Genomic DNA, 56,819 nt, shown 5'->3' with positions numbered 1-56,819 from the left:
CCAGGTCGGCGGCGCCTCGCTGGCCCGGCTGCTCGGCGTGGCCGAGCCGGCGGAGGTCGACGGCAAGCCGGCCGGGGCCGCGCCGTCCGACGGGCAGCCGGTCACCGACGACGGGCGGCTCGCCGCCCACGACGTCCGGTACGCGTACCGCGCCGGCCACGACGTGCTGCACGGGGTGACCCTGGTGCCCCGGCCGGGGGAGAAGCTGGCCATGGTCGGCCCGTCCGGCGCGGGAAAGTCGACCCTGGGCCGGCTGCTGGCCGGGGTGCACGCGCCGCGCGTCGGGGCGGTGACCGTGGACGGCCGGCCGCTGTCCGAGCTGCCCCTGGCCGAGCTGCGCACCCACGTGGCGCTGGTCAGCCAGGAGCACCACGTGTTCATCGGCACGCTCACCGACAACGTGGCGATGGTCCGCCCGGACGCCGGCCCCGCCGAGGTCCGCGCCGCGCTGGCCGCGGTCGACGCCCTCGATTGGGCGGAGGCGCTGCCGGACGGGCTGGACACCCGGGTGGGCGCCGGCGGGCACCCGCTCTCGCCGGCCCAGGCGCAGCAGCTCGCGCTGGCCCGGCTGGTGCTCGCCGACCCGCACACCCTGGTGCTGGACGAGGCCACCTCGCTGATCGACCCGCGGGCGGCCCGGGCGCTGGAACGCTCGCTGGCCGCGGTGCTCCAGGGCCGGACGGTCATCGCCATCGCGCACCGGCTCTTCTCCGCGCACGACGCGGACCGGGTGGCGGTGGTGGAGGACGGCCGGATCACCGAGCTGGGGTCGCACGACGAGCTGGTCGCGGCCGGCGGCTCGTACGCCGCGCTCTGGCGGTCCTGGCACGGCTGAGCGGAAAGGCCCCCACCGGACACCGGTGGGGGCCTTCTGCTGGTGGCGCGGTCAGGAGCGGCGCAGCAGCCGCCAGGTCGCGTACCCGCCGGTGGCCAGGGCGAGGAGGAAGACGGCCCACACCACGGTGGTGCTGACCTGGACCCCGCCACCGCTGCCGACGTTGGCGCCCGCGGCGGCGATCAGCGAGTCACTCTGCGCCGGGGGCATCGCGGGAGGCGGGAGCTGCTGCCAGCGGACCAGCCCGGTGCTCTCCAGCATCAGCATGTGGTTGGTGACGAAGGTGTTCGTCTGGTCGGCGAGCTTGCGCACGATCGGGTCCCGGGTGCTGGCCCGTACCGCGCCGATCACCGGGAAGATGTTGCCGTGCGCGACCCGCAGCCGGGTCACGAAGATCTGGTCGAACTGGGCGCCGGTGGCGTTCTGCATCTCGGTCAGCCAGCCCTGCTGCTGGGTGGTCGGTGTGGTCGGCAGGGTGGCGCCGAGCTTGTTCGCGGCCTCGACCACGAGCTGGTCCAGGACGCCGTGCTGCCGGGCGATCTCCGCGCCGATCTCTCGTACCCGCTTCGACTGGCCCTTCTCGGCGGCCATCTGCCCGGCCGGCATCTCCCAGAGCCCGGCCAGTCTTACCCCGTTGAGCAGCGTCATGTCGGCGGCGTTGAGCTGCACACCGGGGTTGGGCGCGGCCATCGCCGCGCCGGGAAGGACGCCGATCCCCGCGACGAGCGCGACGAGCAGCAGGATGACCCGGTGCGCCAGCCGGCGGCGTGCGGATTCCAGCGGTGCCATGGTTGCGGTGCCTCCTCGGTCCGGACCGGTACGCGGGATGGCGCGGAGGGCCGCCCGCGGCCGTCCGTCCGCCCACTGGTACGGATCACGACCCGATTCAGTTCACCGGAATCCGGGGACCGGTCAGCCGACGTCCAGCGGGTCGGCGAGGAGGCGTTCGAAGGCCAGCTCGGCGGCGCCGATGAGCGCCGCGTCGTCACCGAGCTTCGGGGTACGCAGCCGCACGTGCTCCAGGCAGGCCGGCAGCCCGTTGGAGTTGAGCCGGCTGCGCACCTGGGCGGCGGCCGCCAGGTAGAGGTCGCGCATGGTGCCGCCGAAGATGACCATCTCCGGGTTGAAGATGTTGACCAGGTTGGCCACGCCGAAGCCGAGCCAGTCGCCGGCCTGCCGCACCGCGGTCTGGGCGCGCGCGTCGCCCCGGTCGGCGGCGTCGAAGAGGGCCAGCAGCGCCTCCCGGCCCCGGGCGTCGGAGCGGCCGGCGGCCCGGAGCAGCCCATGCTCGCCGATCTCGGTCTCCCAGCAGCCGCGCCGCCCGCAGTCGCAGAGCACGCCGTCGGGGACCACCACCATGTGGCCGACCTCGCCGCTGTAGCCGCCGTGGCCGGTGAGCCGCCGCCCACCGGCGATGATGCCGGCGCCGACGCCGACGTCCCCGTACAGGTAGATGACGTTGTCGCAGCCGGCCGCGACACCCCGGGCGTGCTCGGCGAATGCCGCCACGTCGGCCACGTTGCCCACCGTGATGGGCACGTCGACGCCCAGCTCGGCGGCGAGCGCCGCGCCGATCGGCTCGTCCACCCAGCCCGTGGTGGGGCTGAGCCGGACCAGCCCGTCCTCGCGGCGGACCATGCCGCAGACCGCCACGCCGGCGCCCACGCAGATCGAGTCGGGCGGCACCGCCCGGTGCATCTCCCGCACCGCGTCGGCCAGCAGCGGGGCGGCCTCCCCGGCGACCAGGTTCCGGGGCCGTTCCAGTTCCCGGCGGTCGAGCACCTCACCGCCGAGCCCGACCCGCGCGGCCCGCAGCCGGTCCACCTCGATGCTGTACGCGTACGCGTAGACCCGGGCCGACTCGGGCCGGACGACCAGCGACGGTCGTCCGGCCCGGCCGGTCTCCTTCGGCGTCCCCTCGCTGACCAGACCGGCGCCGGCCAGGTCGGCGGTCAGCGCGCCGATGGTGCTGCGGTTGAGACCGAGCGCGGTGGTCAGCTCCGCGCGGGTGGTGGCCCCACGAACGTGCACGTACCGGAGCAACGCGCCCAGGTTCTGCCGGCGGATCTCGTCCTGGCTGGGTCCCGCGCGCATCGCCACCGTCATGTCCGTGCCGCGTTCAGCGGGTGCCGGTCGCGGCCGAGCGACGCCGCGACAGGGCGTCGACACCGGCGGCGAGCATGAGTACCGCGCCCGTGAAGATGTACTTCAGGCCGGAGCTGAGGTCCAGCAGTCCCATGCCGTTGATGATGACAGCCACCACGGCGCCACCGAGCACCGCGTTGATCATCCGGCCCTTGCCGCCGAAGAGGCTGGTGCCGCCGATGACGGCCGCGCCCACCGCGTAGAGCAGGACGTTGCTGCCGCCCGTGTTGGGGTCGACCGACCGGTCCTTGCTGGCCGCGATGATGCCGCCGATGGCCGCCATCCCCGAGCAGATCACGAAGGCGGAGATCTTGATCCGGTCCACGTTGATGCCGGCCCGTCGCGCGGCTTCCGCGTTCCCGCCGACCGCGTAGAGGTGCCGGCCGTAGGCGGTGCGGTTGAGCACGAACGTCCAGAAGACCAGCAGGACCGCGATGATGGGCACGACCACCGGCATGCCCTTGTTCGACGAGATCAGCGTGTTGATGCTGCGCTCCTGGTTGAGCACGTAGACGGCGAAGCCGATCAGGGCGGCGACCCCGACGATCCGGGCGCCCACCACGGCGATCGGGTCGGTGACCAGGCCGCGGGCGGCGCGGTTCCGGTGCCGCAGCAGCTGCGCGGCGGCGTACCCGAGGATCGCGACGGCGGCCAGCAGCCAGCCGACGGCCGGCGGGACCCGGCCGTTCTCGATGCCGACGATCACGTCGTCGCCGATCGAGATGTTGGTGCCCTCCTTCATGAGCAGCAGCACCACACCCTGGAAGGCCAGGAAGCCGGCCAGGGTGACCACGAAGGAGGGGATGCCCACCTTGGCCACCAGGAAGCCGAGCGTCAGACCGATGACCACGCCGGTGGCGAGGGCGGCCAGCACGGCCACGTACCAGGGGTAGCCGAGCACGCTGACGACGTTGGCCAGGATGGCCGCGCACACGCCGCTGGCGAAGCCGGCGGAGAGGTCGATCTCACCGAGCAGCAGTACGAAGATCAGCCCCATGGCGATCACCGTGACGGCGGCGCCCTGGGTGAAGAGGTTGGCGAAGTTCGCCGCGGAGAAGAAGACCGGGCGGACGATCGCGAACACGACGCAGAGCACGACGAGGCCGATGACGGCGGGCAGGGAACCGAGGTCGCCGCCGCGTACCCGGGCGACGTAGTTGCGGACGTGGTCGGCGACGGCGGGTGTGGGCGTGACGGCCGCCGGTCCGTCCTTCTTCACAGCGGTGGTGGTCATCGAAGGGCTCCCGGGGTCGCGTCGGCGGGCTCGCTGCCGTTGCCCGACCCGGCGCCGAGGCCGAGGTTGCCGGAGCGGCCGGCGGTGATCAGCTCGACCACCTGCGAGTGAGTGATCTCGGTGGTCTTCACCTGGGCGACCATCTGGCCGAGGTAGAGCGCGGCGATCCGGTCGGAGACGGCGAAGACGTCGTTCATGTTGTGGGAGATGAGCACCACGGCCAGGCCCTTGTCGGCCAGCCGGCGGACCAGCTCCAGCACCTGGGCGGTCTGCGCGACGCCGAGCGCGGCGGTCGGCTCGTCCAGGATGACCAGCTTGCTGTTCCAGAGCACGGCCTTGGCGATGGCCACGGTCTGCCGCTGGCCTCCGGAGAGGCTGGACACGTGCTGGCGCAGCGACTTGACGGTGCGGACGCTCAGCCCGGCCAGGGTCTCGGCCGCCAGCTGCTCCATGGTCGGCTCGTCCAGCACGACCCCGCTGCGCTTCTCCCGGCCCAGGAACATGTTCTGCACGATGTCGAGGTTGTCGCAGAGCGCGAGGTCCTGGTAGACCACCTCGATGCCGAGCCCGGCGGCGTCCCGCGGGTTGTGGATGGTCACCGGTCGCCCGTCGAAGAGAACTTCGCCGGCATCGGTGGGGTAGATGCCGCTGATGCACTTCACCAGGGTCGACTTGCCGGCGCCGTTGTCGCCGACCAGCGCGGTCACCTCACCGGGATGGGCCGAGAAGGCGACGTCGCGCAGAACCTGGACGGGACCGAAGCTCTTGTCGATCCCGCGTAGCTCCAGCAGGGGGGTCGCGGACACGGGGGTCTCCTTTGGACGGAGGGGAGATCTCGGGGCCCGTCCGCGGCGTGCCGCCCGGCACGGTGGTCACCGTGCCGGGCGGCGTCGCCGGAGCGGGGTGGTGTGGGTCGGGTCAGCTGATGCCGGCGTCGGCGCACAGCTTGGTGTACGCCCCGGTGCAGAGCTCTTCCTTGGTGACGAAGCCGTCGGCCACGACGTCCTTCACGTTGTCCTTGTAGATGGCCTTCGGGGTGAGCAGGACGGCGTCCACGTCACGGCCACCCTCCGGGTCCTTGACCTTCTGGCCGGTCTCCTTCTTCTCGCCCTTGGCCAGCGTGATCGCCAGGTCGGAGGCGGCCTTCGCCTCCTCCTTGATGGCCTTGTAGACCGTCATGCACTGGTCACCGGCGAGGATGTTCTGCAGGCCCTGGACGGTGGCGTCCTGGCCGGTCACCGGCACCTTGCCGTTGAGCTTGTTCTTCTTCAGCACCGAGATGGCCGCGTTGCCGAGACCGTCGTTGGCGGCCAGCACGCCGTCGATCTTGCCCTTCTTCTGGGTGAGCATCTGCTCGAAGATCACACCCGCCTGGGCGTTGTCCCAGTCCGGAACCGACTGGTCCGGGCCCTTCTCGTACTCCTTGGAGTCGAACTTCGGCTTGAGCACCGAGTCGTACCCGTTCTTGAACAGCGTGGCGTTGTTGTCGGTGGGGGAGCCGTTCAGGTACGCCACGACGGGGTTCTTCGCGCCCTTGTCGGTCAGGCACTTGCTCAGGCCCTCGCCCTGGAGCTTGCCGACCGCCTCGTTGTCGAAGCTGACGTAGTACTGGGCGGAGCCGCCCAGGGTCAGCCGGTCGTAGTCGATGGTGGCGACGCCCTGCGACTTGGCCTTCTCCAGCACGGCCTTGCCGGTGCCGGAGTCCAGGTTGACGATCATCAGGGCGGTGACGCCGCTGGTCAGCATGCCGTCGGCGATGGTGGAGAAGGCGGACTTGTCGCCCTGGGCGTTCTGGATGGTGTAGTCGACACCGGCGGCCTTGAAGGCCTCCTCCAGGAACTTCCGGTCCGCGCCCTCCCAGCGGGCGGAGGACTTGCTGTCCGGGAGGATCACGCCGATCTTCGGCTTCTTGTCGGTCGAGCCGCCGGCCTGGTCGGAACCGCCGTTGTCACCGCAGGCGGCCATGCTGCCGGTCGCGAGAAGACCGACGGCCGCGAAAGTGAGGAAGCCCTTGCGCATGTGCACGGGTCCTTTCGGGGGTTGGGGGAGTTGTCGGTGGTTTGTTGTGCCCGGCAACGTATTCCTCCCGTCGAGACACGCGCAAGAGAGTCGAGGTCAGAAGTTTGTTGGCGGCGGTAACAATTCAGCAACGCAACTGACACCCCGCCGTCACCCGGTGGAGAGCGCTCCCCGGGGTGGCGTGCGGAAACGCTCCCAGAGGCGGTTCAGTCGGCGGCGATCGGCGCGGTGACGGCCCCCGTCAGGGCGACCAGGTCGGCCGGGGCGAGTTGCAGTTGGAGGCCCCGGCGCCCCGCCGACACGTAGACGGTCGGATGCTCCAGGGCGGACGCGTCCACGACCGTGGGCAGCCGCTTGCGCTGGCCGAGCGGGCTGATCCCGCCGCGGACGTAGCCGGTGGCCCGCTCGGCGACCGTCCGGTCCGCCATGGCCGCCCGCTTGCCGCCCACCGCGGCCGCGAGGGCCTTGAGGTCCAGCTCTCCGCTCACCGGCACGACCGCCACGGTCAGCCCGCCGTCGACCTCCGTGACCAGCGACTTGAACACCCGGGCCGGCGGCACCCCGAGGGCCGCCGCGACCAGCGCGCCGTAGTTCGGCGCGTCCGGCGAGACGTCGTACGGGTGGGTGCTGTGGGCGATCTTCCGCCTGGTCAGCAGTGCCGTCGCCGGAGTGCCCTGTCCCGCCATGAGCGACAAGCTAACCGGCCGCCGCCCGCCGGGCGAGCCGAAAACCGTCAGGCGGGAACCGGCTGGCAGATCAGCACGGTCGGCGCGCCGGCCACCCGGGTCAGCACCAGGCTGGCCGCCTCGTCGCCGGCCAGCTTCAGGTCCCGGCGCAGCTTCTCCGGTTCCAGCGCCGAGCCGCGCTTGAGGATCTCCGCCCGGCCCACCCGGCGCTCCCGGAGCAGGGCGCGCAGCCGCTTCAGCGAGAACGGCAGCACGTCGGTGATCTCCAGGCAGCGGGCGAACGGGGTCGGTCGGGCCTCGTCGCCGTAGAGGTAGGCGATGCTCGGGTCGGCCAGCGTCGCGTCGAGGTCGCCGGCCAGCTCGGCGACCAGGTGCGCGCGCACCACCGCCGGATCCGGGTCGTACAGGAAGCGGCGGGGCGGGCCGACCGGAGCCTCGGCGTCGCCGCTGCCGGTGAGCTGCACGGCGCGGGCCGCCGCTCCGGCGACCGGCCCTTCCTTCTCCCGCAGCAGGGTGGCCCGGCGGGGCACCTGCGCCAGCGCGCCGCACCACAGCGCCGCCTCGACCAGGTCGCCGTCGACGCTCACCCACTCCGCCTCGGCGCCCGCCGGGATCAGCGCGTGGTCCAACCCCGGCGCCACCTTCACCACCGTGTGCGGGACCCGCTCGGCCAGGCCGGTGACGAAGTCCCAGGGCGGCGAGTAGGCGTTCGGGTCGAAGATCCGCCGGCCGGTGCCGGCCTTCCGGCGGGCCGGGTCGCAGAAGACCCCGTCCACCCGGGTCACGTCGAACGCCGTGGCGTCGCCGCACTCCACCGTGAACAGGTCGGCCAGCCCGGCGGCCTCGGCGTTCGCGGCCGCCATCGCGGCGGTCAGCGGGTCGGCCTCCACGCCGTACACCCGGATGCCGGCGCGGGCCGCGGCGAGCGCGTCCGCCCCGAGGCCGCAACCCAGGTCGGCGAGGGTGCCGACGCCCGCGGCGCGCAGGCGTTCCGCCCGGCGCCGCGCGACGACCCCCCGGGTGGCCTGCTCCAGGCCCGCCCGGGTGAGGAACATGCCGCTCGCCGCCGGGCCGAACTTGCCGGCCGCGCGGCGACGCAGCTCCGCCTGCGTCAGTGCCGCCGCCGCGAGCCCCGCCGGCACCCCGGCGGAGCGGAGCGCGGCCGCCGCCGTCAGCGGGTCGCCGCCGGCCACCCGCGCCGCCGCGTCGAGCGCGGCCGACCCCTCGGGGGTACGCAGGGCGGCGAACTGTTCCAGGTCCACCCGGGCATTCTCCCGGCGACCTCGCCCCGGCCGACCCGGACCCCGCCGACGGGGACACGGAACGCGGCGTGCTGGCACTCTCCTTGACGGAGTGCTAGCCGAGGAATAACCTGCGATTAGCACTCTCACCCTGAGGGTGCCAACGCCCGGGCCCTGGTGTCCGGGGGTTGAACGCCAGGCGGACCGGCACCCGCGACGACGGCCCCGCCCGGTGGCATGTGGCAGATTGACGCCGGTCGGCGCGCCGACCGGCAACGACACCAAGTACCCCAGGAGGGTATGCCCGTGACTACCGCGACCAAGGTTGCGATCAAGCCGCTCGAGGACCGCATCGTGGTCCAGGCGAACGAGGCCGAGACCACCACCGCCTCGGGCATCGTGATCCCCGACACCGCCAAGGAGAAGCCGCAGGAGGGCACCGTCCTCGCTGTCGGCCCGGGCCGGATCGACGACAAGGGCAACCGCGTGCCGATCGACGTCAAGGTCGGCGACACCGTCCTCTACTCGAAGTACGGCGGCACCGAGGTCAAGTACGCCGGCGAGGAGTACCTGGTGCTCTCCGCCCGCGACGTCCTCGCGGTCATCGAGAAGTAAGCAACCGATCAGTGTCGTTGCCCCGGTCCGGCTCGCCGGGCCGGGGCAACGTCGCTTCGAAGGGATACAGATGGCGAAGATCCTGAGCTTCTCGGACGACGCCCGGCACCTGCTGGAGCACGGTGTCAACGCCCTCGCGGACGCGGTCAAGGTCACTCTCGGCCCGCGCGGGCGCAACGTCGTCCTGGACAAGAAGTTTGGTGCGCCCACGATCACCAACGACGGCGTGACGATCGCCAAGGAGATCGAGCTCACCAACCCGTACGAGAACCTCGGCGCGCAGCTGGTCAAGGAGGTGGCGACCAAGACCAACGACGTCGCCGGCGACGGGACCACCACCGCGACCGTGCTGGCCCAGGCCATGGTCCGCGAGGGCCTGCGCAACGTGGCCGCCGGGGCCAACCCGACCGGTCTCAAGCGGGGCATCGACGCGGCGGCCGCCAAGGTCTCCGAGGCGCTGCTCGGCCGGGCCGTCGAGGTGGCCGACAAGGAGTCGATCGCGCACGTCGCGACGATCTCCGCGCAGGACGCCACCATCGGCGAGCTGATCGCCGAGGCCATGGAGCGGGTCGGCCGCGACGGTGTCATCACCGTCGAGGAGGGCTCGGCCCTCACCACCGAGCTGGAGGTGACCGAGGGTCTCCAGTTCGACAAGGGCTTCATCTCGCCGAACTTCGTCACCGACGCGGAGGCGCAGGAGGCGGTCCTGGAGGACCCGTACATCCTGATCACCACGCAGAAGATCTCGGCGATCGAGGAGCTGCTGCCGCTGCTGGAGAAGGTTCTCCAGAACAACAAGCCGCTGCTCATCATCGCCGAGGACGTCGAGGGCCAGGCCCTGTCCACGCTGGTGGTCAACGCGATCCGCAAGACCATCAAGGTCTGCGCCGTGAAGGCCCCCGGCTTCGGCGACCGCCGCAAGGCGATGCTCCAGGACATGGCGATCCTGACCGGCGCCGAGCTGGTCGCCCCGGAGCTGGGCTACAAGCTCGACCAGGTCGGCCTGGAGGTGCTGGGCACCGCCCGTCGCGTCGTGGTCGACAAGGAGAACACCACGGTCGTCGACGGCGGCGGCCAGTCCGCCGAGGTCGCCGACCGGGTCGCCCAGATCCGCAAGGAGATCGAGGCCTCGGACTCCGAGTGGGACCGGGAGAAGCTGGCCGAGCGGCTGGCGAAGCTCTCCGGTGGCATCGCGGTGATCAAGGCCGGCGCGGCCACCGAGGTCGAGATGAAGGAGCGCAAGCACCGCATCGAGGACGCCATCTCGGCGACCAAGGCCGCGGTCGAGGAGGGCACGGTCCCGGGTGGCGGCGCCGCCCTGGCCCAGATCCTGCCGGTGCTCGACGACGACCTGGGCTTCACCGGTGACGAGAAGGTCGGCGTCTCGATCGTGCGCAAGGCGCTGGTCGAGCCGCTGCGCTGGATCGCCCAGAACGCCGGCCACGACGGCTACGTGGTGGTGCAGAAGGTCGCCGGCCAGGAGTGGGGCAACGGCCTCAACGCCGCCAACGGCGAGTACGTCGACCTGGTCCGGTCCGGCATCCTCGACCCGGTGAAGGTGACCCGCAACGCGGTCTCCAACGCGGCGTCGATCGCCGGCCTGCTGCTCACCACCGAGAGCCTCGTGGTGGAGAAGCCGGAGAAGGCCGAGCCCGCCGCCGCCGGTCACGGCCATGGGCACGGGCACGGCCACCAGCACGGCCCGGGCTTCTGATCCCGCGCCGTACGGCCTGACGTCAGGGCACACCCCCAGCCGGGGGTGTGCCCTGACCCGTATCTGCTTACGGAACGCTGACGGGGTTGGCGACCGGCCGCTCCGAGCGACGACACTGGTCGCCGTGAGCAGCATGTCGCGCGGTCGAGCCGCGCTGGCCGGGGTCACCGCCGCGGCCGTCGCGATCGGCGTGGCCGAACCGGTGGCCGTGTTCACCGGCCCCCGCTCCGCGCCGCTGATCGCGGTCGGCGGGCTGGTGGTCGACGCGGTGCCCGAGCCGCTCAAGCAGTTCGCCATCGCGGTCTTCGGCACGTACGACAAGGTCGCCCTGCTGGTCGGCACGGCGGTGCTGCTGGCGGCGATCGCCGCGCTGCTCGGCGTGCTGGCGGCCCGCCGGCTGTGGCTCGGCCTGGTCGGCATCGCCGCGTTCGCCGCCCTCGGGGTGGCCGCCGCGCTGACCCGGGCCGGCGCGGACGCCTACGACGCGCTGCCCTCCCTGGTCGGCGGCGGGCTGGGGGCGGTGACCCTCTGGGCCTTCGTGGCGGGCCCGTTGGCCGGGGACGCCGCGCCGGCTCCGGCCGAACCCGCCTCGCCGGCGCCCGCCTCGCCCACGCCACCTCCGGGGATCGCGGCGCTGGCGCCCGACGAGTCGCCGGCCGGCTGGGAGCCGCAGGAGCCCGGCGACCACGAGTCGCGGCGCCGGTTCCTGCGCGGCGTCGGCCTGCTGGCCGGCACGGCGGCGGTGGCGGGGTTCGGCGGGCACTGGCTGGCCGGCCAGCGGGGCGTCTCGGTGGCCCGGCAGGCGGTGAAGCTGCCCACTCCGGCGACGCCCGCCCCGCCGCTGCCGGCCGGCGCGGACCTGTCGCTGAGCCGGCTCGCCCCCTTCGTCACCCCGAACCGGGAGTTCTACCGGATCGACACCGCGCTGGTGGTGCCGCAGGTGGACCCGGCGACCTGGCGGCTGCGCATCCACGGCCGGGTCCGCAACCCGATCGAGTTGAGCTTCGACGACCTGCTCGCCCGGCCGATGGTCGAGCGCTACGTGACCCTGGCGTGCGTCTCCAACGAGGTGGGCGGGGATCTCATCGGCAACGCCCGCTGGCTGGGGGTGCCGATCAGGCAGCTGCTGGACGAGGCGCAGCCGGAGGAGGGCGCGGACCAGGTGGTGGGCCGCTCGGTCGACGGCTGGACCTGCGGCACCCCGACGGCCGTGCTGCGGGACGGGCGGGACGCGCTGCTCGCGGTCGGGATGAACGGTGAGCCGCTGCCGGTCGAGCACGGCTTCCCGGTGCGGATGGTGGTGCCCGGCCTCTACGGGTACGTCTCGGCCTGCAAGTGGGTGACCGAGCTGGAGCTGACCAGCTTCGCGGACTTCGACGCGTACTGGGTGCCGCGCGGGTGGTCGGCGCAGGGCCCGATCAAGACGCAGTCGAGGATCGACACGCCGCGGGCGCACGGCCGGCTGACCGCCGGCCCGGTCACGGTCGCCGGGGTGGCCTGGGCGCAGCACCGCGGCATCCGCAGGGTCGAGGTACGCGTCGACGACGGCCCCTGGCAGGAGGCGACGCTGGCCCCGACGGCCTCGGTGGACACCTGGGTGCAGTGGTCGTGGCGCTGGAACGCCGGCCCGGGCGAGCACACGCTCCAGGTGCGGGCCACCGACGCCGGTGGGGAGACCCAGCCGGAGCAGCGCCGCCCGGTCGCCCCCGACGGCGCCACCGGCTGGCACACCGTCCGGGTCACAGTTGGTTGACCCGGGGGGTGCGGCCTGCCAACCGGACTCGGGCCGTGGCCGGCGGGGCGGGTGACGGGGCGGGTGACGGTGAGGCCGACGGTGAGGCCGCGCGACCGCCCGGCGACCGCTCCGCGGCTGTCATCCGATCGGCATGGTCCTCGTCGGAGACTACGAACTTGATGTCGTGAACGATTCAGGCGCTCGGCGCGCTCGGCCCGCTCGGCCCGCTCGGCCCGCTCGGCCCGCGCCCGCCGCTCGGCCCGCTGCGCCCCTCCGCCCCCTCCGGCCGTCGGCGAGTCACTTACGTCATCAAGTTCCTAGTCGCCGCCAGGTTCCCCAGGGGCCGGCGGCGGGTTCGCAGACGACCCTCCCGACGGCGCCGCGCACAACGCACCGCGACGCCGCGTCCCAGGAGGAGCGCGGCGTCGTGGTGGTCAGTGCGGAACGGTCAGGCGATCTTGCGCTGGTCCGGGACGGCGGACTTGTGCGGCCGGCCGAGGCGGGCCTCCAGCCGGGCGACGTCCACCCGGGTCTGCCGGCGGTCGGCCAGGTCCTCCCAGCCGAGGGCGAGCAGGCGCAGCCGCTCCGACTCGCTGAACCCGCCCCACACGCCGTACGGCTCGCGGACCGAGAGGGCGTGCGCGGCGCACTCGGCGCGCACCGGGCAGGCGCGGCAGACGGCCTTGGCGCCGGACTCGCGGCGCAACCGTGACGAGCCGCGCTCGCCGTCGGGGTGGAAGAACTGCGCGCTGTCGCGCCCGCGGCAGGCACCGAGCCGCTGCCAGTCCCAGAGGTCGACAATGGGTCCGGGCAGTCTGCGTACGTTCGACATCAGCACCCCTCCTCCCGCGCGGCACCGCGGAATTCTCGTGGCCAGCTCCTACCGGGCGGCGGTCCGCGCGGGACACCGGTTCCGGACTGACCCCTCGGTACCCGCGCTTTCCCGCGCTCACACATCTGTGATCGAAAAGCTCGGACAGTCGGCGGCATATGCCCCATCTGCCGGAAAAGTTCGGATGATTGCCCGGAACCTCCTCCCGAGCACACCCCGCCGTGGTCTGCTCTGAGTCGGAGAGGAGACCACTGTGCGTAGCGTTCTCGTGTGCGTTCGGACACCACTCGCAGCCCAGCATTTGACCTCCGCGGCGGCGCGGCTCGGGCTGGCCGGCGTGCTCCGGACGGCCGTCTCCGATCCCGAGGTGATGCTCCGGCTCGCCGAGCGGCCGGTCGACGTGGTGCTCGCCGACACCGCCCTCACCCGGCCGGACAGCGCCGGCTTCGTGCGCCGGGTGCTCGCCCGCGCCCCGCAGGCCGCGGTGCTGCTGCTCGGCGCCGAGGAGTCGGAGGCGGCCGCCGCCACCATCAGCGCCGGGGCGCGCGGCCTCATCCAGAACGCCGACCACGACCTGACCAGCGCGGTCGCGAAGGCGCTGTTGCTGCTCTCCGCCCCCGGGCGCACGAATCGGCACCGGGTCACCGACCCGGCCCGGGACGCCGCGGCGGTCGGTGGACCGGCCCGGTCGGCGGCGCCGGGGCGTACCCCGGCCGGGGCGGCGTGGCCCGCGGGCGCGGCGGGCCCGGCGGAGGGTCCCGGCGGGGGGCCCACGGTCGTGCCCGTGCAGCGCGGCGAGGACGCCGCCGACCCGGCGGCCGCCGAGGCGGAGCCGGCGCCGGCGGGCGGCCCGCAGCGGCCGGCGCGCACCCCGCGCAGCGCCATCGGGCTCACGGAGCGTGAGCTTCAGGTGCTGCTCGGCATGGCCGAGGGAAAGAGCAACGCGGAGATCGGGCGTGAGTTGTTCGTCTCGGAGGACACGGTCAAGACCCACGCCCGCCGGCTGTTCCGCAAGCTCGGCGCGCGCGACCGGGCGCACGCCGTGGCCGCCGGCTTCCGCGCCGGCCTGGTCGCCTGAGCGGCGCGTCAGTCCTCGGCGGAGTCGTCGGTGCCCTCGGTGAGGGTGTCGTGCACGCCGTCCGCGTAGCCGCGGGCGTAGTCCCAGCTCACGTAGTGGTCCGGATCGGGGTCGTAGGCCGGCTCGTGCACCCGGGGCCGCCCGGAGTTGAGCAGGTGGCGCAGGTTGCCCCGGAGCAGGTCCCAGTCGAAGTAGTGCGGCTCGCGGCAGTCCTCGCACTCGATCACCAGGCCGCGGACCCCGATCGGCTGGAGCAGGGCCTGGTAGATCTCCAGGTCGGCGAGATCCTCCAGGACGTCCTGCCGCTCGACCTCGGTCAGCGGATCGAGCGGGTCGGCCTCGCGCGGGTCGTGCAGGCCGGCAGCCGGATCGGCCGGGTCGCCGTTGAACGGGTCGATGGGCTCGTCGTGCACCCCCTCACCGTAGACCCCGACACCCCGGAAAGTCCGCCCCCGGCGCTCCCTGTGGCGCCGCCTACCCGGGCCCGCCGCTGCCGGGGGCGGCGCAGCTCAATGGGTACGATGAAGCGACGCGCCGTCACGCCGGCATGCGCCGGTGCCCGCACGCGCCGCCTCGCTGCAGCCCGCCCGACCAGCTCATGGGGAGCAATCGTGGAGAATTCGCCCAGCACCGAGATCCCGGCCGGCCGCGACGGCGGTGAGCTGGGCGGCCATCTGCCCGAGCTGCCCGCCGGCTCGGCCCGGGTGGTGCCGCTCGGGCTGACCTTCGACGACGTGCTCCTTCAGCCGGGCGAGTCGGACGTCGTGCCGAGCCGGGTGAACACCCGCACCATGCTCACCCGCCGCATCGAGCTGAACGTCCCGCTGCTGTCCAGCGCCATGGACACCGTCACCGAGGCGCGGATGGCGATCGCCATGGCCCGCCAGGGCGGCATCGGCGTGCTGCACCGCAACCTCTCCGTGGAGGACCAGGCGCTCCAGGTCGACCTGGTCAAGCGCTCCGAGTCCGGCATGATCACCAACCCGGTGACCGCCAGCCCGGACGACACCCTCCGCGAGGTCGACGCGCTCTGCGGCCGCTACCGCATCTCCGGCGTGCCGGTGGTCGACGGGCAGGGTGAGCTGGTCGGCATCGTGACCAACCGCGACATGCGCTTCGTCTCCGACCCGGCCACCCCGGTCCGCGACATCATGACCCGGACGCCGCTCATCACCGCCCCGGTCGGGGTGCGCAAGGACGAGGCGCTGGGCCTGCTGCGCCAGCACAAGGTGGAGAAGCTGCCGATCGTCGACGAGACCGGCAAGCTGCGCGGGCTCATCACGGTCAAGGACTTCACCAAGAGCGAGCAGTACCCGAACGCCACCAAGGACGAGGCCGGCCGGCTCCGGGTCGCCGCCGCGGTGGGCGTCGGCGAGGACGCGTACAAGCGGGCCCGCACCCTGGTCGACGCCGGGGTGGACGTGCTCATCGTCGACACCGCGCACGGCCACCAGCGGGCCGTGCTGGAGATGGTCGCCCGGCTCAAGAAGGACGTCGCCATCGACATCGTGGGCGGCAACATCGCCACCTACGCCGGCGCGAAGGCGCTGGTCGACGCGGGCGCCGACGGCATCAAGGTGGGCGTCGGCCCGGGCGCCATCTGCACCACCCGGATCGTGGCCGGGGTGGGCGTCCCGCAGATCACCGCGATCATGGAGGCGTCCCGGGCGGCCCGCCCGGCCGGCGTGCCGGTCATCGGCGACGGCGGCATCCAATACTCCGGCGACATCGCCAAGGCCCTGGTGGCCGGCGCCGACACCGTGATGCTCGGCAGCCTGCTGGCCGGCTGCGAGGAGAGCCCGGGCGAGCTGATCTTCATCAACGGCAAGCAGTACAAGGCGTACCGGGGGATGGGCTCGCTCGGCGCGATGCAGTCGCGGGGGCAGGGCAAGTCCTACTCCAAGGACCGCTACTTCCAGCAGGACGTCCTCGCCGAGGACAAGCTGGTCCCCGAGGGCGTCGAGGGCCAGGTGCCCTACCGGGGCCCGCTCGCCCAGGTCGCCCACCAGCTCACCGGCGGGCTCCGCGCCGCCATGGGGTACGTCGGCGCCGAGAGCATCCCCGAGCTGCACCGGCGCGGCCAGCTCATCCGGATCACCGCGGCCGGCCTCAAGGAGAGCCACCCGCACGACATCCAGATGACCGTCGAGGCGCCCAACTACCACTCCCGCTGACCCACCACCCCCAACCACCTGGAGTCCCCCATGCGTGACGTGGTCGAGATCGGGCTGGGCAAGACCGCGCAGCGCGGCTACCACCTGGACGACATCGCCATCGTGCCGAGCCGCCGCACCCGGGACGTCGACGACGTCTCCACCGCGTGGCAGCTCGACGCCTACCAGTTCGGCATCCCCTGCGTCGGGCACCCCTCCGACGCGACCATGAGCCCCGCCTCGGCGGTGCGCCTCGGCCAGCTCGGCGGCCTCGGCGTGCTCAACGTCGAGGGCCTCTGGACCCGCTACGAGAACCCGGCCAAGGTGCTGGAGGAGCTGGCCGGCCTGGACGAGGACGCCCGGGCCACCAAGCGGCTCCAGGAGGTCTACGCGGAGCCCATCCGCCCCGACCTCATCGCCGAGCGGGTCCGCGAGCTGCGCGCCGGGGGCGGCACGGTGGCCGTCCGGGTCTCCCCGCAGCACACCCTGGCGCTCGCCCCGGTGATCCTCGACGCCGGCGTGGACATCCTGGTCATCCAGGGCACCATCGTCTCCGCCGAGCACGTCTCCACCACCGACGAGCCGCTGAACCTCAAGGAGTTCATTGCCGACCTCGACCTGCCGGTCATCGTGGGCGGCTGCACCGATTACAAGACCGCCCTGCACCTGATGCGCACCGGCGCGGCCGGCGTGATCGTCGGCATCGGCGGCGACGACTGGTCCACCACCGAGTCCGTGCTCGGCATCCGGGTGCCGATGGCCACCGCCATCGCCGACGCCGCCGCGGCCCGCCGCGACTACCTCGACGAGACCGGCGGCCGGTACGTGCACCTCATCGCCGACGGCGACATGCAGACCTCCGGCGACATCGCCAAGGCGCTCGGCTGCGGGGCCGACGCCGTGATGCTCGGCGAGCCGCTGTCGCTCTGCGAGGAGGCTCCGGCGGGCGGCGCCTGGTGGCACTCGGCCGCCAGCCACCCGTCGCTGCCGCGTGGCGCGTTCGAGGTGGCCGGCGAGCCGCTCGGCTCGATGGAGAAGCTGCTCTTCGGCCCGGCCGACGAGCCGGACGGCCAGCTCAACCTCTTCGGCGGGCTGCGCCGCGCGATGGCCAAGTGCGGCTACCGCGACCTCAAGGAGTTCCAGAAGGTCGGCCTGGTCCTCGACCGCTGACCGGATGAGCGACCGACGGCGCGGGTGCGGATTCCGGTCCCACCCGCGCCGTCGCGCGTCTAGGCTCGGCGGATGACGCGGGGCCGGCGGTGGTGCGTGGCGGCGCTCGCCGTCGCGCTGCTGGCCGGCGGCTGCACCGGGGACGACGACGGACGGTTCCGGCCGGGCGCCGCCGACGTGGGGGACCCGTACGTGCCGGGGGCCGGCAACGGCGGCTACGACGTCGGGCACTACGCGCTGAAGGTCCGCTACGACCCGGCCGACGACCGGCTCACCGGCGAGGCCGTCCTGACCGCCACCGCCACGAAGGCCCTGTCCCGGTTCCAGCTCGACCTGGCCGGCCTGACCGTCGACCGGGTACGCGTCGACGGCGCCCCGGCGAAGCACCGGCGCGACGGCGCCGAGCTGGTCGTCACCCCCGAGCACGGCCTGCCGGCCGGGCAGCGGTTCACCGTCGACGTGACCTACGGCGGGGTGCCGCACCCGCTGCCCAGCGCCGAGCTGGGCGACGGGGGCTTCCAGGCCACCCCGGACGGGGCGATCGCGCTGGGCCAGCCGGAGTCGGCGAGCACCTGGTACCCGGTCAACGACCACCCCTCCGACAAGGCCACCTACGACATCGAGGTGACCGTCCCGGACGGGCTCGCCGCGCTGAGCAACGGGGTGCCGAAGGGGAAGCAGAGCACGGGCGGCTGGACCACGTGGCGCTGGTCCGAGGGCAGCCCCATGGCCAGCTACCTGTCCACCCTGGTCATCGGCGACTACCGGGTCGCGACCGGCACCCACGCCGGGAAGCCGATCGTCACCGCGGTCGCCGCCGCGCTGCCCGCGGACGGGCCGGCCGCCGCCTCGGTGGCCCGCACCGGCGAGATCGTCGACTTCCTGGCCGGCCGCTTCGGGCCGTACCCGTTCGACTCGTACGGCGGGATCGTGGTGGCCGACGACCGGTTCCGGTACGCGCTGGAGACCCAGTCCCGGCCGGTCTACGGGCCCGGGTTCTTCCGGGGCACCCGGCCGAACAGCGAGGTGGTCGCGCACGAGCTGGCCCACCAGTGGTTCGGCGACAGCGTGTCGGTGGCCCGGTGGAGCGACCTGTGGCTCAACGAGGGCTTCGCCACGTACGCGGAATGGCTCTGGGCGGAGCACGACGGCGGGCGCACCGTCGAGCGGGCCTTCGCCGACCGGTACGCGGTCACCGACTGGAGCAAGCCCACGGTGGACCCGGGCCGGGCCGCGATGTTCGGCGACGCGGTCTACCAGCGCGGGGCGCTCACCGTGCACGCGCTGCGCCGCGCGGTCGGCGACACGACCTTCTTCCGCATCCTGAGCGGCTGGCTGGCCGAGCGGCGCGGCGGCACCGCCACCACCGCGGACTTCATCGGGTACGCCGAGCGGACGGCCGGGAAGCCGCTGCGCCCGCTGTTCGACGCCTGGCTGGTCGGGGCGACCGCGCCGGCCCTGCCGTGACGCGGACGTGATCGATCCTGGGTAGGCTGCCGCGGGCGGAGCGGCCCCGGGCAGGGCCGCGACGGTTCTGCTCCGGAAGGGGACACAGGCGATGGCGCGGCGCGGCGGACGACGACGGCTCGGGCTGCTGACCTGCGGAGCGCTGCTGCTCGCCGGCTGCGGCGCGAGCGAGTCGGACCGGGCGACGCCGGCGCTCACCGCGCCCGGCCCGACGGCCGAGCGCAGCTTCGCGCCGGGCGGGTCCGGCGCCGGCGACCCCTACTTCCCGAGCTACGGCAACGGCGGCTACGACGTCGCCCACTACACGGTCAAGGTGCGCTACGACCCGGCGACGGACCGGCTCACCGGCACCACCACCGTGCGGGCCACGGCGACGGCCGACCTGTCGGCGTTCAACCTGGACCTGGCCGGGCTGACCGTGCGGTCGGTCACCGTGGACGGGGCGAAGGCCGGTCACACCCGCACCGACGACGAACTGGTCGTCACCCCGGCCACCGGCCTCACCTCCGGCAACGGCTTCGTCGCTGAGATCCGCTACGACGGCCGGCCGGCCGCGCTCGACAACGACGTGCTCGGCGAGGGCGGCTGGCTGCACACCGGCGACGGGGCGATCGCGCTGGGCCAGCCGGAGTCGGCGAGCACCTGGTACCCGGTCAACGACCACCCCTCGGACAAGGCCACCTACGACTTCGAGATCACCGTGCCGAAGGGGCTCACGGCGGTCAGCAACGGGGTCCCGAAGGGACGCAGCACCACGGGCGACTGGACCACCTGGCGCTGGTCCGAGGGCGCCCCGATGGCCAGTTACCTGACCATGGTGGCGATCGGGAAGTTCCGGGTCACCACCGGCGAGCACAAGGGACGGCCGGTCTACAGCGCGGTAACCGTCCAGGTGGCCGACGGCGCGCCGGACCGGTCGATCGCGCGGACCGTCGAGGTGGCCGACTACCTGGAGAGCATCTTCGGGCCGTACCCGTTCGACGCGTACGGCGGGGTGGTGGTCGCCGACGACCGGATCCGGTACGCGCTGGAGACGCAGTCCCGGCCGGTCTACTCGGCCGGGTTCTTCCGGCAGGGCGACAACACCGGCGTGGTCGCGCACGAACTGGCCCACCAGTGGTACGGGGACAGCGTCTCGCTCCAGCGCTGGCAGGACATCTGGCTCAACGAGGGGCTGGCCACGTACGCGGAGTGGCTCTGGGCCGAGCACGCCGGGGAGTCCACCGTCCAGCGCACCTTCGAGCAGAAGTACGCGAGCGCGTCGAGCCAGGTGTGGCGCACCCCGCCGGGGAAGCCGGGGGTGGCGAACCTGTTCGGCCGGTCGGTCTACGACCGGGGCGGGATGACCGTGCACGCGTTGCGGGTGGCGGTCGGTGACAGCGCCTTCTTCACCGTCCTGCGCACCTGGGCGGCGGAGAAGAAGAACGGCAACGGCAGCACCGACGAGTTCGTGGCGCTCGCCGAGCGGGTGTCCGGAAAGAAGCTCGGCAAGCTGTTCGACGCGTGGCTCTACGGCACCGAGCGCCCGCCGGCCCCCAAGCCCCTCTGACTCAGTTCCGCACCCGCAGCGACGGGTGCGCGGCCAGGTACGCCTCGGCGTCGCCGCCGCGCAGCGCCGCCAGGAAGTTCCGTCCCACCGGGAGCAGTTGCTCGCCCCGGTAGGACCCGCCGCTACCGACGGCGTCGCCGGGGAGCCCGACCAGCACGGACTTCTCCGCCGGCAGGCCGCCCAGGGCGTACGCGAAGTCGACCAGCCGGCGGCCGCCGCCGACGTACACCAGGGTCTTGCCGAGCGCGGCGACCACCTGCTCGACCCGGTCCGGGTCCCGGGCCAGCCCCTGGTCCAGGATCTTCCGGGCCAGCGCCCGGATGAGCTGCTGCTGGTGCCGCTGCCGGGTGTAGTCGCCGCCGGCGGTGTAGCGCTGGCGGGCGTAGTCGAGCGCCTGCCAGCCGGTCAGGTGCCGGTTGCCCGGCTGGTAGACCATCTGCGGCCCGGTGTAGGTGCTGCCGGACCGGTCCCGGTAGCGCCCGTCCGGTCGGCGGTGGATCGAGGCGACCCGCTGGTCGACGTAGAGGTCCACGCCGCCGAGGGTGTCGACCAGCTTGTCGAAGCCGCCGAAGGTGATCACCGCGCCGGCGTCGATGCGCAGCCCGGTGTACCGGCTGACCGTGGTGCGCAGCAGTTCGTACCCCTGTTCCGTGCTGGGGTGCGCCTTGTCGCCGGGCACCCGGCTGCCGTAGCTCATGGCGTGGGTGAGCTTGGTGCGGCCGCCCGGGTAGCCGGCCTTCGGGTAGGCCGGGATGTCGACCACCAGGTCGCGGGGGAGCGAGAAGAGGTATGCGCGGCCCAGCCCGGCCGGCACGTGCAGCACCAGCACGGCGTCGGCGTGCGGCTCCCAGCCCGGCACGCTGATCCGGGTGTCCACCCCGACGAGCAGCAGGTTGAGCGGCCCCTTCAGGTCGGCGCCGGGCGGCGGGGTGGGGCTGGAGGTGACCGGGGCCGGGGTGGTCGGCGCGGCGGTGGACGGGCTCGGCGTGGCCGGGCCGGCGACCGGGCCGGGCGTCGGGCGGGAGGCCAGCCGTGTGGCCACCACCGCGCCGGTGCCGACCAGCATCACGGCCACCAGGGCGGTGAGCCCCAGCAGCCACCGTCGTCGCGTCATCACGCTCTCCCTCCCCCGTCATCGAGCGCTCTGCATGATCTGCGAAAAACTCTTGCTGGCGCTATAGCTACCCGTCGGTAATGATGCGTGCATGCGGTACGACGTGGTCGTCATCGGTTCCGGATTCGGCGGCAGCGTCACCGCGCTCCGGCTGGCGGAGAAGGGGTACACCGTCGGGGTCCTGGAGGCCGGCCGGCGCTTCGCCGACGACGAGTTCCCCCGGACCTCGTGGCGGGCCCGGCGCTTCCTGTGGGCCCCGAAGCTCGGCTGCTACGGCCTCCAGCGGATCACCCTGCTCCGCTCGGCCGACCGGAAGGCCGGCGGCGGGGTCATGGTGCTCGCCGGCGCCGGGGTGGGGGGCGGCTCACTGGTCTACGCGAACACGCTCTACGAACCGCTCGACGCGTTCTACGCCGACCCCCAGTGGCGGGACATCACCGACTGGCGCGACGAACTGGCCCGCCACTACGACCAGGCGAAGCGGATGCTGGGCGTCACCACGTACCCGATCGTCACCGGGGCGGACCGGGCCATGCGGGCGGTGGCCGAGCGGATGGGGGTGGGGCACACCTTCCACGCCACGCCGGTGGGCGTGCACATCGGCCGCCCCGGCGAGCGGGTGCCCGACCCGTACTTCGGCGGCGTCGGGCCGGACCGGACCGGGTGCAGCCACTGCGGCTCGTGCATGACCGGCTGCCGGCACGGCGCGAAGAACACCCTGGTCAAGAACTACCTCTGGCTGGCCGAGCGGCTCGGCGCGCAGGTCCACCCGCTGACCACGGTGACCGCCGTGCGCCCCGCCGCCGGCGGCGGCTACGAGGTGCACACCGAGCGCACCGGCGCCTGGGTGCGCAAGCGCCGCCGGGTGATCCACGCCGGCCAGGTGGTCTTCGCGGCCGGCGCGCTGGGCACCCAGCGGCTGCTGCATGAGATGAAGGCGACCGGCGCGCTGCCCCACCTGTCGCCCCGGCTCGGCGAGCTGACCCGGACCAACTCGGAGGCCATCCTCGGCGCCTCGGTCGGGCCCGGCCAGGCCCGCCGGCGGGGCCTCGACTTCACCGAGGGGGTGGCGATCACCAGCTCGTTCCACCCCGACCCGCAGACCCACATCGAGCCGGTCCGCTACGGCAAGGGCTCCAACGCCATGGGGCTGCTCCAGTCGCTGCTGGTCGACGGCGGTCCGCACCGGGTCCGGCGCTGGCTGGGCAGCATCGTCCGGCAGCCCGCGCTGGCCGCCCGGATGCTCTCGGTACGCGGCTGGTCCGAGCGCACCGTGATCGCCCTGGTCATGCAGTCAGCCGACAACTCGCTCACGACCAGCTACCGGCGCGGCCGGTTCGGCCGCCGGCTGGTCTCCGGCCCGGGGCACGGGGCGCCCAACCCGACCTGGATCCCGGCCGGCAACGAGGCGGTCCGGCTGCTCGCCGAGGAGATCGACGGCACGCCCGGCGGCGCGGTCACCGAGCCGTTCAACATCCCGATGACCGCGCACATCCTCGGCGGCGCGGTGATCGGCGAGGGCCCGGAGCGCGGGGTGGTCGACCCGTACCACCGGGTGCACGGCCACCCGGGGCTGCACGTGGTGGACGGCGCCGCGGTGTCGGCGAACCTGGGCGTCAACCCGTCGCTGACGATCACCGCACAGGCCGAGCGGGCCATGTCGTTCTGGCCCAACAAGGGGGAGGAGGACCTCCGCCCGCCGCTCGGCGCCCCCTACCGCCGGCTCGCTCCGGTGGCCCCGAAGCAGCCCGCCGTCCCCGCCCACGCCCCCGCCGCGCTGCGTCCCTGAGCAGGGCGGCGCGCGACACACCGGGTCGCGGCCCGCTCCGGCGGTGACTGTCGGTAGGCTTGCTGCACATGAGCACGCCTCGCCCCGTCCTCGTGGTGGACTTCGGAGCCCAGTACGCCCAGCTCATCGCGCGCCGCGTCCGGGAGGCGAGGGTCTACTCGGAGATCGTCCCGCACTCCATGCCGGTGTCCGAGATGCTGGCGAAGAACCCGGCCGCGATCATCCTGTCCGGCGGCCCGTCCAGCGTCTACGCGCCGGACGCCCCGCAGATCGACGCCGGGATGTTCGACGCCGGGGTCCCGGTCTTCGGCATCTGCTACGGCTTCCAGGCCATGGCCCAGGCGCTCGGCGGCACCGTGGCGCGCACCGGCAACCGGGAGTACGGCGGCACCCCGCTGCACGCCCGCCCGGAGGCCGGCGTGCTGCTCCGCGACCTCCCCGACGACCTGCCGGTCTGGATGAGCCACGGCGACTGCGTCACCGAGGCGCCGGCCGGCTTCGCGGTCACCGCCGAGTCGGCGGGCGCGCCGGTCGCCGCGTTCGAGGACCTGGTCGGCCGGCGGGCCGGGGTGCAGTTCCACCCCGAGGTCGGGCACACGGCGCACGGCCAGGAGATGCTCAGCCGCTTCCTCCACGAGATCGCCGGCATCGCGCCGACCTGGACGCCCGAGAACATCATCGACGAGCAGGTGGCCCGGATCCGGGAGCAGGTCGGCGACAAGGAGGTCATCTGCGGCCTGTCCGGCGGGGTCGACTCGGCGGTCGCCGCGGCGCTGGTGCACAAGGCCGTCGGTGACCAGCTCACCTGCGTCTTCGTCGACCACGGCCTGCTCCGCGCGGGCGAGGCCGAGCAGGTGGAGAAGGACTACGTGGCCGCCACCGGCATCAAGCTCAAGGTGGTCGACGCCCGCGAGCGGTTCCTCGGCGCGCTGGCCGGGGTGACCGACCCCGAGCAGAAGCGCAAGATCATCGGCCGGGAGTTCATCCGGGTCTTCGAGGCCGCCGCCCGGGAGATCGCCGCGCACGGCGACGTCGAGTTCCTGGTGCAGGGCACCCTCTACCCGGACGTGGTGGAGTCCGGCGGCGGCACCGGCACCGCCAACATCAAGAGCCACCACAACGTCGGCGGCCTGCCGGAGGACCTGAAGTTCGCCCTGGTCGAGCCGCTGCGCACGCTGTTCAAGGACGAGGTCCGCACGCTCGGCCTGGAGCTGGGGCTGCCCGAGGCGATGGTCTGGCGGCACCCGTTCCCCGGCCCGGGCCTGGCCATCCGCATCATCGGCGCGGTCGACGAGGAGCGCCTCGCCGTGCTCCGCAAGGCCGACCTGATCGCCCGGCAGGAGCTCACCGCCGCCGGCCTCGACCGGGGTGTCTGGCAGTTCCCGGTGGTGCTCCTGGCCGACGTGCGCAGCGTCGGCGTGCAGGGCGACGGGCGCAGCTACGGGCATCCCGTGGTGCTGCGCCCGGTCTCCAGCGAGGACGCGATGACCGCCGACTGGTCCCGGCTGCCCTACGAGGTGGTGGCCCGGATCTCCACCCGGATCACCAACGAGGTCGCCGAGGTCAACCGGGTGGTCCTGGACGTGACCAGCAAGCCGCCGGGCACCATCGAGTGGGAGTGACGCCGGGTCAGGCCGCCGGCGGGGTCGGGGGCACGGGCGGACTCGGCGGCTGAGGCGCCGGCCGGGGCGCGGGCTCCGGCGTGGCCGGGGCCGTGTGCGGACCGTGCGCCGGCGGGACCGGCGGCCAGCCGGGCGCGGTGCCCGGGGGATGCGGCCAGGCGGGCGCGCCCGCCGGCTCCTCGGGCATCAGGAACCACATGATCGGGTACGCCAGCGCGGCGAGCCCACCGGTGAGCAGGGTGGCCACCGCGAAGGCCACCCGCACGAGGGTGGGGTCGACGGCGAAGTAGCGGCCGAGGCCGCTGGCCACGCCGGCGACCATCCGGTCGGTGACCGGCCGGCGGAGCTGCTTGTACGGGGCCTGGGAGGGGTGCGTGGAGGTCATGTCTCCACGGTCCCGCGCGGGTCGGTGGGCGACCTCGGTGACCGCCCGGACTCCTACCCTGACGCGCCCCTGAGGCGCCAGCCAAGAGTCAGGAATCTGACTCTTTTCGATGCCGGTAACGGCATCCGGGGAGAATTTCCTCCCGTGACCACCTTGCTGGAGCCGCTCCGCAGGATCGCGGCATACGCAGTTTGTGCAGATTCAGACGGCCGAGTGTTGCTGGTCCGCGCATCGGAGCGCTCCGGCACCCCCGGCACCTGGTCGCTGCCCGGCGGGGCGGTCGACCATGGTGAGGACCCCAAGCACACCGTCGTCCGGGAGACCGCCGCCGAGACCGGGCTCTCGGTCTCCGTGGCCGCCCTCCAGGACGTCCTCGCCGACATGCGGGCGCTGCCCGGACGCGGCATCACGATCCACACCGACCGGCTGCTCTACACGGTCTCGGTGCGGGGCGGGACGCTCGCCGACCGGGTCGACCGCCCCACCGACCTGGCCCGCTGGTTCACCCTCGACGAGGCCCGGGAGCTGCCGCTGCGCTCGTTCGCCGCGCGCGCCCTGGGCCTGCCCACCTCCACCGACGACATCGTGCCGGAGGAGGTCCCCGAGTTCCCCTCGTTCTACGCCGTCCCCGGCCCCGACGGCCTGCACCGGGCGCAGCGCTTCGCCGCGTACGCCGTGGTGACCGACCCGGAGGAGCGGGTGCTGCTCACCCGGGTCTCCGACGGCTACCCGGGCGCCGGCTGCTGGCACCTGCCCGGCGGCGGCACCGACTACGGCGAGCAGCCGGGCGCCGCGCTGATCCGGGAACTGGTCGAGGAGACCGGGCAGACCGGCCGCCTCGTCGAGCTGCTCGGGGTGGCCAGCCACCGGGACGCCGCCTCGCTGGGCCCGGAGGGCTACCCGATCGACTGGCACGGCGTACGCGCCTTCTACCGGGTGGTCGTCGACCAGCCCGCCCCGCCCACGGTGGCCGACGTCGGCGGCTCCACCTGCGAGGCCCGCTGGTTCCGCCGCGAGGAACTGGGCGCCCTCCCGACCGACCGCCTCACGGAGGTGACGGCCGAAGCAGTCCACGCCGCCCACCTGCTCTAACCCTCCGCCCCCCCTGCCCCCCGCTGCCGCGCGCCCCACCCCGGCCCCGCCTCGCGCCGGTGATCATGAAGTTAACGGCGCGAAATGTCCGTCCCGATGCCGCTAACCTCATGATCGACGGAGTCGACGGCGGGGAGTGGGTGCGGGTGCGGGTGGAGGAGCGGCGGCGGATCGGGGCCTACGGGATCTTGCGGGACGACGGTGGGCGGGTTCTGCTGGCGCGGGGGTCCGAGCGGTGTCCCTACCCGGGGGTGTGGCAGTTGCCGGGGGGTGGGATCGAGCACGCCGAGCATCCGGCGCGGGCCGTTGAGCGCGAGTTCGCCGAAGTGACCGGGCTGGTCGTCGCGGCCGGCCCCATCCGGGCCGCCGTCGCCGACGTGGCGGTCTTCCCGGCCGACGGGGTCGCCCTGCACACCGACCGGCTGGTCTTCGACGTCGAGGCGGGTGGCGGGGAGCTGCGGTCGGAGCCGGCCGGCGGCGGCGACGTGGGCTGGTTCACCCCGGACGAGGCCGCGGCCGTGCCGCTGATGCCGTTCACCGCCGAGCTGCTCGGGCTGCCGGTGTCGCCGCTGCCGGCGGACCTGCCCCGCGCGCTGCCGCCCGGGCCGGCCGTCCCGCCCGTCGACCGGCGGCAGCGCTTCGCCGCGTACGGGCTGGTCACCGACCCGGCCGGGCGGGTCCTGCTCACCATGATCGCCCACGGCTACCCGGGCGCCGGGAAGTGGCACCTGCCCGGCGGCGGCACCGACCACGGGGAGCAGCCCGCGGCCGGCCTGCTCCGCGAACTGGTCGAGGAGGCCGGCCAGCTCGGCCGGGTGGTCGACCTCATGGCCGTGGACAACCTGCACAACCCGGCCGCGCTCGGTCCGGAGGGCCGGCCGCTGGACTGGCACGGCGTCCGGGTGATCTACGACGTCCGGGTGGACGTCCCGACCGACGCGGTGGTGACCGAGCTCGCGGGCGGCTCCACCGCCAGGGCGGCCTGGTTCGCTCCGGAGCAGGTCAGCGGCCTGCGGATGACCGACGTGGCGGCCCGCGCAACCGGACATCGGGGGAGCTGACGCCCGCTCACCGAGCCACCGTGGGCCGCCTCCGGTACAGTCGGCTGTGGGGATTGGGCGACGAAAACGGGCGTTGAGGCCCGAGACGGGAATAAGCAAGCGGTTCGTGCGGTTAAGCGAGTTATAAGTACCGCCGGCAGCTATCGCCAACCCCCTATCCCCTGTGCAATGGTGTACTCCGCAAATGGGCTGCCGGGCCCGAAAGGTCCGGCACGAGACAGCCGGACACCCGCCCGCGTGGCGGTCACCCGATCCGGTGATGGAGGAAACGTGCCGAGAGCCCCATGGCGCCGGCGTCGTACGACTGACAGTCCGCGCCCCGCAGGGCGTCGCTGGGCGGGCCGGTTGCGCCGCAGCAGCACGTTCGCCCGCCAGGTGCTGCTGGTCCGGGTGGGCCGCCGGGACGGCGACGCCGTCACCGGGACCGACCTGGTCACCCCCGACCACCGCTGGTCCGACCGCCAGCGTCTCCGCTACGGGCGGTACGACGCCGAGGTCGAGGCCGTCATGCCGGTCAGCCCGGCGCTCGGCCCGGCGGCGCCGGTCGACGAGTCGCCGGCGATGTCGATCCCGCTGCTGCCGGGCGAGCGCACCGCCGCCCGCCGGGCCAAGTTCGCGCTGGTCAACGCCTGCACCCTGAGCAGCCTCATGCTCGGCATGCTGGCGATCTTCCTGGCCATGCAGGGCGAGGTCCGGGTCGCGGCGCTCTGCCTGATCGCCTGCGTCGCGTTTGACGGGCTCGACGGGGCGCTGGCCCGCAAGCTCAACGTGGCGAGCCCGTTCGGCGCGCAGATGGACTCGCTGGCCGACATGTGCTCGTTCGGTCTCGCCGCCCCGGTCGTGGTCTACGCCTCGCTGGCCGGATCGGTGCCGCCGGCGGCCGCCGCGGTCGCCTGCGCCCTGGTCGCGGCCTGCGCCGCGATCCGGCTCGCCCGGTTCAACGTCTCGCCCAAGGACGGCCGGTTCTTCTGCGGCGTGCCCACCACCATGGCGGCCGCCGTGCTGGCCCTGACCGTGGCGATCGGGCTTCCGGTCTCCGGGCTGGTCATGGTCGCCGGCGTGGCGCTGCTCGCCTTCGCCATGGTGTCCAGCTTCCCCTACGCGAAGCTTGCCCGGCTGCTGAAGCTGCCGCCGTGGCTCTGGCTGGCCCCGGTGGTCGGCGCGCTCGTCGACATCCGGCTCACCTTCGCCCTCGTGGTCGTGGGCTACCTGGTCAGCGGCCCGCTGCTGTGGCTGCACCAGCGCCGCACCGCCTGACCCGTACCACCGAAAAGGGGCGCCGCTGCAGCGGCGCCCCTTTTCGCGTCCCTCCCCGGGATCAGCTCCAGCGGGCGATGACCGTCGAGCCGCCGACGACCTTGTCGCCGGGGCCGACCAGCGGCTCGGCGGCGTCGGCCGGCAGGTAGACGTCGGTGCGCGAGCCGAACCGGATCAGGCCGAAGCGCTCGCCCCGGGCCAGCAGCGCGCCGACCGGCGCCCGCTGCACGATCCGGCGGGCGATCAGCCCGGTCCGCTGCGCGACGACGACCGTGCCGTGGTCGGTGTCCAGCACCGTGTACGCCGCCACGTTGTGCTCGGCGTCCGGCTTCATGGCGTTGACGAAGCCGCCGTCGGCGACGAAGTAGTCGACCACCTTGCCGGCCACCGGCGAGCGGTTGACGTGCACGTCCAGCACCGAGAGGAAGACGGCGATCCGCAGCCACTCCCCGTCGCCGAAGCGCTCGTCGTGCAGCCGCTGCACCGACAGGACCTGGCCGTCCGCCGAGGCGACCACGGCCGACGGGTCCTCCGGCACGTCCCGCTCCGGGTCCCGGAAGAACGCGGCCACCGGGCCGGCGGCCAGCGCCGGCAGCAGCCACAGCTTGGACTTCGGCCGGGCGGCCCGGGCCAGCGCGGCCAGGCCGAGGGTGATGCCGGCCGCGGCCACGCCGTTCGAGTCGATGTGCATGCTCCAGGTCAGCGGCACGCTCGACGGCCGGTACGCCGGGGAGAGCGAGGCGGCCAGCGCCGCCGGCGCCGCGGTGAAGCGCAGGTGGTGCACGCGTACCGGCGGGGTGTTGCGCAGCACCAGGTCGGTGCGGACGCCGTGCAGCACCCCCTGCCGGTCCAGCTCGGCCCCGGCACCCTCGGTGCGGAACAGCGGCGCGGCCACACTCAGCACGCCGCCCTCGGCGAGGTACTTCGCCAGCCCGTCGATCGCGGTGCGGGCCTCCTCGGCGGTGCCGGTGAACGGTCCGGCCGCGACCACCACGGCGGCGGCGTCCGCCTCGGCGAGGGTGTCGACCACGCGTACCCGGTCGGCGACCCAGCGGCCCTGGGCCGTCACGTGTGCGCGGAGCGCGGCGGCGGAGGCGCCCTCCGCCGGCACGACGGTGAGCCGGTCGCCGGGGAGCAGCGCCTCGATCGCCGCGGCCAGCACCGCGGACTCCGGGGTCGCGCCGACCAGCAGGCCGGCCTTCGCGTCGTTACGCCGGGCGAACTCGCTGACGAGGGTGCGGGCGGCGCGCTCGCCGGCGCGGACCGCACCGGCGGGACCGGTGACGCGCACGGCGGGGGACTGGGTCATCTCGGACGGGCTCCTGACGAGGTAGAGACGGAAGGCGGGACCAACCCGGGGGCCCGGCCGACCGGGCGCCCCGGCCGCGACCGGTACGCCACGGGTGGGCCGGCCGACGGAGGCGAGATCTCCACCAGCCAGCATAGGCGGCGTCATCGGCGTGCCGCACCGCCGCGGTCAGCCCGGCCCGTCCCCGCCGGTACGCCGACCGCCCCCCGGCCGCTCCGCCCCCTGGTCGACGGCCGGTAGCTCCCGGGTGGCCGGCCCAGCCGCGGCTGCTCCCTCCTCATCGACCGCCGGCAGTTCGCGGGTGCCGGCGCGCTCCTCGTCGGCGGGCAGCTCGCGGGTCGCGGGCTCGGCCGCCTCCCGGTCGACCGGGGGCAGTTCGCGGGTCACCGGCTCGTCCGGCATCCCCGGCGTGGCCGGTGACCAGTGCGGCTCCTCGTCGAACGGGCGGTCCTCCCGCGCCGCGAGCGGGCTGTCGGTCACCGCGTCGGTGGCCCACTCGTCGGCCTCCTCGGCGGCCGGAGTGGAGGCGGCCGGCGTGCCCGCCTCGTAGGGGGCGGACGCGGTGGCCTCCGCCGGTTCCGGTTCCGGGTGGCGGGCGGAACGCATCGCGCCGACCAGCCCGAGGAGTCCGATGAGGATCAGCGCGCCGGCCAGGAACCAGCCCACCGGAGGCAGCGCCAGCCCGAGGATCCGGGCCAGGAGCCACCAGGCGGACAGCCCGAGGAAGGCCAGGCCGAAGGCGAACGACACGACGTCGGTGCGGTGAGCCTTCACCGGGTCACCTCCAGGTTTCCGGCGTTCACGTGGACCAGCAGGCGCAGCGTGCCGCCGCCGCGACCGTCCGGCCCGAGGTCGGTGTTCTCCCACTGGCGGCCGTTCAGCCCGCCGGTGCGCCGGCCGAAGACGGTGGCGTCACCGGCGTTGACGTCGGCCACCGTGGTGACGTCGACGTTCGGTGGCACGACCACCGTCGCCTTGCCGAAGTTGACCGCGACGGTCACCTGGGTGTCCTTCTTGTCGAAGTCGACATTGCGCAGGTCGAGCACGGCGTCGCCGAAGTTGTTCTCGTAGCGGTCGGCCAGGTCCCGGTAGTCGGCCGGCGCCCAGGTGACGTTGCCGTCGATGCCGCGGACCCGGTCGTAGGAGTCGGCGACGGTGGCGATGCCGAGCGCCGCCGCGGTCACCAGACCGAGTGCGATCAGCCAGCGGGCCCGGCCGAACCAGGTGCCCACGAGCAGCCCGAGGCCGATGGTGGCCAGCACCGCCGCGAAGTAGCCGGCCGCGCCGACCGGGAAGACGTCGAGCAGGTCGAGCATCGTGACCACGCCGAGCGCCAGGAAGATCAGCGAGAAGGTGACCGCGCCGAGTGCGGAGCGTTCCTTCGGCCGCTTCGGCGGGCGGGCCGGGCGGCCCGGCGCCGGCGGGGCGGGCGGGGTCGACCCGGCGTACGGGCCGTGCGGGGCGAACGGCGGCCGGTAGCCGCCCGGCGGCAGCGGCGCGCCCACCTGGGCGGGCGGGGGCACGGCGGCGGGCCCGCCGACGGGGAGGCCGGTGGCCGGCGCGGCGGACCAGGCCGGGGTCGGCTCGGTGACCGGCCACACCTCGCCGGACCGACTGCCCGGGACGGCCGGCGGGAATGCCGCCGTGGGCTCCGGCTCGGACCACGCCGGGCCGGCGGCGGTCGCCGCGGGCCAGCCGGTGGCGGAGACCGGCGCGGCCGGGTAGCCGGGCTCGGGCAGGGCGGCCGGTGGGTAGCCCGGCTCCGGCCGGGCAGCCGGCGGATAGCCCGGCTCGGGTCGGGTGGCCGGCGGGCCGGTGACCGGCGGCTCGCCGGACCACGCCACGGCCTCGGCCGGCGCGCCGGACCAGGGCGTCGGCGGGGTCGCCGGTGGCGGAACCGGTCCGGCGGCGGTTGGCACGTCGGGGGCCGGCGCGGCGGCCGACGGCGCCGGCCAGGCCACCGGGGGCACCGGGCCCGGCGGTGGGCCGGGAGGGGCGCCGGGCGCCGCCATCCGGGCCGCCGGGCCGCGCTGGTCGCGGTTGAGCAGCAGCGCGCCGCCGATCAGGATCACCGCGCCGAGCAGGATCGCCCGGAATCCGTTGGTGACGACGTAGCCGAAGCCGACCGCGACGACGATGCTGAGCACGATCACGGTGATCGGGGACATGCTGGACCTGCCCCGGCCGAGCATCGACTCCACGGGCGAGGCGGTGTCCCCCTCGCCGGGGATGATCAGCCACGCGGTGACGTAGACCAGGATGCCGATGCCGCCGAAGAACCCCAGCACGGCCAGGAGCACCCGCCACAGCACCGGGTCGGTGTTGGTGGCCCGGCCGATGGCCGCGCAGACGCCGGCCAGGTAGCGGCCGTCCCGGGGGCGGACCAGCCCGTACCGGGAGGTGAAGCCGGCGCCGCCGGGCGGTGGGGCGTACCCGGCGGGTGGCGGGTCGGCGAACGGCGCGCCGCCGGTGGGCGGCGGGGTGGCGCCGCCCGGCGGGGGCGCCGTGGCGTCGGCGGCGGCGGGCGCCGGCCCCGGCGGGGGTGGCGGTGGCCCGTCCTGTGCTGCCGCCCCGGGGCGGGGCGGACGGGCAGCGTCCTCGGTCATGCCTCCGATCCTGCTTCCCTGGCCGCCCGAGCGTCCTCAGGACCCGACCCTGACCCCACCCTGAGATCCCGGGACGGCGAATGTCCGGGGCGTCCCCGTGGTCCGGGGCGGTCCGGCCGTGTGACGATCGGGACGTCGGCCGCCGCCGGCACGCCGTCCCGACCCGGGAGCCTCCGATCAGCAGCACCGTGACTCCGCACCCCCCGCGCCTCTACCGGGCCACCGAGCACCGGCTGGCCGCGGGTGTGGCCGCCGGCCTCGCCGAACACCTGGGCATCTCGGTGCTCCGGGTCCGGGTGGCCTTCATGGTGCTGCTCGGGCTGAGCGGTCTCGGGCTGCTGCTCTACGCCGCCTTCTGGGCGGTCGTCCCGCCGCGGCCCGGCGACACCGCCGTCCCGCCCCGCCGCGACCTCACCCAGCTGCTGCCCTTCGTGGCGATCGGGCTGGGCGTGCTGCTGCTCCAGGTCGTCGCCTTCGACTCGGTCGGCGCGGCCGGCACCGCCGGCTGGCTGGTCGCGATCATCGCGGTCGGCGCCGGGGTGATCTGGCACCAGTCCGCGCCGGAGCGCCGCCGGCAGTGGGGCGGCTCCATGGCGGTGCCCTGGCTGGGCGCCGTGGTGGAGGAGAGCGACCGGCGCTCGTTCGTGCTCCGCTTCATCGGCGGCGGGGTGCTCGTCGCGGTCGGCATCATCGGCGTGGCGGCGGTCTACTCGCCCGCGCAGAACTTCGACGCCGTGCTCAACGGCATCATCTTCGCCCTGGTCGGGCTGGCCGGGGTGGGCGTGGTGACCGGCCCGGTGCTCTGGCGCACGTGGAACCAGCTCCGCTCGGAGCGCGAGGGCCGGATACGCGAGCAGGAGCGGGCCGAGCTGGCCGCCATGGTGCACGACCAGGTGCTGCACACCCTCGCCCTGATCCAGCGCAACGCCACCGACGTCAAGACGGTGCAGCGGCTGGCCCGGGGCCAGGAGCGGTCGCTGCGGAACTGGCTCTACAAGCCGACCGCCTCGCCGACCGAGCGCTTCGCGGCCGCGCTGGAGCAGGCCGCCGCCGAGGTGGAGGACACCTTCGCGATCACCGTGGAGACGGTGGTGGTCGGCGACCGGGAGACCGACGAGCGGGTCGGGGCGCTGGTCGCCGCCGCCCGGGAGGCGCTGGTGAACGCGGCCCGGCACGCCGAGGTACGGACCGTCTCGCTCTACGCCGAGGTGGAGCCGGAGCAGGTGAGCGCCTTCGTCCGGGACCGGGGCAAGGGCTTCGACCCGGATACGGTGGAGGATCACCGGCACGGCGTCCGAGGTTCGATCATCGGACGGATGAAGCGGCACGGTGGCCGGGCGGAGATCCGGTCCGAGCCGGGGGAGGGGACCGAGGTACGGCTGATCCTCCCGATCAGCGGCTCGGGCTCCACTGCGGAAAGGGACAAGTGACCATGGTCGAGCAGGAACCGGTCGACGGCGCGGCGCCCCGGGACGGGCGGTTGCGGGTGTTCCTCGTCGACGACCACGCGATGTTCCGGGCCGGCGTCCGCGCCGAGCTGGGCGAGCGCGTCGAGGTGGTGGGCGAGGCCAGCACGGTTGGGGAGGCCGTCAGCCGGATCGCGGCGACCCAGCCGGACGTGGTGCTGCTCGACGTGCACATGCCGGACGGCGGTGGCCGGGCGGTGCTGGAGGCGATGCGGCGTACGCACCCGCAGGTGCGGTTCCTGGCGCTGAGCGTGTCCGACGCCGCCGAGGACGTGATCGGGTTGATCCGGGCGGGCGCCCGGGGCTACGTCACGAAGACCATCTCACCGGAGGAGCTGACCGACGCGATCCGGCGGGTGGCCGACGGCGACGCGGTGTTCAGCCCGCGGCTGGCCGGCTTCGTGCTGGACGCCTTCGCGTCCCGGCCGGACGCGCCGGTGGCCGACCCCGAGCTGGACCAGCTCACCAACCGGGAACGCGAGGTGCTGCGGCTGCTCGCCCGGGGGTACGCGTACAAGGAGATCGCCCGGGAGCTGTACATCTCGATCAAGACGGTCGAGACGCACGTCTCCAACGTGCTGCGCAAGCTCCAGATGTCCAACCGGTACGAGCTGTCCCGCTGGGCCGCCGACCGCCGGCTGGTCTGACCGCGCCGGCGCGGGGCGTCACTCGGTGCGGAGCACGGTGAACGCCTCGGCCAGCCGGCCGGGTGGGAGGCCGGCGTTGTCGGCCATCGTGGTGAGCCGGTCCCGCACCCAGGTCGGCACGTCCAGGTGGGCGGTCTGCGACCGGTGCGCCTCCATCGCGGCGATCTTGCGGTCGACCTGGTCGGTCACGTCGACGACGTGGTCCGGGGCGGGCCCGCCGGCGTACCAGATCTCCCGGACCACCCAGGGTTCCAGCCCTTCGTCGAGCAGCTCCGGGAAGGCGAAGGGGTTGCGCGAGTCGGGGTAGACCGCGCAGGTGGCGGCCTCGCCGACGGCCAGGTGGTCGGGGTGGCTCGGGCCGGCCAGGTGCTCCCAGCGCCGCAGCGGCGAACTGGTCAGCACCCGGTCCGGCCGGAACCGGCGGATGGCGGCGCTGATCTGCCGCCGCAGCGCCAGGCTGGGGGTCATGACGCCGTCGGTGTGCCCGTCGAGGAAGTCGACCCGGCGTACGCCCACCGCGGCGGCCGCGGCCCGCTGCTCCGCCTCGCGCCGGGCCGGCATCTCCTCCCGCGGCGTGTCGTCGAAGCCGCCGGAGTCGCCCCGGGTGGCGATGAGGTAGGCCACCTCGATGCCCTCGTCCACCCAGCCGGCTATGGTGCCCGCACAGCCGAAGTCGACATCATCCGGATGGGCAAAAACTGCGAGGGCCCGGTGGACGTCGGGCAGCACCGGAGCGGACGCGGGGAAGCTCACGACGCCGAGCGTACGCGGGTGGTTCCGCCCCGTGTGGTCGTGTCTTACCTGTTCAGAGCGGTCCGATCCACGTCTTTCATGATCTTTTCTCAAGTATCGGCAACGTGGCGACCAACTAACGGCTTGATAACGGCACCTTCACGCAAAGGGCCGGTGAGTGTCACAGTGGCAGCACCTCACCCCCCGGTGTGAGGCACCCCGTCGGGCCCGCCGACCACGTGACGCCGCCTCCACGCGCCGGCGCGTGGCCGTCGACCCTGCGCGGTGTCTTCGCCGAAGGGTGTGGCGCCCGGCGGATCGGTACCCCTGGGGTGTCCCGATTTCCTCTGCGGTAAGCCGATGGCCCTGTGGTTCGGGTCGTCGGTGGTGTCACCCCCCAAACGTGCGTGAAACCCACGACGGAACCAGGTTAGAAAGAGGAGGCCCCTCGGAATGAGAGTCTCGAAGCGGGCGAGCGGCGCGCTCGCGGTGGGCGCGGCATTCGCGCTCGTCGCGTCCGGCTGCTCCAGCGGCAACGACGACGGTGGCAGCGCCAGCGCCAGCAAGGACGGCGCGATCGTCATCGACGGCACCCAGCCGGAGAACCCCCTGGTTCCGGCGAACACCACCGAGACCGGTGGCGGCAAGATCGTCGACTGGCTGTGGAGTGGCCTGGTCGAGTACCCCAACAACGGTGGGGCCCCGCAGAACCTGCTGGCCGAGTCGATCGACACGAGCGACTCGAAGGTCTTCAAGATCAAGATCAAGCAGAACACCAAGTTCCACGACGGCACCACCGTCAAGGCCGAGAACTTCGTCAAGGCCTGGAACTGGGCTGCGTACGGCCCGAGCGGCGCGCAGAACGCCTCGTTCTTCGCCGACATCCAGGGCTTCAACGACACCTACACCGAGGACCCGGACGGCCCGGACGGCCCGAAGAAGGCTCCGGAGCCGAAGGCCAAGGAGATGTCCGGCCTCAAGGTCATCGACGACTGGAACTTCGAGGTCACGCTCTCCGCGCCGACCGCCGTGTTCCCGACCAAGCTCGGCTACAGCGCCTTCATGCCGCTGCCGGACGCCTTCTTCAAGACCACTCCGGCGGAGTTCGGCAAGAAGCCGATCGGTAACGGCCCGGTCAGCCTCGTCTCCTGGCAGGACGACGTCGAGATCAAGCTCACCCGCTTCGACGACTACAGCCTGCGCGACAAGATGAAGATCAAGGACGTCACCGTCAAGATCTACCAGGACGACACGGCGGCCTACAACGACCTGCTCGCCGGCAACCTGGACTTCCAGCAGCAGGTCCCGGTCTCCTCGCTGGCCGGTGACAAGTGGAAGAACGACCTGGGTGACCGGGCGATCCAGACGACGATCCCGTCGACCGGCATCATCGCCTTCCCGATCTACGACAAGCGCTTCACCAACCCGAAGCTGCGCAAGGCGATCTCCCTGTCGATCAACCGGCAGGAGATCACCGACAAGATCTTCTTCGGTAACCGGAAGCCGGCCGACAGCTGGGCCAACCCGCTGACCCCGGGCGCCGAGCCGGGCAACTGCACCGCCTGCAAGTTCGACCCGGCCCAGGCCAAGCAGCTGCTCCAGGAGGCCGGTGGCTTCCAGGGCAAGCTCACCCTGTCGTACAACGCGGACGCCAGCCACAAGGAGTGGATGGAGGCCGTCGCCCAGCAGATCAAGACCAACCTGGGCATCGACGCCGTCGCCGTGGGCGTGCCGACCTTCGCGGTCTTCCGGGCGAACATCAACAACTACAAGATGACCGGTGCCTACCGGGCCGGTTGGCAGCAGGACTACCCGGACGTGGAGAACTGGATCAACCCGCTCTACGTGACCGGTGGTTCCTCGAACGACGGCAAGTACAGCAACCCGCAGGTGGACGCCCTCGCCAAGGAGGCCTCCTCGGCCCCCAGCCTCGAGGAGGCCCACAAGAAGTTCGCCGAGGCCGTCAAGCTGATCGACCAGGACGTCCCGACCATGCCGATCTACTTCAGCGGCGAGCAGTCGGGCCACTCCGAGAAGATCAAGAAGCTTGAGCTGAGCAACGTCGGTGAGCTCGACATCACCTCGGTCGAGCTCTGATCCGAACGGTCTGACCCCGGGTCGGGCTCGCCTACCGGTGAGCCCGACCCGGGGCCGTTCCGCGAGGGGGTGTACAACAAACCCCTCGCACGTTGTCGTCACCACCCGTGTCGGCAGTCCGACGCGCCCCCTGTCTGGAGGACCACCCCATGGGCCGTTATCTCTTGAGACGGCTGCTGCAACTCGTGCCGGTGTTCATCGGCACGACGTTCCTGATCTACTGGCTCGTCTGGTCGGTGCCCGGCGACCCCTTCGCCGGCAAGTGCGGCGACCGTGGTTGCTCGCCGAACTACCGGGCCATGATGACCGAGAAGTACCATCTCGACGATTCGATCTGGGTGCAGTACGCCAGCTACATGAAGAACCTTTTCCAGGGTGACTTCGGTATCACGTTCGGCGGTCGCGAGATCAGCGACATCATCGCCACGTCGTACCCCAACACCCTGAAGCTGGCGGTGGTGGCGCTCGCCATCGAAGCCGTCATCGGCCTCGGTGCGGGTGTCCTGACCGGTCTCCGGCGCAACGGCTTCCTGGACAACCTGGTCCTGATCTCCACCCTGTTCCTGATCGCGCTGCCGGTCTTCGTCATCGGCTTCGTGCTCCAGTGGCTCCTCGGCGTCAAGTGGGGCGTTATCACCCCCACCGTTTCCAACGAGATGCGGTTCAGCGAGCTGATCGTGCCGGGCTTCGTGCTCGGCAGCGCCTCGATGGCGTACATCGCCCGGGTGGCGCGGACGAGCATCGCCGAGAACCGGCGGGCCGACTACGTCCGTACGGCCATCGCCAAGGGCCTGCCCATGCGCCGGGTCGTCGGCGTGCACCTGCTGCGCAACTCGCTCATCCCGGTCGTCACCCTGCTCGGCACCGACCTCGGCGCCCTGATGGGCGGCGCGATCATCACCGAGGGCATCTTCGGCATCAACGGCATCGGCCGCCAGGTGCTCCGGGCGATCGTCACCAAGGAGAGCGCTACCGTTGTCGGCATCGTGGTGGTGCTGGTGCTCGTCTATCTCGTGATGAACCTGCTGGTGGACCTGCTCTACGCCGCCCTGGACCCGAGGATCCGCTATGAGTGACCCGAGTACCGCGTCGATCGTCTCGACGCCGCCCGCGACCATGCCGACCGAGGCCGGTTCCGGTGCGCCCACCAACGCCGGCCTGCCGGAGAACGCGAAGAAGCAGAAGCCGCGCGGCCTGCTCGGCGACGCCTGGCGTGACCTGCGCCGCAAGCCGCTGTTCTGGATCTCCGCCTCGTTCATCCTGCTCTTCGTGGTGATGGCGGCGTTCCCCTCGCTGTTCACCTCCGGCGACGCCGTCAACGGCGCGCTCTCCCGCAGCCGGGTCGAGCCGTCGTCCGACGCCTGGTTCGGCTACGACGTGCAGGGCCGCGACGTGTACGCCCGGGTGATCTACGGTGCCCGTGCCTCGATCGTGGTGGCGCTGCTGTCGACCATCGGGACCCTGCTGTTCGGTGGCGCGATGGGCATCATCGCCGGCTACCGCGGCGGCTGGGTGGACGCGCTGCTCTCCCGGATCGCGGACATCTTCTTCGGCCTGCCGTTCGTGCTCGGCTCGATCGTCATCCTGACCACGTTCAACGGCTCGGGCACCGACAACGGCGAGTGGACGATCATGGGGCTGGTCATCCTGTCCCTGACCGTGCTGAGCTGGCCGGTCGTGATGCGGCTGATGCGCTCCTCGGTGCTCGCCACCAAGGAGGCCGACTACATCGTGGCGGCCCGCGCGCTGGGCGCCGGCACCGGCCGGATCATCCTCAAGCACCTGCTGCCGAACTGCCTGGCCCCGCTGCTGGTCTACGGCACGATCATGGTCGGCTCGTTCATCGGCGCGGAGGCCACGCTGTCCTTCCTGGGCATCGGCCTGAAGAGCCCGGTGGTCTCCTGGGGCATCATGATCAGCGAGGCGCAGAACTACATCCGGGTCTCGCCGTTCCTGCTGTTCTTCCCCTCCGCGTTCCTCGTCACCGCGGTGCTGAGCTTCGTCATGCTCGGCGAGGCGGTCCGCGAGGCCCTCGATCCGAAGCTCCGATAGGGGAACTGAGTTGTCCGACATTCTCGTGTCCGAGCAGTCCGCGCCGGGCGCCGACGGATCCGGCCGCCCCTCGGGCCGCCTGCTCGAGGTCGACGGCCTGCGGGTGGAGTTCCGCACCCGGGACGGTGTCGCCAAGGTCATCAACGGGGTGACGTACCACGTCGACGCGGGAGAGACCCTCGCCGTGCTCGGCGAGTCCGGCTCCGGCAAGAGCGTCACCGCGCAGACCATCATGGGCATCCTCGACACCCCGCCCGGCTTCGTCACCGGGGGCCAGGTCCGCTTCCACGGCAAGGACATGCTCAAGATGTCCCCCGAGCAGCGGCGCCGGATCCGTGGTGAAGGCATTGCGATGATCTTCCAGGACTCGCTCTCCGCCCTCAACCCGGTTTTCACCGTCGGCTTCCAGATCGCCGAGCAGTTCCGCATCCGGCGCGGCATGAGCCGCTCGGACGCCAAGAAGCGCGCGATCGAGATGCTCGACCAGGTCAAGATCCCGAACGCCAAGGGCCGGTACAGCAACTACCCGCACCAGTTCTCGGGTGGTATGCGGCAGCGCGCCATGATCGCCATGTCGCTGGCGCTCGACCCCGAGGTGCTGATCGCCGACGAGCCGACCACCGCGCTGGACGTGACCGTGCAGGCCCAGATCATGGACCTGCTCGGCGAGCTCCAGCGGGAGCGGCAGATGGGCATGATCCTGATCACCCACGACCTCGGCGTGGTCGCCGACGTCGCGGACCGGATCGCGGTCATGTACGCCGGCCGGATCGTCGAGGAAGCCGACGTGTACGACCTGTACGCCAAGCCGGCGCACCCGTACACCCTCGGCCTGCTCAACTCGATCCCGCGGATGGACGAGAAGGGGCAGGAGCTCCGCACCATCAAGGGCCTCCCGCCGAACCTGATGAACATCCCGCCGGGCTGCGCCTTCAACCCGCGCTGCCCCATGGCGCAGCCGGTGTGCCGGGAGAAGGTGCCCCCGCTGCTGCAGTTGGGCCGCGGGCGGGCCAGCGCCTGCCACTTCGCCGAGGAGCTCGTGAACCGTGACTGAGAACATCATCGAGGTCCGTGACCTGGTCAAGCACTACCCCGTGACCCGGGGTGTGGTGTTCAAGAAGACCATCGGTCACGTCAAGGCGGTCGACGGCGTCTCCTTCGACCTGAGGGCCGGCGAGACCCTGGGCGTGGTCGGCGAGTCCGGCTGCGGCAAGTCGACGCTGGCCCGGGTGCTGATGAACCTGGAGAAGCCGACCGCCGGCCAGGTGCTCTACAAGGGCCAGGACATCTCCAAGCTCTCCGGCGGCGCGCTGCGGCGCCTGCGCCGGCAGATCCAGCTGGTGATGCAGGACCCGTACACCTCGCTGAACCCGCGCATGACGGTCGGTGACCTGATCGGCGAGCCGTTCGAGATCCACCCCGAGGTGGCCCCGAGGCGGTCCCGCCGGGACAAGGTCAAGGAGCTGCTCGACCTGGTCGGTCTCAACCCGGAGCACATCAACCGGTACCCGCACCAGTTCTCCGGCGGCCAGCGGCAGCGCATCGGCATCGCCCGGGCGCTGGCGCTGCGGCCCGAGGTCATCGTCTGCGACGAGCCGGTGTCGGCCCTGGACGTGTCGATCCAGGCGCAGGTGATGAACCTGCTGGAGAAGCTCCAGGCCGAGTTCGGCCTCTCGTACGTCTTCATCGCCCACGACCTGTCGGTCGTGCGCCACCTGTCCGACCGGGTCGCCGTCATGTACCTGGGCAAGATGGTGGAGGTCGGCACCGAGGACGAGATCTACGAGCGGCCGACCCACCCGTACACCCAGGCGCTGCTGTCGGCGGTGCCGGTGCCGGACCCGACCGTGCGGGAGAGCAAGGCGATCATCCGGCTCCAGGGTGACGTCCCCTCGCCGGTCAGCCCGCCGTCGGGCTGCCGGTTCCGCACCCGGTGCTGGAAGGCGCAGGACATCTGCGCCCAGGAGGTGCCGCTGCTCCAGATCCGGCGGGGCTCGGACCACCCGAGCGCCTGCCACTTCGCGGAGAAGCGGGAGATCGTCGCCACCCACCCGGCGGCCTGATCCACCCCGGACCGCCTGCCGGCGTCACAGCGACGCCGGCAGGCGGTTCGTCGTATCCGGCGGCTGCGCGCCGCCGGGGCCCTCACAGAGGTCCGCGGCCGGCGCGCAGCAGCAGGAGCGCGAGCTGGGTGCCGTCCGCGCCGAGCGCCTGGCGGAACCGCTCCAGGATCTCCCGCTCCCGGGAGAGGACGAGGCGGGTGCCGCCGGAGGCCATCCGGGTGGCGCCGACCTCCTGGGACAGCGCGGCCCGCTCCTGCCAGAGCGCGATGATCGTGCGGTCGATCTCGTCGATCCGCTCCCGGATCTCGCTGATCCGCTCGGCCGCCGCCGAGTCGCCGGTGCCGGTCCGGGCCGCCGCGGCCCCGGTCGGGTCACCGCCGGCGGTCCCGTCGTGCCGTGCCAGGCCGCCGCTGGACTCCACCACGTCAGTCATCATCGTCGTACCCCTCGGGGTCTCGGGCCCGGTACCCGGATCCCGGGACGGAAAAGCCCCGGGCTCCAGGAGCCCGGGGCTTTCGTAGGTCTGTGATCAGGCGCGACCCACGGCTGCCGGACTCCCGGTGCCGTAGTAAAAGTAGAAGCGCTGACCGAACACGCCGTCGAGTATGCCGACCCGCGGGGCGGGCGCGCAAGGAAACCCGCCAACAGGTGGGACGTGACGCCTTCGTCTCGTCGGGGCCGCGTGGGCGGGAAGTGTCCGGCCGTCGGCATAGACTCGCCGTGCGATGCATCCTCTCTTCGACATCCCCGCGTCCCCGCCCGCGCCGGAGCCCCGGCCGACCCCGCCGCACCGGCCCGGGGCCCGGCCGGCGGACCCGCAGGCACTCCTCGCCGGCCTGAACGGCCCCCAGCGGGACGCGGTGACCCACGCCGGCTCCCCACTGCTCATCGTCGCCGGCGCGGGCTCCGGCAAGACCCGGGTGCTGACCAACCGGATCGCCTACCTGCTCGCCGCGCGGGACGTGCACCCCGGCGAGATCATCGCGATCACCTTCACCAACAAGGCCGCCGGCGAGATGAAGGAGCGGGTGGCCGCCCTCGTCGGGCCGCGTGCGCGGTTGATGTGGGTCTCGACCTTCCACTCGGCCTGCGTCCGGATCCTGCGGGCCGAGCACGAGCACGCCGGCCTGAAGTCCACCTTCTCGATCTACGACGCGGACGACTCCCGCCGCCTCATGCAGATGGTCGCCCGCGAGCTCGACCTGGACCCGAAGCGCTACCCGGCGCGCGGCCTGGCCGCCCAGGTCTCCAACCTGAAGAACGAGCTGGTCGACCCCGACGAGTTCGCCGGCCGGGCCAAGGGCCCCAACGAGCGGGCGCTGGCCGAGGCGTACACGCTCTACCAGCGGCGGCTGCGCGAGGCGCACGCGCTGGACTTCGACGACCTCATCATGACGACGGTGCACCTGCTCCAGTCGCACCCGCACGTCGCGGAGAGCTACCGGCGCCGGTTCCGGCACGTGCTGGTCGACGAGTACCAGGACACCAACCACGCCCAGTACGTGCTGATCAAGGAGCTGGTCTCCGGCACGGAGGGCATCCCGCCAGCCGAGCTCTGCGTGGTCGGTGACGCCGACCAGTCGATCTACGCGTTCCGCGGCGCCACCATCCGCAACATCCTGGAGTTCGAGCGCGACTTCATCGACGCGCGGACGATCCTGCTCGAGCAGAACTACCGCTCCACCCAGACCATCCTCAACGCCGCCAACGCGGTGATCGACCGGAACACCTCCCGCAAGCCCAAGCGGCTGTGGAGCGACGCCGGGGCCGGCGAGCAGATCGTCGGCTACGTGGCCGACACCGAGCACGCCGAGGCGGACTGGGTGGCCCGGGAGATCGACCGGTTGGTCGACGCGGGCGACACCCGCCCTGGCGACGTGGCCGTCTTCTACCGCACCAACGCCATGTCCCGGGTCTTCGAGGAGGTGTTCATCCGGGTCGGCCTGCCCTACAAGGTGGTCGGCGGGGTGCGCTTCTACGAGCGCAAGGAGGTCCGCGACGCGCTGGCCTACCTGCGCGCCGTGGTCAACGACGACGACACGGTGAGCCTGCGCCGGATCCTCAACACCCCGCGCCGGGGCATCGGGGAGCGGGCCGAGGCGTGCGTGGAGGCGCTGGCCGGCCGCGACCGGATCTCCTTCGGCGCGGCGCTGCGCCGGGCCAAGGACGCCCCGGGCATCTCCACCCGGGCCGCCAACGGCATCGCCGAGTTCGTCGCGCTGCTCGACGACGCGCGCGAGCTGGCCGCCACCGGCACCCCGGAGGAGGTGCTGGAAGCCGTGCTGACCCGCTCGGGCTACCTGGCCGAGCTGGAGGAGAGCCTCGACCCGCAGGACGCCGGCCGGGTGGACAACCTCCAGGAACTGGTCAGCGTCGCCCGGGAGTACACCGAGCGCATCGAGGCGCTGGGCGAGGAGGACGAGCGGGCCACCCTGGCCGGCTTCCTGGAGCAGGTCGCCCTGGTCGCCGACGCCGACCAGATCCCCGCCGACGACCCCGACCACCAGGGCGTGGTGACCCTCATGACGCTGCACACCGCCAAGGGGCTGGAGTTCCCGGTGGTGTTCCTCAGCGGCCTGGAGGACGGCGTCTTCCCGCACCTGCGCTCGTTGGGCGACACCCGCGAGCTGGAGGAGGAGCGGCGGCTGGCGTACGTGGGCATCACCCGGGCCCGGCAGCGCCTCTACCTGTCCCGGGCGGTCACCCGCTCGGCGTGGGGCGCGCCGGCCTACAACCCGCCGTCGCGCTTCCTGGAGGAGCTGCCCACCGAGCTGGTCCGCTGGGAGCGCACCGAGGGGTCGTACACCTCGTGGGCCGGTGGGGGCGGCGGCGTCGGCGGCCGGGCGGACCGGGTGCCCGGCGGGCGCGGCGGCTTCACCGGGGGCACGCCCAAGGCGACCCAGCTCGCCAAGCGGCTCGGGGTCGACGCCAGCGGGCTGGCCACCGCCAGCGAGCTGAAGCAGGCGCCCAAGGTCTCGGTGGGCGACCGGGTCAACCACCAGCGCTACGGCCTCGGCCGGGTGCTGGCGGTCGAGGGGCACGGGCCGGGCGCCCGTGCGCAGATCGACTTCGGCGACCAGACCATGTGGTTGGTCCTCCGGCACGCCCCCATCGACAAGCTCTGAGCCGAGTGAGGCCCGGCCCGGCGACGTTCCGGACCGGGCCCCTCCCTCGTGCCGTGGCCGTCAGCAGGCCACGTTGATGCCCCGGGCCCGCAGGAACGGCGCCGGGTCGATCTGGTTCCACATGGCGCCCTTGTGCACCTCGAAGTGCAGGTGCGGGCCGGTGGAGTCGCCGGTGGAGCCCTCGTAGCCGATGACCTGCCCGGCCTTCACCTTGTCGCCGACGCTGACGATGAGCCGGCTCTGGTGGGCGTAGTGGGTCAGGTAGCCGTTGCCGTGGTCGACGAAGACGGAGTTGCCGTAGCCGTCGCCGGCGTCGCCCGCCTTGACCACGGTGCCCGCCGCGGCGGCGTGGATGGGGGTGCCGGCCGGCATGGCGAAGTCGATGCCGGCGTGCAGGGTGCCCCATCGCTGCCCGAAGCAGGACGTGATCTCGGCGCCCTTCATGGGGATCACCCAGGCCGGCTTCGGCTTGGTGGTCTTCTTCGGCGTGGCCGGGGCGGTCCTCGTCGGCTTCGGGCTGGCCGTGCTCGGGCTCGCCGACGGGCTGGCCGGGGTGGCCGAGGGGGTGACCGGGGCGGTCGACTCGCGGGTCGAGCGGTCGGCGCGGGTGGCGGCCTCGGCGCGCGCCTGGGCGTCGAAGTCGACCGCCGCGGGGGTCGGGGCGCCGTGGTCGACGGTGGCGACGGAGACACCGCCGAGGCCGAGGCCGAGGAGGGCCACCGCGCCGACGACGACATATGCGGTACGCCGGACCGGGCGCTGGCGCCGGTGCCGGGCGGGAGCGTTGTCCGGGGTGTTCTCGTTCTGGATGGAGCTGTCTTCCTGCACGGAAACCTTCATCAGTCGAGGGGCACGTGACCTCGAAATACTGGTGTCGGCCGGCAGGTCGCCGGGTATGGGGTTGCGCAGGGCCGGGAATCGGGAGTGGCCGGCTGTCCAGGTCCGCCCGGTCTGGGAGGTTTAGCGCCGAAAAGGATCATGATCTGCTGTGTGGCCGCTCACATCTGCCACTGTGACCCAGCAGACTTTGGGGCAAACGAAACCGCCCGGATCGGCCGATCCGGGCGGTCAACGGGCGTTACGGAGCGTCAGGACGCGGCTACCTCGCTGTAGACCGCCTCGACCTCGAGCTGGATGTCCACGCCCCGAGAGGGGTCCTTGAGCCACGCCACCGGGTCGACGGGCTGGCCCTTGACATGGATCTCGAGGTGCAGGTGGGAGCCGTAGGAGTGGCCGGTGTTCCCGACCAGGCCGAGCTGCTGGCCCGCCTTCACCTGCTGGCCCTCCTTGACGGTGACCGCCGAGGAGTGACCGTAGATGGCCTCGCTGCCGTCGGCGTGCTGGACGATCACCGCGTAGCCGTAGCCGCCGAACCAGCCGGCCTTGGTGACCGTGCCGTCGTGGATGGCCGTGTAGGGGGTGCCTTCCGGGGCGACCAGGTCGACGCCGGTGTGCAGCTTGCCCCAGCGCATGCCGTAGGGCGACTGGAAGTCGTAGCCGTGCAGGGGGAGCAGCCAGACGTCCTGCTCGGTGGCGGTCTTGCCGGCGGCGCGGTCGTCACGGGTGGCGCGGTCCGCGCTGTCGGCCCGGGCCGCGGCGTCCTGGCTGGTGATCGAGGCCTGCCTGAGCTCGTCGAGGACCGACGGGCTGACGCTCTTGGCGTCGGGGAGGGCGTTCGCGCCGAGGGCGACGATGCCGGCGCCCACGAAGGCGGTGGTCACGACCGCCGCGTAGCGGCTCCGCGGGGGGGTGGGTACGCGGCGGCGGCCGCGATATCTATCGGGCTCAGACGACAGGCGCTGGCGCACGCACACCCTCCGTTGTCGGGGATCCGATGCGACTCCGGACCGTTCGGTGAAGCTCGGTCGAACCTCCGGTGTCGCGTCGTCACCCGTCCGTGGACCTGATGACAACCGTGGACACGTTAGCCAACCGCCACTCCTGTCACAAGCCGAAGCGCCGAATTGGCGTTTCGTTCTGTCCGTTTCCATCCGCTCTTGTCATAGCTCGTACCCCCGGTCGGGTGGCCCCGCAACTGCCCGTTCGTCGCGGACAGTGACCGATCGGCGGAGGTGTTCGGCTTCCCGGGGGCGGGGTGGGGCGGTAAGGCGCAGCCCGGGTTTCCGGCCCCGGGTGGGGCGGGTTACCGTTCGTTCAGGTCAGGAGTGCCGGAGCCGGTGAAAGGTGTGCGCTGATGAGCTCTCGTATCCGGGTCGTCGTCGCGAAGCCCGGCCTGGACGGCCACGACCGGGGCGCGAAGGTCGTCGCCCGTGCCCTGCGTGACGCGGGCATGGAGGTCATCTACACCGGCCTGCACCAGACCCCGGAGCAGATCGTGGAGACCGCGATCCAGGAGGACGCCGACGCGGTGGGCCTGTCGGTGCTCTCCGGCGCGCACATGACCCTCTTCAAGCGGGTCCTCGAACTGCTCGCCGAGCGCGAGGCGGCCGACATCGTGGTCTTCGGCGGCGGCATCATCCCGGACGCCGACATCCCGGAGCTCCAGCGGCTCGGCGTCGCCAAGATCTTCACCCCCGGCGCCACCACGCAGTCGATCGTGGAGTGGGTCCGGGAGAACGTGGCCCAGCCGGTCGCCTGACCCGCGGGTCGCCACAGGTGTCGATCAAGAAGTTCGGGTCAGGAACGAGTCCGGGCCCGACGCGAACCTCTTGATGAACACCGCGCGCCGGCGTTGAGGTGGGCGGGCGGCGGGTTCTGGACAGGGGGAGGGGCCGGACGCACCCCTCACACGCCCGGCCCCTCTATGCACGATGCCCCGCCGCCACCCCTCGACCGACAGGGCATCGGCCGCTCCCGTCGTCGCGCCTGACCAGCGCTCCGACATCAGACTCAACGACGCCCCCAACAGGGGGTTACGCCTGTTCCACAACATCCCCCGGACGGCTGACGGCCCGCGTTCCGGACACCTCGGACGGGCCGCCTTCCAGGGCCTCGCGGTGCGGGCCCGGGTCGTATCGTGTGCCTGCCCGGACCGCGTCCCGCGGTCGACGACCCCCGCCGGGAGCCCGCCGTGACCCAGCCGCCGTACCCGCAGCCCGACCCCGCCGGCGGCCGGCCCACGCCGCCCCCACCGCCCGCGGGGTGGCCGGCGCAGCAACCCGGCCAGGGCTGGCCCCCGCCGCGGCAGCCGGCTCCGGGCGGCTGGGGCGCTCCGTACCAGCAGCCCGCGCCCGGCTGGCCCGCGCCGCACCAGCAGCACGGCGCTCCCCACCAGCAGCCCGCGCCCGGCTGGCCGGCCGCGCCGCCGGCGTACCCCTTCGGGGTCGGGCCGGCGCAGCGGCCGCCGACGACGAAGCGGATCCCGGAGGACCTGCCGTTCGTGGTCCGGCCGAGCCTGGGCAAGCGGGCGCTGACCCTCGGGTTGGTGACCCTGGTGGTCGGCCTGGTGATCGCCTGCCCGATCGGCCTGGCCGCGTTGTCCGGGGACGGCGGCGCCGGGGTGCTCTTCATCATCCCGGTGGTGCTGCTCTTCTTCGTCGTGCCGGTCGGCCTCCAGCTCTGGCTGGTGTCCTCCGGCGGCCCGGTCCTCGCGCTCGGGCCGGCCGGGCTGTGGATCAAGACGCGGCCGAGCCGGGGGCAGGCGATCTGGCTGCCGTGGGAGGCGATCGACCGGATCTACCTGCGGCGGTGGGCGCTGGAGAAGATGCTCTGCGTCAAGCCGCGCGACCCGCGGGTCGGCAGCGGGCTGGGGGCGTTCACCGCGTTCGACTCGGGGATGCAGCAGGTGTTCTTCGGCACCGGCTTCACCGCCACGGTCAACCACGCCGACCGAAGCGAGGACGAGATCATGCGAGCCGTGGTCGGATACGCGGCCGGTCGCTGCCGGGTGGGCTGAGCCCGGCGCGGCGCAGACGGCTGTGCATTACCGCACACCGCGCACCCGCTCGGTTGCCGCCGGTTCCCATCTCGTTAGGCTGCGGCAAATGACCTGTCTCATCTGATGACAGGCGTCAAACTGATTTTCCAACGCTGGTGGCGGCGCGACGGCGCGCCGCGGAGACGGGACGGGACGCGCAATCGTGGACCTGTACGAGTACCAGGGGCGGGACCTGTTCGAGCGGCACGGCTTGCCCGTGCTCGCCGGCGGCGTCGCCACTACCCCGGAGGAGGCCCGCGCGATCGCCGAGCGCCTCGGCGGCCGGGTGGTCGTCAAGGCGCAGGTGAAGGTCGGCGGCCGCGGCAAGGCCGGCGGCGTGAAGCTGGCCGAGGGCGCGGAGGAGACGGTGGCCCGTGCCACCGACATCCTCGGCATGGACATCAAGGGTCACACGGTCCACAAGGTCATGATCACCGTGACCGCGGACGTGGCCGAGGAGTACTACTTCTCGTACCTGCTCGACCGGGCGAACCGCACCTTCCTCTGCATCGCCAGCGTGGCCGGCGGCATGGACATCGAGCAGGTCGCCGCCGAGACGCCCGAGAAGGTCGTCAAGGCCCCGATCGACGCGAACACCGGCGTGGACGAGGCCAAGGCGCGCGAGATCGTGAGCGCGGCCGGCTTCCCGGCCGAGGTCGCCGACCAGGTGGTCGAGGTCGCGGTCAAGCTGTGGCAGGCGTTCGTCGCCGAGGACGCCACGCTGGTCGAGGTGAACCCGCTGGCCACGACCAAGGACGGCAAGCTGCTGCTGCTGGACGCCAAGGTCACCCTCGACGAGAACGCCGCGTTCCGGCACCCGGACCACGAGGCCCTGGTCGACCAGGCGTCGGTGGACCCGCTGGAGCAGGCCGCCAAGTCCAAGGACCTCAACTACGTCAAGCTCGACGGCGAGGTCGGCATCATCGGCAACGGCGCGGGCCTGGTCATGTCCACGCTCGACGTGGTCGCGTACGCCGGTGAGCGGCACGGCGGCGTGAAGCCGGCCAACTTCCTCGACATCGGCGGCGGCGCGAGCGCCGAGGTCATGGCGAACGGCCTGGAGATCGTGCTCTCCGACCCGTCGGTGAAGAGCGTCTTCGTCAACGTCTTCGGCGGCATCACCGCCTGCGACGCGGTCGCCAACGGCATCGTGCAGGCGCTGGCGCTGCTCGAGCAGCGCGGCGAGAAGGCCACCAAGCCGCTCGTCGTCCGCCTCGACGGCAACAACGCCGAGGCCGGTCGGGCGATCCTCGACGGCGCGAACAACCCGCTGATCCAGCGGGTCGACACCATGGACGGCGCGGCCGAGCGGGCCGCCGAGCTGGCAGCTGCGGGGGTCTGACAATGGCTATCTGGCTGACCAAGGACTCCAAGGTCATCGTGCAGGGGATGACCGGTTCCGAGGGTTCCAAGCACACCCGGCGGATGCTCGCCGCCGGCACCAACGTCGTCGGCGGCGTCAACCCGCGCAAGGCGGGCCAGAAGGTCGACTTCGACGGCACCGAGCTGCCGGTCTTCGCGTCCGTGGCGGACGCCATGAAGGAGACCGGGGCGGACGTCACGGTCATCTTCGTGCCGCCGCAGTTCACCAAGGCCGCGGTGGTCGAGGCGATCGACGCCGGCATCGACCTGGCCGTGGTGATCACCGAGGGCGTGCCGGTGCACGACACCGCCGCGTTCTGGGCGTACAACGTGGCCAAGGGCGAGCGGACCCGGATCATCGGCCCGAACTGCCCGGGCATCGCCTCGCCGGGCGCCTCCAACGCCGGCATCATCCCGGCCGACATCACCGGCTCCGGCCGGATCGGCCTGGTCAGCAAGAGCGGCACGCTGACCTACCAGATGATGTACGAGCTGCGCGACATCGGCTTCTCCACCTGCGTCGGCATCGGCGGTGACCCGATCATCGGCACCACCCACATCGACGCGCTGGCCGCGTTCGAGGCGGACCCGGAGACCGACGCGATCGTCATGATCGGTGAGATCGGTGGCGACGCCGAGGAGCGGGCGGCCGAGTTCATCAAGGCCAACGTCACCAAGCCGGTGGTCGGCTACATCGCCGGCTTCACCGCCCCGCCCGGCAAGACCATGGGTCACGCCGGCGCGATCATCTCCGGCTCGGCGGGCACCGCCGACGCCAAGAAGGCGGCGCTGGAGGCGGTCGGCGTGAAGGTCGGCAAGACCCCGACCGAGACCGCCAAGCTGATGCGGGAGATCATGTCCGGCCGCTGAGCGGTCCCGTGACGTGCCGAGGGGGTCGACCGGGTCCGGTCGGCCCCCTCACGCTTCCTACCGGTACCAGTAGGGGGAGTAGTAGTTGCCCCGGGACCGGATGATGGCGCTGGCGATGAGGTTGACGACGCCGAACGCGATGGCCAGCCAGCCGAGCAGCGGAGACTTGCCGAAGCGCTTCGCGTCCCGGATCGACAGGTAACCGAAGACGATGCCGAGGATGCCGCAGCAGAGCAGGCCCGTGACGATCCCCAGGATGCCCCAGAGCGTGGTCCGGTCCCGGCCGGCGGCCGGTGGCGGCGGGGGCGGCGGATACGGAGCGTTCACGGCTTCCTCCGAGCGGTCGGTGCCGCGACAGGAAAGGTCGCGTCCTGGGCCGAGGCTAAACCGGATCGGGGCCCCCGAGCCGGTGGATCAGGGAACTCGCCGCCCTCCCGCGGCGGTATCGGACTGCCGTCACCCGCGCGGCATGCCAGAGTAGAGCCGATGTCACGCGTCACCCCTGACCAGCCCCGCCGCCCCGCCGCCGAAGTCGCCGCCGGAGCCCGGCCGACCGGCCGTGCCGCGCCGGCGCCGCGGGTGCCCGCGCCCCGGTCCGGGGAGCCTCCGCGCGGCCGGGCCCCGCTGCCCGTCGCCGCCGGGGTGGCGGCCCTCTGGGCCGCCGTGACGTCCTGGCTGCCGGTCACCCTGGTGCTCGGCCTGGCCCAGCTCAGCGAGGACGCCGCCTCGCAGGCCGGCGCGCTCCGCGCCGGCCTGGTCGGCTGGCTGCTCGGCCACGGCGTGCCGTTGGAGACCACCGCCGGGCCGCTCGGCCTGGCGCCGCTGGCCCTGACCGCCCTCGCCGTCTGGCGGCTCACCCGCGCCGGGGTGCACGTCAGCCGGGCCATCGGCGCCCGGGGCGGTCGCTCGCCCCGGCAGGCGCTCACCGTCGCGGTCGGGGTCGGCATCGGGTACGCGCTGCTCGGCGCCCTCGCCGCGATCGTGGTCGGTGCCGGCGGGCCGCGCGTGTCCCCGGTCCGGGCCGGGCTCACCTTCGCGGTCCTCGGCGGGCTCGCCGCCCTGGTCGGCGCGCTGCGGACCACCGGCGTCTGGGTGCTGCTGGCCCGCCGTTCCCCGGCGGCGCTGCGCGACGGGGTGCGCACCGGGCTGGTCGCCGGCCTGCTGCTGCTCGGCGCGGGCGCCGGGGCCGCCGGGCTGGCCGTGGCGACCGGGGGCGGCGACGCGGCCGACATGATCGGGGCGTACCGGACGGGGGTGGCCGGTCAGGCGGGCATCACCCTGGTCAGCCTCGCGTACGCGCCGAACGCCACCGTCTGGTCGGCCAGTTACCTGCTCGGGCCCGGGTTCGCCGTCGGCACCGACACCGCCGTGCGGACCAGCGAGGTCTCCGTGGGCGCGCTGCCGGCCGTGCCGCTGCTGGCCGGGCTGCCGCGTGGCCCGGTGGACGGGCTGGGCGCCGGGCTGCTCGCGGTGCCGGTGCTTGCCGCCATGGCGGCCGGTTGGCTGCTGGCCCGCCGGCTGCTGCGGGTCGCGGCCGAGGAGCGCGCGCCGGTCGGGTGGTCGGCGCTGCTGGTCCCGGCGGCGCTCGCCGGCCCGGTCGCCGGTGCGCTGCTCGGCCTGGCCGCGGTGGCCTCCGGCGGTCCGCTGGGCGCCGGCCGGCTGGCCGAGATCGGCCCGTCGCCCTGGCCGGTGGCGGGCGTGGCCACCCTGGTGGTCGCGGTCGGCGCGGTCCTCGGCGCCGCCGCCGGCCGCACCCTGAGCGGCGCACCCACCGCCCCGCGCCCCACGGCCCCGCCGCCCCGCCGCCCCGAGCGCTGACCGGGGCCGGAGACGGCGGAGGGGGCGCCGGCGGTGCCGGACGCCCCCTCGTGGAGCCGGTTCAGGAACCGAAGTTGCTCAGGTTGATCGCGGCGCCGGCGATGGCGTTGATGATGCCGATGACCACACCGATGCCACCGCAGATGAGGGCGGCCTTGGCCTGGCCGGCGTTGTTCGCCTCGCCCGCCTGGACCTTCTTCTGGCCCATGACGCCGAGCACGATGCCGGCGACGCCGGCCGGGATGCCGATCAGCGGGCAGCAGAGGCCGAGCACGATCGAGGCGATACCGGCGATCATGCCGATCAGCCCGAGCGTGTTGTTCTGGCCGCCGCCGGTCGGGTAGCCGGCGGCCGGGTACTGGGGCGCGGCACCGTACGGCTGCTGCTGCGCGTACGGGTCCTGGCCGTAGGGCTGGCCGGAGGTCGGCTGGCCGTAGGGCTGGCCCGAGGTCGGCTGGCCGTAGGGCTGGCCCGAGGTGGGCTGCTGGCCGTACTGCGGGGCCTGCGGCGGCTGAGCGTACGGGTCCTGCCCGTACGGCTGGCCCGAGGTGGGCTGCTGGCCGTACTGGGGCGCCTGCGGGGGCTGGGCGTACGGGTCGTACTGGGGGGAGGTCGGGTCCTGGTTCGGCTGCTGGCCGTGCGGGTCCTGACCGGGGTAACCGGGCTGCATTGCGGAGCGCTCCTCAAACTGGGGGTCGACGGTCCATGGTCGGTTGTCTGCCGCTCATCATTCCGCCCGGACACCGGGACGCCCGCGGCACACGGGCCCGGGACCAAGGTCACGATGCCGACGCCGGGCCGGGCGTGCGCACGGCACCGGGCGACGGCAGCGTATCGTGCCGACGCCACGAGGGAGATCACCCGAGGCGTGGCCGCCCGAGCGTCGGACACGCCAGCAGGCCCGATAGGGTTGCCGCGTGACCGAGCCCGCGTCCGTCGCCCGCCTCGTCGTCCTCGTCTCCGGCTCCGGCAGCAACCTCCAGGCCCTGCTGGACGCCGCCACCGACCCCGCGTACGGGGCCCGGGTGGTGGCCGTGGGCGCCGACCGCGACGGGATCGCCGGCCTGGACCGGGCCGCCGCGGCCGGCGTACCGGCCTTCGTGGAGCGGCTGAAGGACCACCCGACCCGCGAGGACTGGGACCGGGCGCTCACCGCCCGGGTCGCCGAGCACCGGCCGGACCTGGTCATCAGCGCCGGCTTCCTCAAGCTCGTCGGCCCGCACTTCCTGGCCGCGTTCGGTGACCGCTACCTGAACACGCACAACACCCTGCTGCCGGCGTTCCCCGGCATCCACGGTCCCCGCGACGCGCTGGCGTACGGCGTGAAGGTCACCGGGGCCACCCTGTTCTTCGTCGACGCCGGGATGGACACCGGCCCGATCGTCGCCCAGGTCGCCGTGCCGGTGCTGGACGACGACGACGAGGAGACGCTCACCGAGCGCATCAAGTCCGCCGAGCGGCGCCAGCTCGTCGAGCAGGTCGGTCGGCTGGTCCGTGAAGGTTGGACGATCACCGGCAGAAAGGTCACCATCCCGTGAGTTCCACTGAGGACGTCCGCCGCCCGATCAGGCGGGCGCTGGTCAGCGTCTACGACAAGACCGGCCTGGTCGAGCTGGCCCGAGCCCTGCACGAGGCCGGGGTGGAGATCGTCTCGACGGGCAGCACCGCGACGACGATCTCCGGCGCGGGCGTGCCGGTGACCCCGGTCGAGCAGGTGACCGGTTTCCCGGAGATCCTCGACGGCCGGGTCAAGACCCTGCACCCGAAGATCCACGGTGGACTCCTCGCCGACCTGCGCAGGGACGCGCACGCCGCCCAGCTCGACGAGCACGGCATCGCGGGCATCGACCTGCTGGTCTCCAACCTCTACCCGTTCCAGGCGACGGTCGCCTCCGGCGCGAGCCAGGACGAGTGCGTCGAGCAGATCGACATCGGCGGTCCGGCCATGGTCCGGGCCGCGGCCAAGAACCACGCCTCGGTGGCCGTGGTGACCGACCCGGCGGCGTACCCGGCGCTGCGGGACGCGCTCGCCGAGGGCGGCTTCACCCTGGCCCAGCGGCGGGCCCTCGCGGCCCGCGCGTTCGCCGACATCGCCGACTACGACGGGGCCGTCGCCGAGTGGTTCGCCCGCGAGCTGGCGCCGGCCGGCGACGGCTGGCCCGCGTTCGCCGGGCTGGCGCTGCGCCGCCAGGCGGTGCTGCGTTACGGCGAGAACCCGCACCAGGCGGCCGCCCTCTACGCCGACCCGGCCAGCCCGGCCGGGCTGGCCCAGGCGGAGCAGCTGCACGGCAAGGAGATGTCCTACAACAACTACGTCGACGCCGACGCCGCCTGGCGGGCCGCGAACGACTTCCCCGAGCAGCCGGCGGTGGCGATCATCAAGCACGCCAACCCGTGCGGCATCGCGGTCGGGGCGGACGTGGCCGAGGCGCACCGCCGGGCGCACGCCTGCGACCCGGTGTCCGCGTACGGCGGGGTGATCGCGGTCAACCGGCCGGTCTCGGTCGAGCTGGCCCGGCAGGTCGCGGAGATCTTCACCGAGGTGCTGGTGGCGCCCGGCTTCGACGAGGGCGCCCTGGACATCCTCCGGGGGAAGAAGAACATCCGGCTGCTGCGGGCCCCCGCGTTCGACCCGCTGCCGGCCGAGTGGCGGCAGGTCACCGGCGGGGTGCTGGTGCAGCTGCGGGACCGGATCGACGCCGCGGGCGACGACCCGGCGAACTGGACGCTGGCCACCGGCGAGGCGGCCGACGAGGCCACCCTGCGCGACCTGGCGTTCGCCTGGCGGGCGGTCCGCGCGGTGAAGAGCAACGCGATCCTGCTGGCCCGGGAGGGCGCGACCGTCGGCGTCGGGATGGGCCAGGTCAACCGGGTCGACTCCGCGCAGCTGGCGGTGAGCCGGGCCGGCGCCGACCGGGCCCGCGGCTCGGTCTGCGCCTCGGACGCGTTCTTCCCGTTCGCCGACGGTCCGAAGATCCTCATCGAGGCCGGCGTCCGGGCGATCGTCCAGCCGGGCGGCTCGATCCGCGACGAGGAGACGATCGCCGCCTGCAAGGAGGCCGGAGTGACCATGTACCTCACCGGCACCCGGCACTTCTTCCACTGATCCGCGACCCAGGACAGGGGCGTGGCCGACCGGCCGCGCCCCTGTTTCATGTGTTGACCTCCCCGGTTCCGACGATGTCACGAGTGGACGGCTGACCAGCCGAAAGGACGAGGGTCGACCGTTGCCGGGTTGTGAAAGTTGTTGCTAGCGTTGTCCCGCAGCAAGCGATCGACCCCTCCCGTTCTCTGCTCGATTCGCTCCCGCCCCGCGGCCGCCGCGCCGCCCGCTCGAGCGGCCTCCCGCCTCGGACAGGTTTGCCCATGCGCGCATTCGACCGGTTGAGCACCGTCGTCGCCGCGTTGGCGTTCGTCCTGGCCGGCCTCGGTGCGCCCGCCTGCGCGGAGAGCCACCAGCCCGGCGCGGTGGTCACCGCCGCGCACCGGTCGATCCACCACGTCGGCCACGCCGTCCTTCCACCGGACGGGCGGGCCGTCGACACGCCGGTCACCCCGCCGGACCGTCCCGCCTCCTCCGGCGACCCCCGGGCCGCCGGCGCGCCCGGCACGCCCGGCCACGCCCCGTCGGAGCTCTGGACGGAGTTCTCCGGCGGACCCTGCGGTGACCACCGCGCCGGCGTCACCGCCGGCGACGGACCCGACGACGTCCTCCCGGCCGCGCCCCCGCGGCTCGGCGGCACGCCCGAGCGGGTGGCCGTCGCGATCCACCGTCGCGAGCCCACCCTCCCGATGCCGCCGCGCGGCACCCTGACCTCCCGCGGCCCACCGGCTTCCGCCTGACCCTGCCCGCGTCGCCCGCCGGACGTGACCCGAGGTCCGTCCGGGTCGTTCCGCCGCGCAGGGTCCCGCTCGGACGGTGTCCGTCCGCCCACCGGTAGGCGCCGTCGCGCGCCACCCGCCCATGGTCTTCCGTCCCGGGCCGCCGGCCCGGTACCCCCT

49 protein-coding genes and 1 pseudogene (1 of these 50 only partly in view) are annotated in these 56,819 nt (G+C 73.2%); 30 read left to right on the top strand and 20 right to left on the bottom strand.

Annotated elements, in window-relative coordinates:
• Nucleotides 1–835 carry the end of an ABC transporter ATP-binding protein gene (locus tag FXF50_RS19665; protein WP_148429963.1) on the top strand. 926 nt of this gene lie to the left of the window's left edge, so 835 of the gene's 1,761 nt are visible here — the last part of the coding sequence; the start codon falls outside the window, past its left edge; the stop codon is at nt 833–835.
• A 51-nt stretch (nt 836–886) separates the two neighbouring features.
• On the opposite strand, the gene FXF50_RS19660 is transcribed toward FXF50_RS19665, so the two are convergent.
• The 7 genes from FXF50_RS19660 to FXF50_RS19630 all read right to left on the bottom strand — a co-directional run bounded on the left by FXF50_RS19660 (nt 887) and on the right by FXF50_RS19630 (nt 8,181).
• Nucleotides 887–1,624, bottom strand: coding sequence for a DUF4142 domain-containing protein (locus FXF50_RS19660; protein WP_091318127.1), 738 nt, complete (start codon nt 1,622–1,624; stop codon nt 887–889).
• Between the two features lie 123 nt (nt 1,625–1,747).
• Nucleotides 1,748–2,929: an ROK family protein gene (locus tag FXF50_RS19655; protein WP_148429960.1), complete on the bottom strand. Its 1,182-nt coding sequence runs from the start codon at nt 2,927–2,929 to the stop codon at nt 1,748–1,750.
• A 25-nt stretch (nt 2,930–2,954) separates the two neighbouring features.
• The gene (locus FXF50_RS19650; RefSeq protein WP_148429958.1) at nt 2,955–4,214 is read right to left on the bottom strand and encodes a sugar ABC transporter permease; all 1,260 of its coding nucleotides are present in this window, start codon (nt 4,212–4,214) and stop codon (nt 2,955–2,957) included.
• On the bottom strand, nt 4,211–5,020 hold the full coding sequence (locus FXF50_RS19645) for an ATP-binding cassette domain-containing protein (protein WP_107077350.1): 810 nt from the start codon (nt 5,018–5,020) through the stop codon (nt 4,211–4,213). Before FXF50_RS19645 ends, FXF50_RS19650 begins: the two co-directional genes overlap by 4 nt.
• Nucleotides 5,021–5,132: 112 nt before the next feature.
• Nucleotides 5,133–6,233, bottom strand: coding sequence for a sugar ABC transporter substrate-binding protein (locus FXF50_RS19640; protein WP_148429955.1), 1,101 nt, complete (start codon nt 6,231–6,233; stop codon nt 5,133–5,135).
• Between the two features lie 206 nt (nt 6,234–6,439).
• Nucleotides 6,440–6,919 carry a Cys-tRNA(Pro) deacylase gene (gene ybaK, locus FXF50_RS19635; protein WP_148429953.1) on the bottom strand — a complete coding sequence of 160 codons (480 nt, stop codon included), beginning with the start codon at nt 6,917–6,919 and terminating at the stop codon, nt 6,440–6,442.
• A 47-nt stretch (nt 6,920–6,966) separates the two neighbouring features.
• Complete coding sequence (locus tag FXF50_RS19630) at nt 6,967–8,181, bottom strand: methyltransferase domain-containing protein (RefSeq protein ID WP_148429951.1); 1,215 nt, start codon at nt 8,179–8,181, stop codon at nt 6,967–6,969.
• Between the two features lie 279 nt (nt 8,182–8,460).
• Between FXF50_RS19630 and groES the strand changes: the two genes are divergently transcribed.
• From groES to FXF50_RS19615, 3 genes are all read left to right on the top strand, one after another.
• Complete coding sequence (gene groES / locus FXF50_RS19625) at nt 8,461–8,775, top strand: co-chaperone GroES (RefSeq protein ID WP_018222648.1); 315 nt, start codon at nt 8,461–8,463, stop codon at nt 8,773–8,775.
• 70 nt (nt 8,776–8,845) lie between these two features.
• Nucleotides 8,846–10,489: a chaperonin GroEL gene (gene groL / locus FXF50_RS19620; RefSeq protein WP_148429949.1), complete on the top strand. Its 1,644-nt coding sequence runs from the start codon at nt 8,846–8,848 to the stop codon at nt 10,487–10,489.
• 133 nt (nt 10,490–10,622) lie between these two features.
• Nucleotides 10,623–12,242: a molybdopterin-dependent oxidoreductase gene (locus tag FXF50_RS19615; RefSeq protein WP_370464131.1), complete on the top strand. Its 1,620-nt coding sequence runs from the start codon at nt 10,623–10,625 to the stop codon at nt 12,240–12,242.
• 430 nt (nt 12,243–12,672) lie between these two features.
• Here FXF50_RS19615 and FXF50_RS19610 read toward each other — a convergent pair whose 3' ends face one another.
• Complete coding sequence (locus FXF50_RS19610; protein WP_148429944.1) at nt 12,673–13,056, bottom strand: WhiB family transcriptional regulator; 384 nt, start codon at nt 13,054–13,056, stop codon at nt 12,673–12,675.
• 253 nt (nt 13,057–13,309) lie between these two features.
• On the opposite strand from FXF50_RS19610, the gene FXF50_RS19605 reads away from it, so the two are divergent.
• A complete protein-coding gene (locus FXF50_RS19605; protein WP_148429942.1) occupies nt 13,310–14,134 on the top strand; it encodes a response regulator transcription factor in 825 nt (274 codons plus the stop codon).
• Between the two features lie 8 nt (nt 14,135–14,142).
• Here the strand turns inward: FXF50_RS19605 and FXF50_RS19600 are convergent, their stop codons facing one another.
• The gene (locus tag FXF50_RS19600; protein WP_148429940.1) at nt 14,143–14,547 is read right to left on the bottom strand and encodes a DUF5319 domain-containing protein; all 405 of its coding nucleotides are present in this window, start codon (nt 14,545–14,547) and stop codon (nt 14,143–14,145) included.
• Between the two features lie 198 nt (nt 14,548–14,745).
• Here FXF50_RS19600 and guaB point away from each other — a divergent pair, with 198 nt between their 5' ends.
• The 4 genes from guaB (at nt 14,746) to FXF50_RS19580 (ending at nt 20,473) form a co-directional block, all read left to right on the top strand.
• Nucleotides 14,746–16,308, top strand: a complete 1,563-nt coding sequence (guaB, locus tag FXF50_RS19595) for an IMP dehydrogenase (protein WP_148429937.1) — start codon at nt 14,746–14,748, stop codon at nt 16,306–16,308.
• A 30-nt stretch (nt 16,309–16,338) separates the two neighbouring features.
• Nucleotides 16,339–17,457, top strand: coding sequence for a GuaB3 family IMP dehydrogenase-related protein (locus FXF50_RS19590; RefSeq protein ID WP_148429935.1), 1,119 nt, complete (start codon nt 16,339–16,341; stop codon nt 17,455–17,457).
• Between the two features lie 72 nt (nt 17,458–17,529).
• Nucleotides 17,530–18,924: a M1 family metallopeptidase gene (locus FXF50_RS19585; RefSeq protein ID WP_148429933.1), complete on the top strand. Its 1,395-nt coding sequence runs from the start codon at nt 17,530–17,532 to the stop codon at nt 18,922–18,924.
• Nucleotides 18,925–19,015: 91 nt separating this feature from the next.
• Nucleotides 19,016–20,473 (top strand): M1 family metallopeptidase, encoded by a 1,458-nt coding sequence (locus FXF50_RS19580; RefSeq protein ID WP_148429931.1) that lies wholly within the window; start codon nt 19,016–19,018, stop codon nt 20,471–20,473.
• Nucleotide 20,474: 1 nt separating this feature from the next.
• Here FXF50_RS19580 and FXF50_RS19575 read toward each other — a convergent pair whose 3' ends face one another.
• Nucleotides 20,475–21,587 (bottom strand): LCP family protein, encoded by a 1,113-nt coding sequence (locus FXF50_RS19575; RefSeq protein ID WP_148429929.1) that lies wholly within the window; start codon nt 21,585–21,587, stop codon nt 20,475–20,477.
• Nucleotides 21,588–21,678: 91 nt separating this feature from the next.
• Between FXF50_RS19575 and FXF50_RS19570 the strand changes: the two genes are divergently transcribed.
• Both FXF50_RS19570 and guaA read left to right on the top strand, forming a co-directional pair.
• Nucleotides 21,679–23,376 carry an FAD-dependent oxidoreductase gene (locus tag FXF50_RS19570; RefSeq protein WP_148429926.1) on the top strand — a complete coding sequence of 566 codons (1,698 nt, stop codon included), beginning with the start codon at nt 21,679–21,681 and terminating at the stop codon, nt 23,374–23,376.
• Nucleotides 23,377–23,444: 68 nt separating this feature from the next.
• Entirely contained in the window at nt 23,445–24,998 is a 1,554-nt protein-coding gene (guaA, locus tag FXF50_RS19565; RefSeq protein WP_148429924.1) for a glutamine-hydrolyzing GMP synthase, read from the top strand.
• 7 nt (nt 24,999–25,005) lie between these two features.
• Here guaA and FXF50_RS19560 read toward each other — a convergent pair whose 3' ends face one another.
• A complete protein-coding gene (locus FXF50_RS19560) occupies nt 25,006–25,383 on the bottom strand; it encodes a PspC domain-containing protein (RefSeq protein WP_148429921.1) in 378 nt (125 codons plus the stop codon).
• A gap of 144 nt (nt 25,384–25,527) precedes the next feature.
• Here FXF50_RS19560 and FXF50_RS19555 point away from each other — a divergent pair, with 144 nt between their 5' ends.
• The 3 genes from FXF50_RS19555 (at nt 25,528) to FXF50_RS19545 (ending at nt 28,793) form a co-directional block, all read left to right on the top strand.
• Nucleotides 25,528–26,475, top strand: coding sequence for an NUDIX hydrolase (locus FXF50_RS19555; RefSeq protein WP_148429919.1), 948 nt, complete (start codon nt 25,528–25,530; stop codon nt 26,473–26,475).
• 152 nt (nt 26,476–26,627) lie between these two features.
• Nucleotides 26,628–27,536 carry an NUDIX hydrolase gene (locus FXF50_RS19550; RefSeq protein ID WP_148430113.1) on the top strand — a complete coding sequence of 303 codons (909 nt, stop codon included), beginning with the start codon at nt 26,628–26,630 and terminating at the stop codon, nt 27,534–27,536.
• 345 nt (nt 27,537–27,881) lie between these two features.
• Nucleotides 27,882–28,793 (top strand): phosphatidylcholine/phosphatidylserine synthase, encoded by a 912-nt coding sequence (locus tag FXF50_RS19545; RefSeq protein WP_148429916.1) that lies wholly within the window; start codon nt 27,882–27,884, stop codon nt 28,791–28,793.
• Nucleotides 28,794–28,854: 61 nt separating this feature from the next.
• Here the strand turns inward: FXF50_RS19545 and FXF50_RS19540 are convergent, their stop codons facing one another.
• The 3 genes and pseudogenes from FXF50_RS19540 to FXF50_RS19530 form a co-directional block, all read right to left on the bottom strand.
• Complete coding sequence (locus FXF50_RS19540) at nt 28,855–30,102, bottom strand: phosphatidylserine decarboxylase (protein ID WP_148429914.1); 1,248 nt, start codon at nt 30,100–30,102, stop codon at nt 28,855–28,857.
• A 531-nt stretch (nt 30,103–30,633) separates the two neighbouring features.
• Nucleotides 30,634–30,876 (bottom strand): annotated as a pseudogene (locus FXF50_RS19535) (hypothetical protein); the annotation flags it as partial.
• A complete protein-coding gene (locus tag FXF50_RS19530; protein WP_148429912.1) occupies nt 30,873–32,708 on the bottom strand; it encodes a PspC domain-containing protein in 1,836 nt (611 codons plus the stop codon). The pseudogene FXF50_RS19535 and the gene FXF50_RS19530, both read right to left, overlap by 4 nt.
• Nucleotides 32,709–32,896: 188 nt before the next feature.
• Here FXF50_RS19530 and FXF50_RS19525 point away from each other — a divergent pair, with 188 nt between their 5' ends.
• A complete protein-coding gene (locus FXF50_RS19525; RefSeq protein ID WP_148429910.1) occupies nt 32,897–34,138 on the top strand; it encodes an ATP-binding protein in 1,242 nt (413 codons plus the stop codon).
• A 2-nt stretch (nt 34,139–34,140) separates the two neighbouring features.
• Nucleotides 34,141–34,821: a response regulator transcription factor gene (locus tag FXF50_RS19520; RefSeq protein WP_148429907.1), complete on the top strand. Its 681-nt coding sequence runs from the start codon at nt 34,141–34,143 to the stop codon at nt 34,819–34,821.
• Between the two features lie 18 nt (nt 34,822–34,839).
• Here the strand turns inward: FXF50_RS19520 and FXF50_RS19515 are convergent, their stop codons facing one another.
• Nucleotides 34,840–35,574, bottom strand: a complete 735-nt coding sequence (locus tag FXF50_RS19515) for a PIG-L deacetylase family protein (protein ID WP_255510118.1) — start codon at nt 35,572–35,574, stop codon at nt 34,840–34,842.
• Between the two features lie 432 nt (nt 35,575–36,006).
• On the opposite strand from FXF50_RS19515, the gene FXF50_RS19510 reads away from it, so the two are divergent.
• The 5 genes from FXF50_RS19510 (at nt 36,007) to FXF50_RS19490 (ending at nt 41,765) form a co-directional block, all read left to right on the top strand.
• Nucleotides 36,007–37,650: an ABC transporter substrate-binding protein gene (locus tag FXF50_RS19510; RefSeq protein ID WP_148429905.1), complete on the top strand. Its 1,644-nt coding sequence runs from the start codon at nt 36,007–36,009 to the stop codon at nt 37,648–37,650.
• A 149-nt stretch (nt 37,651–37,799) separates the two neighbouring features.
• Nucleotides 37,800–38,726 carry an ABC transporter permease gene (locus FXF50_RS19505; protein WP_148429903.1) on the top strand — a complete coding sequence of 309 codons (927 nt, stop codon included), beginning with the start codon at nt 37,800–37,802 and terminating at the stop codon, nt 38,724–38,726.
• Nucleotides 38,719–39,702: an ABC transporter permease gene (locus FXF50_RS19500; protein WP_148429900.1), complete on the top strand. Its 984-nt coding sequence runs from the start codon at nt 38,719–38,721 to the stop codon at nt 39,700–39,702. The genes FXF50_RS19505 and FXF50_RS19500 overlap by 8 nt, the downstream gene beginning before the upstream one ends.
• Nucleotides 39,703–39,727: 25 nt before the next feature.
• Entirely contained in the window at nt 39,728–40,756 is a 1,029-nt protein-coding gene (locus tag FXF50_RS19495) for an ABC transporter ATP-binding protein (protein ID WP_107076493.1), read from the top strand.
• Complete coding sequence (locus tag FXF50_RS19490; RefSeq protein WP_148429898.1) at nt 40,749–41,765, top strand: ABC transporter ATP-binding protein; 1,017 nt, start codon at nt 40,749–40,751, stop codon at nt 41,763–41,765. Before FXF50_RS19495 ends, FXF50_RS19490 begins: the two co-directional genes overlap by 8 nt.
• A gap of 82 nt (nt 41,766–41,847) precedes the next feature.
• Here FXF50_RS19490 and FXF50_RS19485 read toward each other — a convergent pair whose 3' ends face one another.
• A complete protein-coding gene (locus tag FXF50_RS19485; RefSeq protein WP_148429895.1) occupies nt 41,848–42,201 on the bottom strand; it encodes a chorismate mutase in 354 nt (117 codons plus the stop codon).
• Between the two features lie 289 nt (nt 42,202–42,490).
• Between FXF50_RS19485 and pcrA the strand changes: the two genes are divergently transcribed.
• Entirely contained in the window at nt 42,491–44,890 is a 2,400-nt protein-coding gene (gene pcrA / locus FXF50_RS19480) for a DNA helicase PcrA (RefSeq protein WP_148429893.1), read from the top strand.
• Between the two features lie 60 nt (nt 44,891–44,950).
• On the opposite strand, the gene FXF50_RS19475 is transcribed toward pcrA, so the two are convergent.
• Together FXF50_RS19475 and FXF50_RS19470 are read right to left on the bottom strand one after the other, a co-directional pair.
• Complete coding sequence (locus FXF50_RS19475) at nt 44,951–45,730, bottom strand: M23 family metallopeptidase (protein ID WP_148429891.1); 780 nt, start codon at nt 45,728–45,730, stop codon at nt 44,951–44,953.
• Nucleotides 45,731–45,978: 248 nt separating this feature from the next.
• Nucleotides 45,979–46,698 (bottom strand): M23 family metallopeptidase, encoded by a 720-nt coding sequence (locus FXF50_RS19470; RefSeq protein WP_148429889.1) that lies wholly within the window; start codon nt 46,696–46,698, stop codon nt 45,979–45,981.
• Between the two features lie 386 nt (nt 46,699–47,084).
• Here FXF50_RS19470 and FXF50_RS19465 point away from each other — a divergent pair, with 386 nt between their 5' ends.
• The 4 genes from FXF50_RS19465 (at nt 47,085) to sucD (ending at nt 50,999) form a co-directional block, all read left to right on the top strand.
• Nucleotides 47,085–47,489 (top strand): cobalamin B12-binding domain-containing protein, encoded by a 405-nt coding sequence (locus FXF50_RS19465; RefSeq protein WP_148429887.1) that lies wholly within the window; start codon nt 47,085–47,087, stop codon nt 47,487–47,489.
• A 432-nt stretch (nt 47,490–47,921) separates the two neighbouring features.
• Entirely contained in the window at nt 47,922–48,746 is an 825-nt protein-coding gene (locus FXF50_RS19460; protein WP_148429884.1) for a hypothetical protein, read from the top strand.
• Nucleotides 48,747–48,930: 184 nt separating this feature from the next.
• On the top strand, nt 48,931–50,109 hold the full coding sequence (gene sucC / locus FXF50_RS19455; protein ID WP_148429882.1) for an ADP-forming succinate--CoA ligase subunit beta: 1,179 nt from the start codon (nt 48,931–48,933) through the stop codon (nt 50,107–50,109).
• Between the two features lie 2 nt (nt 50,110–50,111).
• The gene (gene sucD / locus FXF50_RS19450) at nt 50,112–50,999 is read left to right on the top strand and encodes a succinate--CoA ligase subunit alpha (protein ID WP_091262595.1); all 888 of its coding nucleotides are present in this window, start codon (nt 50,112–50,114) and stop codon (nt 50,997–50,999) included.
• 57 nt (nt 51,000–51,056) lie between these two features.
• Here sucD and FXF50_RS19445 read toward each other — a convergent pair whose 3' ends face one another.
• Nucleotides 51,057–51,326, bottom strand: coding sequence for a DUF4190 domain-containing protein (locus tag FXF50_RS19445; RefSeq protein WP_148429880.1), 270 nt, complete (start codon nt 51,324–51,326; stop codon nt 51,057–51,059).
• A gap of 159 nt (nt 51,327–51,485) precedes the next feature.
• Between FXF50_RS19445 and FXF50_RS19440 the strand changes: the two genes are divergently transcribed.
• Nucleotides 51,486–52,817 carry a DUF6350 family protein gene (locus FXF50_RS19440; RefSeq protein ID WP_148429878.1) on the top strand — a complete coding sequence of 444 codons (1,332 nt, stop codon included), beginning with the start codon at nt 51,486–51,488 and terminating at the stop codon, nt 52,815–52,817.
• A 61-nt stretch (nt 52,818–52,878) separates the two neighbouring features.
• On the opposite strand, the gene FXF50_RS19435 is transcribed toward FXF50_RS19440, so the two are convergent.
• A complete protein-coding gene (locus tag FXF50_RS19435; RefSeq protein ID WP_148429876.1) occupies nt 52,879–53,487 on the bottom strand; it encodes a DUF4190 domain-containing protein in 609 nt (202 codons plus the stop codon).
• Between the two features lie 247 nt (nt 53,488–53,734).
• Between FXF50_RS19435 and purN the strand changes: the two genes are divergently transcribed.
• From purN to FXF50_RS29375, 3 genes are all read left to right on the top strand, one after another.
• On the top strand, nt 53,735–54,355 hold the full coding sequence (gene purN, locus FXF50_RS19430) for a phosphoribosylglycinamide formyltransferase (RefSeq protein WP_091318225.1): 621 nt from the start codon (nt 53,735–53,737) through the stop codon (nt 54,353–54,355).
• Nucleotides 54,352–55,923, top strand: coding sequence for a bifunctional phosphoribosylaminoimidazolecarboxamide formyltransferase/IMP cyclohydrolase (gene purH, locus FXF50_RS19425; protein WP_148429873.1), 1,572 nt, complete (start codon nt 54,352–54,354; stop codon nt 55,921–55,923). Before purN ends, purH begins: the two co-directional genes overlap by 4 nt.
• Nucleotides 55,924–56,183: 260 nt before the next feature.
• The gene (locus tag FXF50_RS29375) at nt 56,184–56,660 is read left to right on the top strand and encodes a hypothetical protein (RefSeq protein ID WP_187399735.1); all 477 of its coding nucleotides are present in this window, start codon (nt 56,184–56,186) and stop codon (nt 56,658–56,660) included.
• Nucleotides 56,661–56,819: the final 159 nt, after the last annotated feature.

The sequence above is a fragment of the Micromonospora sp. AP08 genome (assembly GCF_008085935.1).
GTDB classification, from domain to species: domain Bacteria; phylum Actinomycetota; class Actinomycetes; order Mycobacteriales; family Micromonosporaceae; genus Micromonospora; species Micromonospora chersina.
Note: the sequence above shows the minus strand (reverse complement) of the source record. Positions and strands in the feature narration are given on the sequence as shown.

What these genes read in the sequence shown, in the direction of transcription:
- FXF50_RS19660 (WP_091318127.1), bottom strand. Translation starts at nt 1,624, where the DNA reads ATGGCACCGCTGGAATCCGCACGCCGCCGGCTGGCGCACCGGGTCATC.
- FXF50_RS19655 (WP_148429960.1), bottom strand. Translation starts at nt 2,929, where the DNA reads ATGCGCGCGGGACCCAGCCAGGACGAGATCCGCCGGCAGAACCTGGGC.
- FXF50_RS19650 (WP_148429958.1), bottom strand. Translation starts at nt 4,214, where the DNA reads ATGACCACCACCGCTGTGAAGAAGGACGGACCGGCGGCCGTCACGCCC.
- FXF50_RS19640 (WP_148429955.1), bottom strand. Translation starts at nt 6,233, where the DNA reads ATGCGCAAGGGCTTCCTCACTTTCGCGGCCGTCGGTCTTCTCGCGACC.
- ybaK (WP_148429953.1), bottom strand. Translation starts at nt 6,919, where the DNA reads ATGGCGGGACAGGGCACTCCGGCGACGGCACTGCTGACCAGGCGGAAG.
- groES (WP_018222648.1), top strand. Translation starts at nt 8,461, where the DNA reads ATGCCCGTGACTACCGCGACCAAGGTTGCGATCAAGCCGCTCGAGGAC.
- groL (WP_148429949.1), top strand. Translation starts at nt 8,846, where the DNA reads ATGGCGAAGATCCTGAGCTTCTCGGACGACGCCCGGCACCTGCTGGAG.
- FXF50_RS19615 (WP_370464131.1), top strand. Translation starts at nt 10,623, where the DNA reads ATGTCGCGCGGTCGAGCCGCGCTGGCCGGGGTCACCGCCGCGGCCGTC.
- FXF50_RS19610 (WP_148429944.1), bottom strand. Translation starts at nt 13,056, where the DNA reads ATGTCGAACGTACGCAGACTGCCCGGACCCATTGTCGACCTCTGGGAC.
- FXF50_RS19590 (WP_148429935.1), top strand. Translation starts at nt 16,339, where the DNA reads ATGCGTGACGTGGTCGAGATCGGGCTGGGCAAGACCGCGCAGCGCGGC.
- FXF50_RS19585 (WP_148429933.1), top strand. Translation starts at nt 17,530, where the DNA reads ATGACGCGGGGCCGGCGGTGGTGCGTGGCGGCGCTCGCCGTCGCGCTG.
- FXF50_RS19580 (WP_148429931.1), top strand. Translation starts at nt 19,016, where the DNA reads ATGGCGCGGCGCGGCGGACGACGACGGCTCGGGCTGCTGACCTGCGGA.
- FXF50_RS19575 (WP_148429929.1), bottom strand. Translation starts at nt 21,587, where the DNA reads ATGACGCGACGACGGTGGCTGCTGGGGCTCACCGCCCTGGTGGCCGTG.
- FXF50_RS19570 (WP_148429926.1), top strand. Translation starts at nt 21,679, where the DNA reads ATGCGGTACGACGTGGTCGTCATCGGTTCCGGATTCGGCGGCAGCGTC.
- guaA (WP_148429924.1), top strand. Translation starts at nt 23,445, where the DNA reads ATGAGCACGCCTCGCCCCGTCCTCGTGGTGGACTTCGGAGCCCAGTAC.
- FXF50_RS19560 (WP_148429921.1), bottom strand. Translation starts at nt 25,383, where the DNA reads ATGACCTCCACGCACCCCTCCCAGGCCCCGTACAAGCAGCTCCGCCGG.
- FXF50_RS19540 (WP_148429914.1), bottom strand. Translation starts at nt 30,102, where the DNA reads ATGACCCAGTCCCCCGCCGTGCGCGTCACCGGTCCCGCCGGTGCGGTC.
- FXF50_RS19530 (WP_148429912.1), bottom strand. Translation starts at nt 32,708, where the DNA reads ATGACCGAGGACGCTGCCCGTCCGCCCCGCCCCGGGGCGGCAGCACAG.
- FXF50_RS19520 (WP_148429907.1), top strand. Translation starts at nt 34,141, where the DNA reads ATGGTCGAGCAGGAACCGGTCGACGGCGCGGCGCCCCGGGACGGGCGG.
- FXF50_RS19510 (WP_148429905.1), top strand. Translation starts at nt 36,007, where the DNA reads ATGAGAGTCTCGAAGCGGGCGAGCGGCGCGCTCGCGGTGGGCGCGGCA.
- FXF50_RS19505 (WP_148429903.1), top strand. Translation starts at nt 37,800, where the DNA reads ATGGGCCGTTATCTCTTGAGACGGCTGCTGCAACTCGTGCCGGTGTTC.
- FXF50_RS19500 (WP_148429900.1), top strand. Translation starts at nt 38,719, where the DNA reads ATGAGTGACCCGAGTACCGCGTCGATCGTCTCGACGCCGCCCGCGACC.
- FXF50_RS19485 (WP_148429895.1), bottom strand. Translation starts at nt 42,201, where the DNA reads ATGATGACTGACGTGGTGGAGTCCAGCGGCGGCCTGGCACGGCACGAC.
- pcrA (WP_148429893.1), top strand. Translation starts at nt 42,491, where the DNA reads ATGCATCCTCTCTTCGACATCCCCGCGTCCCCGCCCGCGCCGGAGCCC.
- FXF50_RS19475 (WP_148429891.1), bottom strand. Translation starts at nt 45,730, where the DNA reads ATGAAGGTTTCCGTGCAGGAAGACAGCTCCATCCAGAACGAGAACACC.
- FXF50_RS19465 (WP_148429887.1), top strand. Translation starts at nt 47,085, where the DNA reads ATGAGCTCTCGTATCCGGGTCGTCGTCGCGAAGCCCGGCCTGGACGGC.
- sucD (WP_091262595.1), top strand. Translation starts at nt 50,112, where the DNA reads ATGGCTATCTGGCTGACCAAGGACTCCAAGGTCATCGTGCAGGGGATG.
- FXF50_RS19440 (WP_148429878.1), top strand. Translation starts at nt 51,486, where the DNA reads ATGTCACGCGTCACCCCTGACCAGCCCCGCCGCCCCGCCGCCGAAGTC.
- FXF50_RS19435 (WP_148429876.1), bottom strand. Translation starts at nt 53,487, where the DNA reads ATGCAGCCCGGTTACCCCGGTCAGGACCCGCACGGCCAGCAGCCGAAC.
- FXF50_RS29375 (WP_187399735.1), top strand. Translation starts at nt 56,184, where the DNA reads ATGCGCGCATTCGACCGGTTGAGCACCGTCGTCGCCGCGTTGGCGTTC.